The following is a 56,071-nucleotide window of genomic DNA, read 5'->3' as shown; positions in this document are numbered from 1 at the left end:
CTTCTTGATCTCTGCGATGGCTGCCCGTCCGTCGTACGGGCCCACCGCCTCCAGCCGTGCTCGCAAGGTCGCTTCCAACTCCACAGCCGTCTGGCAGCGCTCCGAGGGCTCCCTGCACAGCAGCCGCGCCAGGATGGACTTTCAGTGCAGGGGACAGCGGTGCGGTTGCCTCCTCTACGTCCGCGCTCGTGAAGGTGGCCGCGCTCCAAAGCACCTGCTCCGCCACATCCGCGTGCCCCGCCTTCGCTGCCGCGCGCACGGCTTGCTCCACGCGCCGGTGCTGGCGCACGGGGAGCAGCGCCCTCATGTCGTCGAGCGTCTTGTCCGGTGCGTCGAACAGGTGCCTGCCGGTGGCGAACTCCAGAAGCACCAGGCCCACCGTGAACAAGTCCGAGCGTGCATCCATCTCCCAGTTGAGCAGCGCCTCCGGGGCGGTGAAGAACAGCGGCCCGCGAGGCCGGCGCAGGGTGGTGGCGTAACGGCCGGGGAGTTGCGAGAGCGCCCGGCCGAAGTCCGCCAGCTTCACCGCGCCGCGCCAGGTGAGCCGGACCGTGTCGGTGTCCAGGTTGCGGTGCACGATGCCCAAGGGGCGACCGTGCTCGTCCGTGCGGGTGTGCACGTGCGCCAACGCCGACGCCACCTCTGCCCCCACGTAGAGAATGAGCGCTTCGGAGAAGGGCTTGCCCCGCTCGAGCGCCAGCCCCACCAACTCATTGAGCGTGGGGCCGCGCACGTGCTCCAGCGCCGTGTAGAACGTGGCACCGACCTGCTGGTGGCCGAGGACGCGGATCAGGCAGCGGTGTTTCAAATAGGCCGCCAGCCGCGCTTCTTCCGCCAGGCGTGAATGGGCTCTGCGTGTGTCCGCACTGAGCTCTCCCGGAGGCAGCGCCACGCACTTGACGATGACATCCTCGAGGATGTTGTCAGCGGTGCGTTTGCGCCCGAGCAACAGCGACTCGCCCTGCGACCCGACGCCCAGGCTCTGGAGGTACTCGTAAGAGAAACCGCCCTGGGAGAAGAGGATGACGGGACCCGGGGGATTGCCTGCCGTGGCCATGGAGGAACTCCTTGCTCGCGGGCCTCCGTGGCCGCGCGGGATGGGAGCCATCCTACTGGCTACGACGGGTGGGATGTGAAGAACCTCCCGGGTTGGAGGTGGCGTGCTCGTGGCGGCTCGCGCCGTGTGCCAGAACCGTCAAGGGACTTTACACACGGCCATCACCAGGTTTTCCTCCAACGCTCCCAGATTGCACCAGTTGACCCATTACGCCCTTCAATCGCCCCCTCCTTGACGTGCCCATAGTTTTGAATAACCGCCGCAATGCAGACGGGGTACTTCTTGCCGTTGGGGAGTTGCGCCAGCGTGAATCGGGCGCGGGCTGTGCCCTCCTCTGGGTCCGTCAGCTTCAGTTCACCGAAGAGGAGCGAGCCTGCCGTCAACTTGCCGCTGCCTGGTCCTGTTACCACGCTGGTGAGCGGGCCGAACTTGACCCAGACATGCTCCCCCCCTTGGCCGCGATTCCACTGGACATCGACGGCCTCTCCCGGCCTGGTTTCCAGCTCCGCATACGCGTCGAGGACCTCCTGCGGGCAGGGTTCCGACGCAGGCCGCACCTGGGGCCCGGTGCACCCGGCCTGGAGCGCTGCGAGCGTGCCCACGATGCCCGCGCACTGGCACCAGGCACGCCACGCAGGCGAGCCACGGGGCGGCGCCTGCTGCAAGCACGACGAGAGAGTAGGGGCTGAGCGGGCTTTCACGGTGGGGCCTTTCTCCTGGGGGGAAGTGGGGGGGAGGGCGAGTGCGGGAGCAGGCTCAAGCGTGGGCGCGTCCGCGGGTGCCAGGCCCGAGGGCGTGGGCGTACCGGAGGAGGGCGCGGCGGGAGCACGTGGCAAGGTCTTCTCGGCCACGGACGGAGAGGCGGGCAGGGGCACGGGCTCAGGCGTGGCTCCGTGGAGGGCCAGGTACACTCCCGCCAGCACCACGCCCAGCCCCACTCCGGCTCCCAGCGCAAGCCTCCACCGTTCGCGAAGTCGCTCAAGGAGGGACCTGGCGGGGGCCTGGCGGGAAGAGGCGGGAGTCAGCGGCGGGGGTGGGTGCACGGGCCGCTTCACCCAGTCCTCGCCGGCCAGCGACGCGAACTCGGCCACCTGCCGGCGCGCCTTCTCCATGCTCTCGGGACGCTTGTTCGGGTCTCGCTCCAGCAGTTTGGCCGTGAAGAGGCTGAGGGCTACTGGCACTCGCTCATTCACTTCGTGCGCGTAGTCCGGGGGGTTGGACCCGCCCACCGGCAGGGGCTCGGGGCGGGTGCAGGGCCAGGGGTCCGTCAGCAAGTCATACAGGGTGACGCCCAGCGCATACAACTCGTCCGGCACCGTGTACTGGTAGCGCGCCGTCTTGTCATGGCGGTGCGCCAAATCGAAGCGTGTTGCCTCGGGCGAGGTGTAGCGCGGGGTGCCCGGTGGCAACCCTCGTTTCGTCAGCGGGGGCCCCACTGGGAAGTGCGCCGCCCCATAGTCCACCACCACCGGCTCGCCGTCCTTGCCCACCAGCAGGTTGTCCGGCTTCAAGTCGCGGTGGAGGATGCCCAGCGCGTGCATGTACGCCACCGCTCCCATCACCTTCTCTACAAGCACCACCACCTCATGAGGCGTGGGGCACACCGCCTCCTTCCACTGCGACAGGGTGTAGCCCTCCACGTAGTCCATCACCAGGTAGAGGAAGCCCTCCGTGGGGTGCGGCCAGCGACCGTGCGCCCAGACCCGAGCGATGTGGCGGTGGCGCAGGGCCAGCAGGCATGACAGCTCGCGCAGGGTGCGCTCGTCGGTGAGCCGCTCATCCCCGCTCTGCTCGCGGTGGCGCGCCACCTTCATGGCGAAGAAGTCGCCCCCCTTCTCCACCAGGTACGTGGTGCCGTAGGCGCCTCCGCCCAGCCGGCGCACCACCCGCCAGCTGTCCACCATTTCTCCCGCCGGCAGGTTGTCCGGGTCCAGGTGCGCTCTCATTGCCCACCGCCCGTCTTAGCAGGCGCCACCGGGAGCTGTACGCCCTCCAAGGTGAAGCCCCTGCCGCTCGCATCCCTCACCTCCAGCGTGAAGACTCTGCCTGCCTCTGGCGAGGGGAGCTCTGCATCCACGGCCACCTGCCCCTCTTCTCCTGGAGCAATTCGCCCCGGCTTCACAGCCACCGTGCGCACTGGCACCAGCGCCCCATTCGTCTCGCTGCGCAGCACCGCCTCGATGGGCGTCCAGGCCGGCAGGTCCGGGGGATTCCGCACCTGGAAATCCAGCAGGAGCCCGGTGGCGAGCAGGTAGACCGTACCTTTCGCGTGCAGGGTGTTCCTCGTCCGCCCCTCGATTGTCCTGGCCTGAACCGCGCCGCCCCCCAGCCGCTCCGCGAGCCCCCATACCTCCGCGCGTGGGAGCTCTGCCTGAGCGCGTGCTTCCGCTAGCGCGGCCTGACAGGCCTCCAGGGATTGGGGGCGCCGCACCACGTCGATGCGCCCATCCACCTCGGGCGGGCGCGAGACGAGTACGAGGACGGCCCACTCTGGGCGGGCCCCGTCCGCATACCGTACCCGGAGCACCCAGCGTTCCTTCTCGTTGGGGCTCACCACGGGAGCGATGACGAGGGAGCTTTCTCCCGTCGCCACGAGCTGGAGGCGCGTGGCGTCCAGTTGCAAGGAGTCACTATCGATGGGCGCGTCAAACAGAAGGAGCAGCGGGATGCGGGCGGCCACGTGCACTTCCGGTGGCGGCTCAGCAGGGTTGCCGGAGAGCGTAACGCTCCGTTCGCGCAAGGGCTGGGGTTGGGCCTCGGCAGCTGTCACCACCAGCAGAACAACGACCCAGGCCCTCGTGGCAGGTTGGAGCAAGGACGCGTGACCTCCTGGGTTCGACTCTACCACCCGCTGCGCGGCGATGTGCTGGGAGGTTGAGGAGGAAGGCGCGAACCGTGCGAGTGGAGGAGGAGAGGAGAACCTGATGCGTCATCGCTGAGAGGAGGAGGCTTGCGTAGCGTGAGAGGCAGCGCGAACAGGAGGTGAGCGATGGGGTTGAGGCAAGCCGGAGCGTTGCTGATGACGTACCTGACGGCGTGCGCGGGCACACCCCGGGCGCAGTACCGGGAGAGTGACGCGGCGGAGAGGGAGGTGGCGGCAGCGCGCTATGAGCTGCACGTGCTCACGGCGGGAAGTGGGCCCACCAAGCCGGTGGAGGTGGCCGGCGAGGACTTCCAGCGAGCGATGAGGGTGTTGGCGAGGGGGTACCGCTCTGGAGCGCAGCCGGCGCAGTCGGCGCACTGGCTGATGGAGGGAGCGCTGCAAGGCACCCTGCTGGCGGAGGTGGAGCGCGAGCGCGTGGTGCGGCTGATGCCGCTGGAGGACGACAGCCCGCTGGAGGCGGCCTCGGCACCCGAGGTGAGGCGCAAGTACCTGGGCCTGTGCCAGCGGGATTACGGCGGAGGTGACTGCATTGGGTTGCTGGCGGACGGGCCCACGCTCACGCGAGAGGATATGCGGACGCTGGGTCTGGCGCTGGCATTGAAAGGGGTGCTCAAGGAGACGGGGGTGGCGCTCAAGGGGATGGTGTCCCCGCAGGCGCTGGTCGCCATGTTGGTGTGGACGTGCTGCGTGTACCTGACGCTCTGGCTGCTACCCGAGCCGGTGAGCAAGGTGCTGGCCGCGAGCTTGACGGTGGCGCTGCTGGCGTGGCTGCCGGTGAGCACGCTGTGGAACCTGATGGAAGGGTGGGGCCGGCTGGTGCACGAGGTGGATCGGGCCACTTCCTTTGAGCAGGTGGAGGAGGCCAGCGCGAAGTTCCGCAAGCTGATGGGCGAGAACACGGCGCACGTGTTGGTGCTGGTGGTGACGGCAGCAATCACGGGAGGCGCGGCGAGGTTCAGTGCGCAGTTGCCGAAGCTGCCGGGCTTCGCTCTGGCGGAGGCCCGGGCAGGGTCTCAGGGCATGAGCCTGGCGACGGCAGGGGAGGTGGAGGCGGCCGCCATTGCCGAGGAGCAGACGGTCACGTTCATGGTGCGCCGCCCCGGGAGCCGCGCGTCTGCGGTGGCGCAAGAGGCTGCGGAGGGCCAGGCGGGAGCCACCCTCATCATCCGCCACCAAGGTGGCAACCGACAGGTCCTCATCAACAACCAGCGCTGGCACGTATCAGCGAACAGGTCCATCCGGGACATCCCAGCCAAAGACCCGGTGGGGGATTCGCTCCAGGCAGCGGCTCTGCGCGTCAGGGACGCCTGGAGCCGCAACAAACTGCCTGACCGCGAGTTGCGCGCGATCCAAGAGGCCATCAAACAGGGCGACTACATCAGAGCCCGCCTGATGGAGCGCATGTTTCGAGGGAAATGGGTGGAGAGACAACTCCGGCGTGACTTCAAGGAGTTGGAATGGAACCCAACAGGTGTGGATGCCGTTGACCCAACCACAGGGCTCAAATACGAGATTCTCACCGGAACGGACTGGAATATGGAACTGCATGGGCGAAGGATGGCAGAGGAGTTCTTCCGGATGATCACTTTCTAGAGCGCTGATCACAGGACCATGATCAAGTTCCACGACCGCGAAATAGCGAACGAGCAACTCGTCCTGGATAGCCGAACCGAGCTCTATTACCTGGGGCCTACGCTGACGCTGAGGAACTGCACCCTCATCGTGAAGGTTCCTGCGAAAGCATTGGTTTTGACCCGGGCGCGCTTGATCGACTGCACCATAGAGGTAGCGCGGGTACTTAAGAATTTCAGTTGGGATGACGCCCATTTGACAGGGTGTCGTTTCAAGGGGCGCTATCTCGGCAACGACTTCGGGAATTTGGAAGGTACAGCAGACGGAAGCATTGTGGATTGTGACTTCACCGCAGCGCAGTTGGATGAGACCCGTTTCCTGAGTTGCGATGCCCGGACGATGCGTTTCCCTGCGTGGCCGGGGATGACCATTCTGGACCCCGTGCGCAGAGCCGCCGAGCTGGTCGCTCTGCCTTGGCCGGGTGAGCTCCGCGAATTCTTCCAGTGGTATGGGGAGGAACGGCCTGCTTCAACCGCAGCCGTGACGTACTTCGTGCCGGACCTTGCCAAGCGCAACGGCACCACCCCGGAAGCCATCAAGGCCGTGCTCGAGAAAGCCGACGGCGTGTACTACTGACCAGGGCGGCTGTTACATCTCCCGGCGGGCGCTGAGCGCCTTGGCGAGCGTCGCCTGATCGGCGTACTCGAGATCGCCACCCATGGGCAGGCCCTGGGCAATGCGGCTCACGCGCAAGCCCAGCGGCTTGAGCAGGCGCGTGAGGTAGAGCGCCGTGGCCTCACCCTCCACATCCGGGTTCGTGGCGAGGATGATCTCCTCGATCTTCCCGTCATTGAGGCGCTCCAGCAGCTCCTTGATGCGCAGCTGATCGGGGCCCACGCCCTCCAGCGGAGACAGCACGCCGTGCAGGACGTGGTAGCGCCCGCGGAACTCGCGGGTGCGCTCCAGGGCCATCAGGTCCGCGAACGTCTCCACCACGCAGAGCACCTTCTCCTCGCGGCGGGTGTCGCGGCAGAAGCCGCACAGCTCCGAGTCCGTGAGCGAGTAGCAGCGGGTGCACAGGTGCACCTTCTCCTTCACCTCGCGGATGGCCTGGGACAGCTCGGCGGCATAGTCGCCGGGAGCCCGCAGGATGTGGAACGCGAGGCGCTGCGCGGTCTTCTCGCCGATGCCCGGGAGCTTCGCGAGCTGGGCCACCAGGCGGTTGAGAGGATCGGGAGTCATCCGGCTTTAAGTAATGCCAGGGATCTTGATGCCGCCGGAGATTTTCGCGAGCTCCTTCTGCATGTGCTGGCGGCTGCTCGCCAGGGCGGCGTTCACGGCGGCGGTGATGAGATCCTCGAGCATGCCGGTGTCGTTCGGATCGATGGCGGCCTTGTCGATCTTGATGCTGCGGATCTCCTGGATGCCGTTGGCGACCACGGTGACACGGCCCTCGCCGGACTTGGCCTCGACGGTCTCGTTGGCCAACTCCTGCTTGCGCTGCTCGATCTTCTCCGTGAGCTTGTTGGCCTGTCGGATGAAGTAGTTCAGGTCAATGCCGGGCATGAGGCTTCCTCTGCGATCTGGGAAGCGGGCGCTTGCCGGGCGCCCGCGATGGACGATGGAGGCGCAACCTATCGTCGCTCGCGGCCTTTGTCAGGCGCTCTCCTCAGGAGTTTCGACTGTTGGGCCGGCCGGTGGGCGCTCGGGCTCCAGGACCTGGATGTGCTCGATTTCACCCCCAAGGATCTTCAGGACGGCGCGGATGGAGGGGTGGGAGCGGACCTTGCCCTCGGTGCTCTGATGGTGGGCGGTGCGGGCTTGGGCCTCCACCTCCGCGATGCTGAGCGTGTTGGCGGCCTCGCCGGTGGCCTCTTCCACCACCAGGCGGGTGGGGCGGCCAAAGTGCTCCGTGAGCGCTTTCTCCACCAGGGCCTTGCCGGTGGCACCCATCACCTGCCCCTTGTGGAAGGCCGCCGCTGCAACGTAGGCGACGCCAACCTCTCCCGCCCGCAGCCAGAGCAGCCGGCCATGCGCGAGCGCGGCGCCGTGCCGGGCGCTGGCCGCCTTGACGCTGTCCACGGCGGCGCGCCACCGCTCGGCGGCGGCCTGGCCCGGGTTGTCCCGGCCATGGATGACGGGAGGAGATGCAGGGTCGGGCTCGGGCTCTGGTTCAGCGGCAGGGGCCGCGTCCGGTAGGCACTCACCGGAGGCACAGCCCTCGGCCGAACCCTCCTCGGGGAAGAGGCGCTCGTCCTCGGCGGCAGCGGCCATGGCCTCGGCGGGCTTGCGCACGTTGGTGACGCGCACCTGCGGGGCGGGCTCGGTGATGCGGGAGAGAGGCGTGGCACCAACGGGCGTGGATGGCTCCGGCCTGGGGGGTGCGCTCGGCGTTCGAGCTGCCTCTGCCGGGCGTGGTGAGGGAGGAGTCGCGGAAGGGCCGTGGCCGTTTCCGCTCTCGGGCGCGGGAGATGGGCTTCGAGCCGCCTCCCATGGGCGCGGTGTGGGGGCAACTACGGATGGACCTGGATCGTTGCCACCGCCGCTCGGAGGAGCAGCCGTGGGAGCGGGCGCGGCCGGACGGGCCTGGGGCGGAGCCGGTCGAGAGGCTTCGGAGGGAGCGGGGCGCTCAGACGCGAAAGTTCGCGGAACCGGAGCGACCTCCCGGCGCTCCGGACTGGGACTTCGCGGTTGCGTCTCCACCATTCAAGCCCTGTGCGAGCCGATCCACCTTGGCGAGCAGATCCGGGATGGTGCTGGCCGGAGAGAGCTGGATGGCCTTGAGCAGCGCCATCTCCAACGCGAGCCGGGGCTGCGCGGCGCGCGACACATCCCACACGCACCCGTGGACGATGTCGAACAGGCGCGCGAGCTGGGCGGAGTCCGCCTCGCCCGCGAGCGCGACGAGCGCCTTCTGCTCGGACTCGGCAAGCTCGGAGGGCGCCTCGCCCACGGCCTTGGTGACGAAGAGGTGGCGCAGTTGCAGCGCCAGTTCCTCCGCGAGCCGCTTGAGATCCAGGCCGCGGTTGAAGACCTCCTCCACGCGGGAGAGCACCTTCTTGGCGTCCTTGCGGACCAGGGCCTCGGCGAACTCCTGCACCATCGTGCGGTCGATGGCGCCCATGGCGTCGGCCACGGCCTCATCGGTGGGGTTGGGGCCGCACGAGGCGAGGATCTGATCCATGAGGCTGAGCGCGTCGCGCATGCCGCCCTCGGACTGGCGCACCACGAGCGACAGCGAGCGTTCGGAGATGCCGGCGCCCTCTGCGTCGGAGATCTGCTTGAGGCGCTGGAGCATGCGCGCGGCGGGGATGCGGCGGAAGTTGTGCCGCTGGCAGCGCGAGAGGATGGTGTCCGGGAGCTTGTGGGCCTCGGTGGTGGCGAAGATGAACTTCACGTGCCCGGGTGGTTCCTCGAGCGTCTTCAGGAGCGCGTTGAACGCGGCCCCCGAGAGCATGTGCACCTCGTCGATGATGTAGATCTTGTGCCGGTCTCGCTGCGGCAGGTACTTGGCGTTCTCGCGAATCTCGCGGACGTTCTCGACGCCGTTGTTGGAGGCACCGTCGATCTCGGACACGTCCACGGAGGTGCCGGCGGCGATCTCGGTGCAGGCCCGGCAGGTGCCGCACGGAGTGGCCGTGGGGCCCTGCTCACAGTTGAGCGCCTTGGCGAGCAGGCGTGCGGCCGTCGTCTTGCCTACGCCGCGAGGACCGCAGAACAGGTAGGCGTGCGCCACGCGGTTCATCTTGATGGCGTTCGCGATGGTCCGGACGATGTGCTCCTGTCCGGTCATGTCGTCGAAAGTCTGAGGGCGCCATTTGCGTGCGAGGACGAGGTAGCTCATGGGGGCGCCTATCTAAACACGCTGGCCTCGGGGATCCATGCGCATCTCCTCGACTGGGCGTGAAGTGCGGAAATGGGCGCAGTGAGTCAGGAGAAAACGGTCCTCTTCTCCACGTTTCACGGGGCTTGGGGCGCAGGGTCGCCCACCTGGACGGAGTACACGCGGTGCAGCCGCTTCCTCCACGCCCAGGGGGGATTCGTGAGTTGGAGCTCGAACTCCAGCTCGGCGGGGCCGCTGAACTCCGGAGTGACGCGGATGCGCTCCGCGAACGAGCCGAGGAGCCGGCTCAAGGGCTGGCCGTCCAGGTTCTTCGAGAAGAGGACCTGCTCCTTGCGCGGTCGGGGCTCTCCCTGCTGCGACGGGGCCTCCCTCAACCAGATCCACAGCTCACCGAGCCCCAGGTTGCCCGCGGGCACACGGCTCACGAGCGAGAGCAGGAGCTCATTGGGGACGCCCCTGCGGAGCTCCGTGGAGAACTGGCCCTTGAGGAACAGGCCCCACTTCAAGTCTCCGACGAGGACCTGGGGCGGAGCGGCGGGAGCCTTCTCGGGCCGGTAGGCGTCCTTCAAGAAGAGCAGCTCTCCGAGGAACCATGCGGGGTACTCCTCGCTGACGAAGCGCGAGGCGGGCCGCGGCCCCAGCGCGCAAGGGTTGTTGCCCCACTCGACGAAGAACTTCTGGGACTCCACATGGAGCAGCCCCTCGTGCAAGCAGCTCCCCTGGCGGTACGAGGCCTTGAAGCGGCCTTCGGGCAGGAAGGTGATGGAGTCCGGCTGCGTGTCGAGATCGAAGGGATTCACCTTGACCCACCGTGTGCTCACCAATTGCTCGTAGCCTCGGAGGATGCCCAGCGGGGACACGTGTGTGTCGCGCGGGCGAGCGGGCTCGGCGCCGTCCAGTGGTTGGCCGGATCTCCGATAGAGCCGGCCGGCCAGCGAGAGCTGCTCCTCGCCCTGCAACTCGAAGGGCATGAGGTTGCCCTCCTCGGTGGCGATGATGCCGGAGGAGTCGTTGGTGGCGCGGACGTCCCAGGACTTCGAGTGGGCGTCCGTGCGGCCAGTCTTCAAGGCATTTGGTTGCGCCGAGCGACCATAGGTTCCTTCCGGGAAGAAGACCCAGGGCCAGCAGTCGACGTCCGTCTTTCCCTCACGTTCGCATTCGACATCGAGCCAGGGCGCGCGGGTCAGCTTGCGGAAGAGCTCGCCCGAGAAGGGAACTGGAAGTGGTGCGGGAGTGGGCGGAGCATTCGCGGGAACTTCGCCGGGACCTGCGGGGCGGTCGGCATCCGCCCAGGACTGCATTCGTGAGTCCCCCGAGCACCCGCGGGAGCTCAGGGATGAGCCCAGGGCCACGGCGAGCACTCCGGCGAGGAGCAGCCCATAGAGGGCGTAGCGCCAGCGAGGGATGGGAGGAGGGCTCATGGGCTCCGCTTGAGCAGGGTCACCAGTTGCTTGCGACGCTGTGGGCCTCGGGTGGCCCAGTCTTCCGCGAGCGCCACGGCTCGCGGGCCCCCACGTGCCAGCGTCTGGACCACGTCCGGATTGAGGACTCCGTCCATGTCCCGGTGGGCCCGATCGAGGATGATCGGGACGATCTCCTCCGGAGCGTCGTGGATGGGAGTCTGGAGGCCGATCAGCGCCGCGTGGGTGACGGGCAGGTGCTCATCGTGTTCGGGCTCCAGCGCTCGGAGCAGCTCCACCGTTCCCGCGTGTCCCATCCGTCCCAGCAACCGGGCGAGCTTCAGGCGAGACTCCTCCGCAAGGGATGGGTCACTTCCCGTCCCGCGCTGCTCGTCGCTGGCCTCGTTGTAGGCGCGCAGGAGATTCCCCAGGAGGGAAGCGATCTCCGCGCTTGGCCGCTCCATCTGCTCGAGGTTTTTGATGAGGAGGTCGCGCATCCACGCGGTGCGCGGCGAGCTCATGGCCTCGAGCAGGCGCTTGCCGTCCTCCGGATCTCCCCATCGGGCCAGGAACTTGAGTGCATCGATCTGGGCCTTCACGGAGCTGGAGCTGGAGAGGATGGTCCGCACGAGGGGAAGCTTGTCATGCGCCAGGGAGGGATCGAGCTCTCCGAGCTGGGAGAATGCCTTCAGCCGGAGGGCGACGTCGGGAGTCTGGGCGAGCTTCTGGAGCGCCGCCAGCACTTCGTCGGGGCGTTGCTTCCTTCGGGTGAGGATCTCCGCGGCCGTCAGCCGGAGAGAGACATCCGGGTGTTTGAGCGCTTGCAGGAGCAGGGCAGTGGTTTCGGGGAAGTCAGGAGGGAGCGCGTCGATCGCGCGCACGGCTTCTCGTCGCAGGCTGACGTCCTCGCCCTCGAGCATCGTGCGGAGCTTCATCGCCAGGGCTTGTTGGATGGCTGGCTTCTGGCTGGGCGCCAGCCGGACCAACTGCGCCAAAGCGATGGAGCGGGATTCTCCCTCCAGGAGGCGGAAGAGGCGGGGAATGGCATCGGCGGGGAGCGGCTCCAGGGACGCGAGGCTCTCGATGGCGCTCTCGCGAACCAGGAGGTCGGTGGACGCGAGCATGGAGAGGATCAGCTGCCGGGAGTCCGCATCGCCGATCCGAGCGAAGACCCGGAGCAGGTTCGAGCGGAGCCTCGAGTTGTCTTGTGTCCAGTATGACTTCAGGGCCGGAACGACGGCGGGCCCGAGGTGAGCGAGATCCTCGATGGCCTGCGCACGGTGCTCGCGGTCCTTGCCCAGCAACTGCACCAGCTTTTCAACCTCTTCGAGCGCTACCGGGGAGGGTTGGGTGCTGGCTTCGGCGGGCTCCGAGCCGGCGGAGGCCGTCTCTGGGAGTGGGATGATGGCCAGCGCGGTGAGTCCCAACAGGGCCGCGAGTGGGCGCGGCGTGTGTCGCCTCGTCATGGGCCTCCATACTATCGAGAGATGCGGCTTGGCGTATGGAGGGACTCTTCGTTGCCGTCAGGAAGCGGCCCTGCGCGGGAGGCGGTGTTCCCCGTCGTCCTGAGCGGGACAGAGAGTGAAGTCGCAGAAGCTGTAGGGCGCCCAGGGACCGCTGCCGAGCAGGGGAAGATTCGGGAAGGTTTGCCGGATCTGCTCGACGGCTTGCCAGAACGCGTCGATGTCCTGGCGAGCGATCAGGTAGCAGCCATCGAACATCTGCCCGGTCACTGTCCGCTGCACGGACTCCTGGCGAGCCCGGCTGTCTGGGGCCAGCGAGTGCAGCTTTTCGAGGCTGAAGGGGACTTGCGACAGATTGCCAGCAAAGAGAGAAGGAAGTTTCGCCTTGAGGGCCACCTCCACCTGGCCGTGGAACCGCGCGAGGTATTGGGTGAGCACCTGCTGGTTGGCGTCGAGGACGCGCAGCAGCTCGTCCTGGGATCGGAGCACGACACCCAGCCGGAACGGCACCACGGAGGCGCAAGCGGAGAGGGCTCGGCCTACGATGCGATCGTGTCGCATCGCGGCACGCTGTGTCGCGGTCTCGGGTTTGCCCACCACGGCCGTAATGGGCCCACGGGTGAGCAAACGAAGGCCTTGCAGCTGGTCATGTCCGGCCAGTGCCTGCTCGGCGGCGACCACCGCATAGAGCCCCACTTGTCCGGACGTCTTCACCTCATGGGATTCACCATCGATTGAGCCCGGCTCTGGTTGTCGCTTGGGTTTCATGTCGCCTCCACGCTGGAGGGTTAGCAAGCCGTGAGCCAGCGCCTCTCGACGGTGAGGAATGCGTGCTCGAGTCTCGGTGTGTTGCGGATTTCCCCCACGATGTGGGGATTTGCAACGCGTGCCTTCATGAGGGCTTGCGTGTATGGATTGGGCGAGTGCCTTCAGATTCAACCCGTGGCATCTGCCTTGCTAGCCACATCAGCAAGCCGCACGGAGTGGCCCATCTGGAGGGAGCGACGATGGCAGGGTTTGGAGAGATCGGGTTGAGGGGGCAGACCCGCCATGCCGCTTAGTCCACGGTCGAGAGCCCGCCCCACTCGTCCCGCCAACGCCCGGCGGTGCCCGGCCTCGCATCACCAGCGCGTCAGCCTGTGCGAGACGCTAGACCGAGTCCTCAACAAGGGCGTCGTGATCGTGGGGGACGCCTTCATGTCCATGGAGGATGTCGACCTGAGCGACCTGGGGCTGAACGTCGTCGCCACCTCGGTGGAGACGATGCACAAGGGGGAGGGCGAGGCACCTACCCCACAGCTCCCCGCCCCGCAGCTCGAGGGAGAATGAGCAAGAGCTGCGGAGAGTACGCTGCGGTCTCGAGAGATGGGCAACGGAGGCCCTGCACGCTCGGGGAGCTCAGCGCCCGAGAGCCTTGAGCACCACCCCGGCGGCGTTGTGCCCGGCGGCACCGATGACGCTGCCGGCCGGGTGGCAGCCCGCGCTGCAGAAGTAGAGCCCCTGGACGGGCGTCTCGTAGGGGAGCCGCTCGTTGAAGCCCCGCTTGTTGTCCACATGGTGGATGTGGCCGTGGGTGATACCGAAGTGGGACTCGATCTTCGGCGGAGTGAGGGCGAACGTCTCCACCACGAGATCGCTGGTGCCCGGGGCGAACCGATCGCAGATGGAGAGCAGGTGCTGGACGTAGCGCGCCTCCTCCTTTTCCCAGGTGGAGCCCTTGGGCTGGAAGGGCACCCACTGCACGAAGAGGGCGGAGTTGTGGTGCCCCTGTTCGTCTCGGAGGGAGGGATCGATGGGCGTGTGGAAGTACCACTCGATGGAAGGGAACTCGGCCAGCTTCCCGGCCTTGGTGTCCGCGTAGCTCTTCGCCAGCGACTCGAGCACGTCCTCCTGCGGCAGCAGGTGGATGGTGGGGCCGAACTGGCCTCGGTCCTCGGGCAGACAGGTGAAGGTGGGCAGGCCCTTGAGGCACAGGTTCACCTTGAGGGTGGTGCCCGGCGTGGCCATGGCGTCCACTTGCTGGCGGTACTCCTTCGGCACCGCCGACGCCTCCACCAGCTTCAAGGTCCGGAACGGATCCGCGTTGGACACCACCACGTTGGCCGAGAGCTCCTCGCCACCCTCGAGCACGACGCCCTTCACCACGCCCCCGTCCGTGCGGATGGAGGCCACCTTGGCTCGGGTGCGGATCTCTCCGCCGTGCTTGCGCACCACGTTCGCGAGCGACTGGGTGACGGTGCCCATGCCGCCGCTGACGATCATCCACGTGCCGCCGCTGCCCGGCAGTCGGCACATGTTGTGGACCAGCAGGTTCATGCCCGCGCCGGGCGTGTCATAGCCCGCGTCCAGCCCGGAGAAGGCGTCCGTCACCGCGTACATGGCCTTGAGCAGATCCGACTCGAAGCCGAAGCGATCCAGGTACTCGTGCGCCGTGCCTCGACAGAGCTTGATGAAGGCCTGGCGCAGGGCCGGGCGGATGAAGCGCTCGGCGGTCTCCTCCAGTGACAGCGGCGGTTGCAGCCACGCTGGCGCCAGATCGTCCCGCATGTCGGCCAGCTCGGCGTTCATCGCCTGGTTGGCCTTCCAGTCCGCCTCGGAGAAGAAGGCGAGGAACTGCCGCCGCATCTCCTTCTCGTTCGAGCCGAACAGCAGGTAGCGCTTCTCCAGCGTGGGCAGGAAGTAGTGCGGATCCCGCCGCTTGAGGGGCAGCTCCAGCTCCAGCTCGCTCAGCAACTCGGGCGGCATGAGCCCCAGCAGATAGGCGCCGGTGGAGACGCCCAGCTTCGGCGCGGCTCGGAACGGGTACTCCGTCTTGCTCGCACCGCCCACCATGTCCTTCTCTTCGAGGACGGTGACCTTCAGGCCTCGCCGCGCAAGCAGCGCCGCGGCCACGAGTCCGTTGTGGCCTGCTCCCACCACGATGACGTCTGGCATGGAATCCCTCCGCTGAGCTTGCTCTTAGCCGAGCCCAGGGGTCGGGGACAAACCCGCAAAAGCAAAGAGCCGATGCCTGGGGGGCATCGGCTCTTCACAAGAGAAACGGCCGGGACACACGCGAAGGTGCGCTACCGTTGCTTCCTTCCGGACCTGGCGGGGTTCACGTCCCCACGTTGTCCCGACCACAAAAATAACAACTACGGAGAGGGTGGGATTCGAACCCACGATACCCTTTCAGATATACACGCGTTCCAGGCGTGCGCCTTCAACCGCTCGGCCACCTCTCCATGGGCACAGCTACTTCAAGCGGAGAGCGTAGGATTCGAACCTACGGTACCGTTACCGGTACGCCTGATTTCGAGTCAGGTGCCTTCGACCACTCGGCCAGCTCTCCAGTATTCACTTGTCACGCTTCTTCTCGCGCAGCCGCTCGAAGAAGCCCTTGAGAAGCAGGCGGCTCTCGTCCGCCAGAATGCCACTTGTCACCTGGAGCCGGTGATTGTGTCTCGGCTCCTCGGCCAGATTGTAGAGCGAACCGACCGCTCCGGCCTTGGGATCCATTGCCCCGAACACGAGCCGCGTCACCCTGCCTTGCACCAGCGCTCCCGCGCACATGGCGCAGGGCTCCAGCGTCACATAGAGCGTGACACCCGTGAGCCGCCAGGCACCCAGCGCCTTGGCAGCCGCATCCAGCGCGAGCATTTCGGCATGGGCCAGGGGGTTGCGGTCCACCTCGCGGCGGTTGAAGCCGGTGCCGATGACCTTGCCATCGTGCACGGCTAAAGCGCCTACGGGGACCTCTCCGAGTGCTGCGGCTTCCTGCGCGAGCACCAAGGCCTGCTGCATGAAAGCGTCGTCTGCACTCATGGAGAGAAGCAGCGCGAGGAGGAAGAGTGGCGCTCCCTGGAGGATTCGAACCTCCGGCCTTCGGATTCGTAGTCCGACGCTCTATCCAGCTGAGCTAAGGGAGCGTGTCTTCCTGCGCTGCTACAACGATAAGTGGCGGAGAGAGAGGGATTCGAACCCTCGATACCGTTTCCAGTATGCAGGTTTAGCAAACCTGTGCCTTCAGCCTCTCGGCCATCTCTCCAAACCTTCTCTGTCAAAGAGCTACGAAAAACAAGGACAAAGTTCGGAGGAAGTAGGATTCGAACCTACGGAGAGCTTTCACCCTCTGCGGTTTTCAAGACCGCTGCCTTCAGCCGCTCGGCCATTCCTCCAGTACACCGTGCCGCGCGGCCCGCCAAGCTGCGCGGGGCCGCCCTTCTACCTCATCCATCGCCCATTGCAATGGGGATGTGGCTCACAGTGGCCGGATCTCCCGCATGCCCCCCATGTAGGGGACCAACGCGTCCGGGATCGCCACGCTTCCGTCCTCGCGCTGGTAGTTCTCGAGGATGGCGATGCTCGTCCGCCCCACGGCCAGGCCGCTGCCGTTGAGGGTGTGGAGCAGCTGCGGCTTGTCGCCCTTCTGGGCGCGGAAGCGGATCTTCGCCCGCCGGGCCTGGAAGTCGCCGCAGTCCGAGCAGGAGGAGATCTCCCGGTAGGCATTCTGTCCGGGCAGCCACACTTCGATGTCGTACGTCTTCCGGGAGGCAAAGCCCATGTCCCCGGTGCACAGCAGCATCACCCGGTGGTGCAGCCCGAGCCGCTGGAGGATGTCGCACGCGTCGTTCGTCATGCCCTCCAGTTCCTGGAGGCTGGTGTCCGGGGTGGCGAACTTCACCAGCTCCACCTTGTGGAACTGGTGCTGGCGGATGAGGCCTCGGGTGTCGCGGCCGGCGGCGCCCGCCTCGGCGCGGAAGCATGGGCTGAAGGCGCAGTACTTCAGCGGCAACTGGCCGCCCTCGAGGATCTCGTCCGCGTGGTAGTTGGTGACGGGCACCTCGGCGGTGGGGATCAGGAAGCGCTCGGGATCGCCGCTCGTCTTGAAGGCGTCCTCCTCGAACTTGGGCAGCTGGCCGGTGCCCATCATCGTCTCGCGCAGCACCAGGTAGGGCGGCAGCAGCTCCGTGTAGCCCTTCTGCGTGTGCACATCGATCATGAAGGTGACGAGCGCCCGCTCCAGCCGCGCCAGAGCGGCCTTGTAGAAGGTGAAGCGGCTGCCGGACACCTTGGCGGCCCGCTCGAAGTCCAGCATGCCGAGCTTCTCGCCCAGCTCGAAGTGCTGCTTGGGCTGGAAGAGCAGGTTGGGCTTCTCGCCCCACGTGCGGACGACCTGGTTGCCGTGCTCATCGGCGCCGACGGGCACCGATTCGTGGGGGATGTTGGGGATGAGCAGGAGGATGCGGTTGATCTCCTCCTCGACTTCCTTGAGGCGGGCCTCCTTCTCCTTGATTTCCTGGGAGACGGCGCGCAGGTCCCCGCGCAGCGCTTCGAGGGCGGAGGGATCCTCCTTCGCCTTCTTCTTCATCTCGTCATTGGCGGTGTTGCGCCGCGCCGACAATGCCTCCATGGCGACGTAGAGCTCCCGGCGCTCGGTGAACAGGCGCTGGAAGGGGCCAAGGTCCAGGTTGCCGCTCCGGGTCTTCAGCCGGGCGACAACCGCATCGAAGTTCTGGGCGACGTAACGGAGATCCAGCATGGCGGCCGACTTGTAGTCAGCTCGGACGAGTCCGGCAAGATGCTCCTGACCCGCGCCGCCCGGAAGCGGACGTCGCGGGGGGGAGCCCAAAGGCTACTCGAGGGCGGCGATCTCGTCTTCGATCTCGCGCTTGTCCTCGGCGTTGGGCTTGAGCTCCAGGTACTTCTTGAAGGCCACCACGGCGTCCTTCTTCTTGAGCCGGTCCTTATAGGAGAAGCCCAGGTAGTAGTACGCCATGGCGTTCTCCGGCTCGGCGGCGATGGCCTTCTTGTACCAGTCGATGGCCTTGGTGTGCTGCTCCCGCTCGGAGAAGGCGCGGCCAATCTTGTAATAGACGTAGGTGAGCTCGGGGGCCTCCTTGAGCGCCTTCTCGTAGCGCCTGACGGCCTCGTCCCAGCGGCCGGCGCTGAAGAACGCGTCGCCGATGGCGCCCAGCACCCGCTTGCGCTTGGGGTCCACCGAGAGGGCGGACTCGAGCGAGGTGATGGCGTCCTCGATCTTACCGGTGTCCAGATAGACGCGGCCGAGCGCCTCGTAGGCTTCCGCCTTCTTCGGATCCAGCTCGATCGTCTTCTTCCACTCCTCGATGGCCTCGTTGAAGCGCTCGTCCTTCCGGTAGATGTCGCCGAGGGCGTAGTGGTAGTCGGCCCGGTTGGGGGCCTTGTCCACGGCGAGCTTCATCTGCTCGATGGCGCCGGTGTACTCGGCGCGCCGGGTCTTGACCATGGCCAGGTAGTAGAGCGCCTCGTGGTTGGAGGGCTCGCGGGTGAGCGCCAGGCTGAGGTTCTTCTCCGCGTTGGCCATGTCGCCCTTCTCGTAGAGCACCGCGCCCAGGGTGATGGGGATGGTGACCGAGCGGGGCTCCTCGTCCTTGGCCTTCTCGAGCTCCGTGACGGCCTCGTCGAGCTGGCCCAGGCGCCACAGCACGGTGCCGCGCTGCAGGCGCCCGTCCTTGAGCAGGTGGGGATCCAGCTCCAGGGCCTTGTTGGCGTTGCCCTTGGCCTTCTCCAGGTCCCCGTTGAGCAGCGCCACGCGAGACAGGCCCAGGTAGGCCTCGGCGAGGCTGGGGTTGAGCTGAGCGGACTTCTCGAACTCCTGCGAGGCCAGCTCGATGTTGTTCTCCGTCAGGGCCAGCTCGCCCAGGCCCGCGCGCACGCCCGCGTCGTCGGGGGCCTTCTTGGCGGCCTCCTCCAACTGGGTCCTCGCGTCGGTGCTGCGACGCAGGCGCAGGTAGAAGCGGCCCAGGTAGAGGTTGGCCTCGAAGAGCTTCTCATCCGCCTTGATGGCGCGCTGGTAGTGGCCTTCCGCGGAGGCGATCTGATCACGCGCGTCGTCGATGCGGCCGTAGAGCAGGGCGATGCGCGCGTCGTTGGTGAAGCGGGAGTTGGCCGCTTCCACCGCCTTGAGCGCGTCGGGGATCTTCCCCAGCATCAGCAGCGAGGTGATGTAGCCCTCCGTGTACTCCAGGGTGCCGGCCTCCTCCTTGGATGCGGCCTCGTAGAGCGGCAGGGCGGCGGCGAAGTCGCGGTTGGCGCGCAGCACGCGGGCCAACTGGGCCTTGATGAAGAGGGAGTTCGGATCCTTTTCCAGGGCGTCCTTCAGCTCGACCTCGGCCTCCTTGAACTTGAACTGGGCGGCGAGCGCCACGCCCTTGAGGCTCCGGGCGCGGGCGATCTCCGCCGGGCCCAGCTCCGACATGGCCTTCTCGTCCAGCGCCTTGCCCACCGCCTCGAGGCCCTTGGCAGGATCTCCCTTGAGCAGCAGCAGCTCCACCGCGGCCAGCTCCACCGCGGAGATGACGTGCGAGGGGTCCGCCTGGAGGGCAGCCTCGTACGCCTTGGCAGCCTCCTCGGCGCGGCCGGCGTCCCGGTGCAGGTTGCCGAGCATGTGCTGGCCCTTGGCTGAGTCCTTGCGGATCTTCAGGGCCTTCTCGAGTGTGGCCTGGGCATCCTTGTCCTGGCGCTTGAGGGCCTGGGCCTCGGCGAGCAGGAAGGCCAGCTCCAGGTCCCCGGAGTTGGCGTCGCGGCTGTAGGCGTCCTTCAAGTCCTGGAGGACTTCGTCCGCCAGGCGCCGGGACAGGGCCGAGCCCGCGAAGGCCTTGAGTGCCTCCACGTTCTTGCCCCCGAGCAGCTCGAAGGCCTCGCGGTTGGCCTGGCAGCGGGTCGTGTCCTTCGCGTCCGCGGCGGCGTAGCGGCGCTGCAGGTAGTAGACGGCCTGGCACCAGGTGGCGCGGACCTCGGGGTACTCCTTGGTGGCGAGCACCTTGCCGGTCAGCTCCCGGGCCTGCTGGTAGCTGCTGAAGGTGTCCTGCAGGAGGTCCTGGCGCGCCTTCTCCACATCCGCGGCGGCAGGCGTGCCGGCCGACACCCGGGCGGGGAAGAGCTTGCGATAGCCGAAGGCGCCATACTTCGTGAACTGGAAGCTGCCGCCGATGGCCGCCACGAGCGTCACCGCACCCGCGGCGATGAGGTACGGCATGCGCTTGCGCCACTTCTCGTAGGCGCCGCTGCGGTCCACGACCGCGACTCCCGCCATGCGGCCCTCGTACAGCTGCTTCATCCGGTCCATGGTGACGGCCGGGTTGGGCGCGGGGCTCGGCTCCGCCTGAGCGGAGGGCTCGCCGGGGGCGACAGCGGGCAGGTTCGTCTTGGAGGCGGGGCCCTCCATCAGCTTCTGGATGGCGGCGGCGAACGAGGCCACCGTGCCAATGGGTGTCCAGTTGTCCGAGTCGGTGGACACGTCCTCGTTGCCCAGGAGCTGTCCTTCCTCGAGCATCTTGACGATGACGCCCTCCTCGAACGGGCCGAAGACCTTGCCCGAGCGGCGGCGGACGTGGAAGCGCTTCACCTTGGCCGCGGTGCCCTTGCCAGCGCTGTCCTTGGCGGCGTCGTCGATGAAGCTGAGCATCTCCAGGCCATCCGCGTTGCCTGCGGCGGGCGGAGGCGGAAGGGGAGCGGACAGATCCACCTCGAGGTCGTCCCCGGCCGAGCTGCTCGCCGGGGCCGTCGGGTCGAACTCGAGCGAGTCAGCCGGAGCGGGGGCGCTCGGCGGAGGATCGCTGAAGCTCACATCCCCGAAGTCCGTGCCGATGTTGACCGGTGCGGCCGCGGCGGGCTGCGAGGGAGGCTCGCTGAAGTCGAGGTTGAGGTCCGGTGCGGGGGCCGCCGGGGCCGGCTCCGAGAGGTCCACGGCGAACGGATCCGGCTCGCTGGCCGCGGGGGGCGGAGGGAAGGAGAACGCCTGCGAGGGCGAAGCATCCGTAGGAGCTCCCATCGGTGGCAGCTCGAAGGCCTGATCCTCGGGGGGAGGCATGGCGAAGGCCTGCTCCGCGGGCGTGGGCGGAGGCGGCAGGGCGAACGGATCCTCCGCGGGAGGCGGCAGGGCGAACGGATCCTGCTCCGGGGCTGCAGGCGGAGGCGGCAGGGCGAACGGGTCCTCCGCGGGGGCCGGGAGCGCCTCGGCGTAGTCTTGCGAATCGGGCGGGGGCGGCAGAGCGAACGGATCGTGTGGGTCCGCCGAGCCTGGCAGCGGAAGGGCCTCCGCCTGCGCCGGGTCGGCAGGGTAGTCGGCCGCGCCCGGCAGCGGGATGGCCGCCTGATCGAAGGAGTCGAACGGGCTGGCCTCGGCCGCCTGGGGCGCCTGGCCGTAGGGATCCGCGGCGGGCTCGTTGGAGAAGTCGAAGTCCCGGGCCGTGCCAGGCATATCCTGAGGGTCGTACCCGTACGCAGGGGCAGGGGCTGCCTCGGGCGCGGGATCCCGGTATGCGGCGCTCGGCAGCGAGGCGAGGGAGACGACGCGCGTGGACTCCGACTCATTCCACGCGGACTCTTCTCCACCACCGACCTCACCGAACGGATCGCTGGAAGGAGCCGGGGGCAGCGGGATGGCGGCCGACTGGTGCGCGCCGGGCAGCGGGATGGCGGCCGACTGGGGAGCGGCGTAACCCGGCAGCGGGATGGCGGCCGACTGGGGAGCGGCGTAACCCGGCAGCGGGATGGCGGCCGACTGGGGAGCGGCGGGCAGCGGGATGGCGGCCGACTGGGGAGCGGCGTAACCCGGCAGCGGAATGGCGGCCGACTGGGGCGCAGCGCTACCCGGCAGCGGGATGGCGGCCGACTGAGGTGCGGCACTGCCCGGCAGCGGGATGGCAGCCGACTGGGGCGCGGCACTGCCCGGCAGCGGGATGGCCACCGGGGTCGCGATGCTGTCCGAGGGGGCCCGGATGGGGAAGGTGTTCTGGCACCGGGCGCACTTCAGCTTCGCGCCGCCTGGCGGGATCCGCTTGTCATCGATGTTGTAGTTCGTCTGGCAAGTCGGGCACGAGACTTTCATGGGTTTCCTTCAGGGACCTGCTGGGCGCGAGCACCCGCGAGCGGGCTGATCCTGCCGTTCGCGCGCGCGCAGGCTATCAGAGGCGTTTCCCGAGCGGAAAGAACGCGCACAGCCCCGGTTCCTGCCGCCCTTGGAGACCGGCCGAGGGGGCGGGGGGCTGTACGCCCGGGGACGTAACCTACACAAGGCCGCCCTACCCATGGGCCGGAGGTGGTAGACCCCGGAAAGACATGGATCCCACCCTCATCCTTGGCGCGGGCCTCGCGGGGCTGTCGGCTGCGCACTTCCTCAAGCGCCCCTGGCGCCTCATCGAGAAGTCGGACCGGGTCGGGGGACTCATCAAGACCGAGGTCATCGAGGGCTGCTACTTCGATGCCACTGGCCATTGGCTCCACCTGAGGGATCCGGAGATCAAGGATCTGGTGAACACGCTCTGGCTGCCCGGGCAGCTGGTGAGCATCCAGCGCAAGGCGGGCATCTTCTCTCGAGGCGTGTTCACCCGTTTCCCGTACCAGGTGAACACCCACGGGCTGCCGGCGGAGGTCGTCTCGGAGAACCTCGTGGGCTTCGTGGAGGCCCTCTATGGAGAGAAGGGCCGCGAATTGCGCGAGCGCGAGCCCCGCAACTTCGAGGAGTTCATCCTCCGCTATATGGGCGAGGGCTTCGCGAAGAACTTCATGGTGCCCTACAACCAGAAGCTCTGGACGGTGCACCCGCGAGAGATGTCGGCGGCGTGGGTGGGGCGCTTCGTGCCCCGGCCCTCTCTCAAGGAGGTGGTGGACGGGGCGCTCGGGGCTGGCAGCGACCAGCTCGGCTACAACGCGTCCTTCCTCTACCCGCGCGAGGGTGGCATCGAGATCCTGGCCCGCGCCATGGTCCGCCACCTCCAGGGCGGGGAGCTGAGCATCCGCACCGAGCCCACGGCCATCGACTGGAAGGCCCGCCGCGTCACCCTGTCGGATGGGCGGACGCTCGGCTACTCGGAGCTCCTGTCGACGATCTCGCTGCCATATTTGGTGGGCCTGCTCGCTCGGGGAGAGGCCGGGGTTCCGGACGAGGTGAGGGCCGCTGCCAGCCGCCTGCGCGCCACCATCGTCACCTATGTCTGCGTGGCGGCCCGAGGGAAGAACCGCCAGCCCTGGCACTGGATCTACCTGCCCGAGTCCGAGTTCAAGACCTACCGCATCGGTTCGCCCTCGGCGGTGTATGCGCCGCTGGCCCCTCCGGACACCGCCACCTTCTCCGTGGAGTACAGCCACCACGGCGAGCTGTCGCCTGCACAGTGCGAGAAGTACGCCGTGGAGGACCTGGTTCGCTCGCAGATGATCCACTCCGCGGACGACCTGCTCTTCGCCCAGGCTCGGGAAATCCCCAATGCCTATGTCCTCTATGACGATGCGTATGGGGCGGCCAAGGCGGAGATCCTCCGCTTCCTGGAGCACGCTCGCATCCTCATCGCCGGACGGTACGGGACGTGGGAGTACTCCTCCATGGAGGACGCCATCCTGGGCGGTCGAGCCAGTGCCCGGGTCCTGAACGAGCGGTGAGCCCCGGGTGGGGTGCTCGACGACTCTTGTCGACGGTCGTCGGCAGGCGTGCTAGGTCCAACCTCTCGCCTCCGTGCGTCTTCCCTCGACCATGGCCGCTCCGTACCTCTCCATCGTCATCCCCGTTTACAACGAGGCGTCCATCATCGGCTCGGCGGCAGCGGAGCTCTGCCAGGGGCTCGACGCTCGCGGCTGGGACTACGAGGTCATCTTCGCGGAGAACGGCTCGCGAGATGCCACGCCCCAGCTCCTCGAGCAGATGTGCGCCGCCAACCCGCGCCTGCGGTGGTTCCACTCGGAGCAGCCCAACTATGGCGCCGCGCTCAAGGCCGGCATCCTCAAGGCCCGTGGCACCTACGTGTTCTGCGATGAGATCGACCTGTGCGATCTCTCCTTCTATGACGCGGCGCTGCCCAGGCTGGAGCGCGGTGAAGCGGACATGGTGGTGGGCTCCAAGGCCGCCAAGGGGGCCAGTGATCAGCGCCCCGTCGTGCGGCGCGTGGCCACGCGCGTCCACAACAAGCTGCTGAAGGTGACGCTGGGCTTCAAGGGCACCGACACCCACGGGCTGAAGGCGTTCCGGCGCGAGGCCCTCATGCCCGTCATCGCCAAGTGCGTGGTGGACATGGACGTGTTCGCCAGCGAGTTCGTCATCCGCGCGTGGCGCGAGGGCCTGAAGGTGTTGGAGATCCCCATTCAGCTCCACGAGAAGCGCCAGCCCTCCATCCACCTCTTCAAGCGCGTGCCCAACGTGCTGAAGAACGTCGGCAAGCTCGTCTACGTCATCCGCATCCGAGGCACTTGAGAGGCTCGCGTGGCGGCCCGGCTTGCGTCCATCTCCGTCGACCTCGATTCCCTGCACCACTATTGCCGCATTCATGGCCTCCCCGTGTCTGTGCTGGACGCTCGGGCACGGGGGCTCGTGTACTCCACCGCTGTGCCGCGCTTCCGGGAGCTGCTGCGCACAGTGGGAGCGCCCGGGACGTTTTTCGCCATCGGTGAGGACCTCGCGGACGCGGAGGCCTCGGCGGCGCTCCGGGCTTCTCACGCCGCGGGCATCGAGGTGGGCAACCACAGCTTCTCGCATGACTACGCGCTGACTCGCCGGTCTCCGGGCTCCATTCGCGAGGAGCTGGAGCGTGGCGAAGAGGCCATTCTTGCGGCCACGGGCGAGCGGCCCGTGGGGTTCCGCGCGCCGGGCTACACGCTGAACGCCGCCCTCTACGCGGCCACCGCCGAGCGTGGCTACCGCTATGGCTCGTCCACCTTTCCGGCGGCTCCCTACTACGCGGCCAAGGCGGCGGTGATGGGGGCCCTGGCCCTGGCCGGGCGCCCATCCCGTTCGATACTCGACAGTCCCCGGGTCCTGCTGGCGCCTCGTACGCCCTACCGGCCCGATCCCCAGCAGCCCTACCAGCGGGGAGCCGGTGCGGTGCTGGAACTGCCGATGACGGTGACGCCAGGCCTGCGCTTCCCCTTCATCGGCACGTTCGCCACCACCTTGCCGCTCCCCGCCATTCGAGCCGCCTGGCGCGCCTGTCGGGGCGATGCTCTCTTCAACTTCGAGCTGCACGCCGTGGATGTGCTGGACGCCGCTGACGGGATTCCCCCGGAGCTGGTCCGCCAGCAGCGCGATCTGTGGGTGTCCTCGGCCCGGAAGATGGAGCGCCTCGCGGAGATCTTCCGCTGGCTGCGGCAGGACGCCGACGTCGTCACCCTCCGCGTGGCCGCCGAGCAACTCGCCCCGACGCTCTGAGGCGGGGGTTCACCGGGACGGGTCCGGCGCTCCCAGCACCTCGACGATGGAGTCGAGCACCCGAGCGTCCTCGACCATCCAGTGGTGCAGCAGGACGGGAAAAGTGCGGTCGGTGGCATCCGGCAGCTGGGCGCTGTTCGCGGGCACGACGATGATGTCCAGCGGCGTCCAGAAGGTGAAGACCTCGACGGGCCCCCAGGGGTGGGGATCCCTGTTCAGCGCTCGCAGCAGCCGGCTGTGGGGCCGCATCTGCTTCACCCCCTCACCTGGGAGCAGGTACGCCATCACCGTGCCCGCCTGCGGCCCGGAGATGGACACGAAGCGCCGTACCACCTCCCGCCCTCCGAGCCACTGCACCCAGAAGCGGCTCACCAGTGCCCCCATGCTGAACCCGACGATGTCGATCCGGGCCGCTCCCGTCTCCTCCCGCAGCGCCTCGGCGGCCCGGCTCACCTGGAGGGCCAGCTCAGGTACTCCCACACGCCCATCGTTGGGCTCCAGGGCCATGGCGCGCACCACCGGCCAGCCCGCCTGTTCCAGGTGGTGCTTCAGGGGCTCCATCCTGCTCGGGGAGTCGTGGAAGCCGTGGACCAGCAGGACTGGAGGAGGAGGGGGGACGCGGGAAGCGCGGGGCGCCTGGAGCGCCGCCGTCCCTGTCACGCACCCCCCTGCCAGCCACATCGTCAGCAGCAGCGTCCGGAAACGCATGCGCGCATGATGCGCCCTTTGCTCCGGGTGGTGTAAAGAGCCGAGCCATGTTCGAGGGGCTCGGCGACAAGGTCCGGCAGCGGCTCAAGGGTTGGACGGAGCAGATGGCGGGCGAGGAGCGCAAGGAGCAACTCCAGGCGCTCGCTCGCACGGAGAACGAATACGGAGTCGATCCGTTCGGCTTCAACCTGGACTACAGCCTCGCCGCGGTGGCGCCGCTGCTCTGGCTCTACCGCAAGTACTTCCGCGTGGAGACCTTCGGCATCGAGAAGGTCCCCCGAGGCCGCGTTCTCCTCATCTCCAACCACTCCGGCCAGCTCCCCGTGGACGGCGCCATGATTGGCGTGTCCATGATGATCGAGGCCCACCCGCCGCGCGCCATCCGCAGCATGGTGGAGAAGTGGGTGCCCACGCTGCCGTACATCTCGACCTTCTTCGCGCGGGTGGGGCAGATCGTCGGCACGCCGGAGAACTGCCGGCGCCTGCTGGAGGCCGATGAGGCCATCCTCGTCTTCCCCGAGGGGGCTCGCGGCATTTCCAAGCTGTGGCCCCAGCGCTACCAGCTCCAGGAGTTCGGCCTGGGCTTCATGCGCCTGGCGCTCGAGACGAACACGCCCATCGTCCCCGTGGCCGTCATCGGCGGCGAGGAGCAGGCGCCCGCGCTGATGGATCTCAAGCCGGTGGCGAAGCTGCTGGGGTTCCCCGCCTTCCCCATCACACCCACCGGACTGCCCTTTCCGCTGCCCGCCAAGTACCGCATCTACTTTGGCGATCCGCTGACCTTCACCGGCCGCCCGGATGACGAGGACAGCGAGCTGGACAAGAAGGTGCGCGTGGTGAAGACCGCCATCCAGGGCATGCTCCACCAGGGCCTCAAGGAGCGAAGGGGCATCTTCTGGTGAGCGCGGGGGAACGTTCGAGGAGGGGGCGTCCATGAGACCGGCCGTCGTCGTCACGGGCATTAGCGGCAATCTGGGGCGTGCACTCGCCAAGCTGCTCCACAAGAGCGAGCGCATCATCGGCATCGATCGGCGCCCCTTCGTGGGCCGGCCGAAGGACGTCGAGATGTACCAACTCGACTTGCGCAAGAAGAAGGCAGAGGACGTCTTCCGCAAGAACGAGATCGGCGCCGTCATCCACATGGGCATCATGCATGACCCGCGCATGAGCGAGGAGGAGCACCACTCCTTCAACGTGGTGGGCACCACGCGCCTGCTCGAGTACTGCGCCAAGTACGGCGTGAAGAAGGTGGTCGTCCTCTCCTCGGCCAACGTCTATGGGCCCAGCCCGGACAACTCCAACTTCCTTACCGAGGACGCTCCGCTCATGGCGGCCAGCCGCTTCTCGGGAGTGCGCGACCTCATCGAAGTGGACATGCTCGCGCACGGCTTCTTCTGGCGGCACCCGGACATCAACACCGTCATCCTGCGCCCCGTTCACATCGTCGGGCCCACCATCAAGAACGCCCCCTCCAACTACCTGCGGCTGCGCCGCCCGTGGACGCTCGCGGGCTTCGATCCCATCGTCCAGCTCATCCATGTGGAGGACGTGGGCCGCGCCATGGTCGAGGCGCTCCGCCCCGAGCTCAAGGGCGTCTACAACGTCACCGGTCCCGGCGAGGTGCCCCTGTCCTCCGTGCTGCGCGAGCTGGGCCACACCGCCATCCCCGTGCCTCACCCCGTGGCCCGCCCCCTGCTGGGCATGCTCTTCAAGTACCGCCTGGCCAACTTCCCGCCCCCCGAGCTCGACCACATCCAGTTCCTCTGCAACGTGGATGGCTCGCGCTGGCAGAAGGAGACCGGCTGGAAGCCTCGCAACTCGATGCGCGAGACCATCCGCTCCGTGATCGGCGAGTAGCCCTCGCCTCCGGTGTCTCTGACAGCCATGTCAGGGGCCTGAGGCAGGGAGGGCCATGGGGGCCTGACAACAGTGTCAGGACTCTGACGCCGTTGGCATGGCCCGCGGGCAGAAGCTTCTGCGCAAGTGCCCGAATTGACAGGCAATCCAGGGCGCCAGGGCCGTGGCACCGGCCTTGCTCTATGGGAAGGGCAAGAAGGCGCGGTGATGACGGACCGGAACTGAGTCATCGCCCCGCCACCCTGGTTAGGGGGTTCCATAGGGGAACCTTCGACGCCCGTCGCCTCGGCCGGCCCCGAGTCGACGGGCGGTTTTTTTTCTAGGGTAGCTCGCCCGCGAAGGGCCCGCCCTCCATCCGCTCCAGCAGCCACTCTCCGTCCCGGAAGACGAACTCCGAGGAGATGGTCTCCGTCTGCTCCGAGGGCGAGGGCAGCCGCATCCACCCCAACCGCGTGGTGACGAGCGCGCGCATCCCATCCGGCGCCAGCGCGATCTCGAGGATCTCGAAGTCCGTGATGGACAGATCCCGATCATCCTGCTGCTCGGCGCGGGCGCGCAGGAACGGCTCGCGGCTCTCCGGGACGATGTGCCTGGCTGCTCCCCGGAAGTCCTTCCAGCGGATGCGCTTGTGGAAGTCCTCCACCATCGGTTTGAGACCTTCCATCCCCGTGCTTCGGGGAGTGTGGGCACAAGCCCCACCCAACAGGGCCAGGGTCAGTAGAAGAGCGAACGAGCGCATGGTGGTAGGTCACGGTAGCACCCGGAGGTGGACCGACAAGTAGATCGCGGTGCTATCGTCCGGGTCCCGCCCGCGCACCGGAGTTCCGAACGTCCATGGCCAAGTCGATTGTGGAGAGGTACGAGCAGCTCCTGCTGCAAGACCCCACATCCGCGGTTTTCGTTGAGCTCGCCAAGGTCCTCCTCGAAAAAGGAGAACACGCTCGTGCCATCGAGGTGTGCCAGCAGGGCTTGAGTCATCACCCCCAGTCGGTGATTGGCCGAGTGCTGTGGGGCAAGGCGCTGCTGCACCTGGGCAAGCCCGCTCAGGCGATGGAGCAGTTCGATCAGGCGATCGCCGTCGATAAAGAGAACCCCCACGCGTACAACCTCATTGGTGAGGTGCTCGTGCAGCGCGGGCTGTTCCGCTCGGCGCTGCCGATTCTGCGCAAGGCCTCGGCGCTGCAGCCCAACGATGGGCGCGTGAAGCTGTGGCTGGATCAGACCCAGCAGGCGCTCTCAGGCGGACCTGCTCCCGTGTTGGCGGATCTGCCGGGAATCACTGCCAACGAGCTTGCTCCCAAGCCTCTGGAAGAGGAGCAGCCCGTGGCGAAGGCGGCGCCCGCTGCGGCGAAGGCGGCGAAGGCAGAACCCGCGGCGAAGGCAGCGCCCGCTGCGGCGAAAGCGGCACCCCCGGCTCCTCCTCCTGAAGCGGAGAATGACGAGGAGCCAGAGCAGGCAGCTGCACCACCGCCTCCTCCCCCTGCGGAGTCCGAGGGACTCCCTCCTGAGGAGGATGACATGGGCGGGGACGACATCACCCGCCAGATCAACATCTTCCAACTGCAATCGGCTCCGGGACCGGCACCTGCCCGGAGCGAGGCGCAGGCTCGCCCCGAGGGTTTGACTCCCGAGGGCAAGGTGAAGGTCTACATGTTCCCGCCTCGGCGGGGAGCACCGCCGCCTCCTCCCGAGGAGGAGGAGCTCGCGGATACGCCTCCTCCTCACGGTGGAAGGCGTGCCGAGCGCGAGGAGGATGAGACTCCCGTCACGATGCAGGAGGCTCCGGAAGAGCGAGCGGAGTCCTCGGGCGGCCTGTTGCCCGACGTGGAGGCGCCAGCGGGCAGGGGACTGCTGCCCGATCTGGACGGGGCCGACTCGGATGACCAGGACGACGGCGAGCAGGAGCTGCCGCCCGAGCCGGAGACCCAGGTCGAGGCCCCCGCGGCCAAACGCAAGGGCTCTTCGGGTGGAGGGCTCCTGGGGGATCTGCCGCTTCCGGAGGAGGAAGACGAGCTGGCCGCTGTCCCCGCGGCCGCACGCGTCTCGGACACGGCGCGCAGTGGGAAGGCGGGCCGGTCGCGCGGTTCGAAGTCTGCCGCCAAGCGCGCACTGCTGGATGACATCCCCGAGGCTGTCGAGCCCCGAGCCGCTGCAGCCCCTCGCGCGGACACCTCCCAGGTGGACGCCGAGGCCGCCGCCGCCGCGTATGAGAAGGAGTTGCGCGAGAAGATCGCCAAGAGCGCGGCGAACCCTTCTTTCTTCGCTCGCTATGGTCTGCGGATCGCCGTGAGCGCGGTGGTGCTCGTGGTGCTGGGCGTGGGACTGGGCGTGTACCGCTTCCGGCGGGCCCAGCAGGGCGGCCAGACGCTCGCCGAGGTGCTGGAGCGTGTCGAGCGCGCCGTCTCCCAGGACACCCGTGACTCCCTGCACGATGCGGTGGGGCTGCTCGATCGCGCCCAGGAGATGGATGACGGCAGTAGCCGTGTCTGGGCGCTGGTGGCGTACACGCACGGCCTGCTCTATGCGGACCACGGTGGGCTCACCGAGGAGCGCCAGATGGCGCTCACCGCGCTGGAGCACCCTGGCGTCCGAGCCGAGTTCCAGGGGTTGAGCCTCTCCACCGATGTGCTCGTGGCCGACGAGAAGGCACGGCCCACCGCGCACCGCGCTCTGCTGGAGTCTCCAGTCTCTGACTCGTCCGAGCTGCACACGCTGGCTGGCAGTCTGTTGCTGGCGGACAAGAAGCCGGAGAAGGCGCTGGAGCACTTCAAGCGTGCCCTGGAGATCTCCTCGCGCAACGTGCGTGCGCTGGTGGCCATCGGCCAGTACTACCAGGACTTCGAGGACTACGCCGGTGCCCTCCGCGTGTACACGACAGCGACGGAGATCTCCCCCAAGCACCCGGTGGCGCGCATTGGCCGGGCGGAGAGCCAGCTCTCGCTGGGGCAGGATCTGGGAGAGGCGCTCAAGGATGTGCAGGAGCTCAACGGGGACACGACGCTCTCGGATGAGCTCAAGGCCCGTCAGCAGCTCGTGCAGGGACGGCTGCTGACGGAGCTGGGCCGCTACAACGAGGCCCTACAGTTGCTGGAGGCCGGGACGAAGGGCCTGCTCGCCTTCGAGGCCCAGCTGGCGCTCGGAGACGCGAGCCGTGCGTCGGGGAACCTGCCCAAGGCCCAGCAGGCCTACGAGGCCGCACTGACCCTGCAGCCCAAGAGCGAGGCCGCTCGCGAGGGCCTGGGGCGCACGCTGCTGGATCGCGATCGGATCAAGGACGCGCTGGACAAGCTGGCGGGGAGCGAGGGTCGCCGGGTGTCGCTGGTGCGTGCGGCGGCCTACATGCGGCAGGCGGACTGGAAGCGCGCCAAGCAGGAGCTGGAGAAGACCCGCGTCAACAACCGGCTCGTGCCCGAGGCTGCCGCCTATATGGCCGTGGCGGACATCCAGGACGGCACCGGTGGAGACCAGACACGCGCCTTCCTGGAGAAGGCGGTGAACGACTCCAAGCAGCCCCGCCCGGAACTGCGGCTGGCGCTGGGCCGCGTGTACTGGGCGCAGAGCACCCTGGACAAGGCGCAGGACCAGTTCGAGCAGGCCATGAAGGACTCGCGGGACTACGAGATTCCCTGCGCGCTCGGGCGGCTGTTGATTGCTCGCGGCCTGCCGGACGTGGGCATCAAGCTGCTCTCCCAGGCGGTGGAGCGCAACAGCTTCCACGGTGAGGCGCGCGATGCGCTCGGCCGGGCGCTCCTGACGATGGGGCGCACGGAAGAGGGCTTCAAGCAGTTCGAGGAGTGGAAGAAAGAGAGCCCGGACAACCCGGACATGCAGAAGGGCTATGCCTTCGCGCTGCTGCGCATGGGCCAGCGTCAGCAGGCCGCGGAGCTGATCCGTACGGCCAAGCTGTCTCCCAATGACTCCGTGGGGCAGCGCATGAAGGCGGTCATCCTCTACTCCGTGGGCGACTCCAAGGGAGGCATTGCCGCCCTGCAGGCTGCCGCCAAGACGCCGAACCCGGAGAACTTCTGCGAGATGGCGCAAGTCTTCCTCCGCCAGGAAAAGAAGGAGGAGGCCGCCGGAGCCTTCGAGAAGGTGCGGACCGACTGGCCGGATGCGCCGTGTGGACTGATCGGCGAGCACTACGTGTACCCGGAGGAGGGTGGCAAGGCCGCGGCCGAGTCGCTGAAGGGCGTCGCGAGCCGCGCGTCCGCCATCTGGGACAAGGCCTTCGCGCAGGCGACCATGGCCCGGGTGCTGCTGAGCGCCAACAACGTGAAGGCGGCCCGCGCGGCGGCGGAGGAGGCGGTGAAGCTGGACCCCTTCAACGGGCGGACGCAGCTGGTGCTGGGGTTGGTGGCGGTGCGCGAGCGGCAGGTGGAGCCCGCCATCGCGGCCCTCTCCAAGGCGGTGGAGTACGATCCCGCCAACGGCATGGCACACCTGGCCCTGGCGGATGTGCTCGTTCGCAAGCAGGAGGAACTGGCGCGCGCCGTCCAGGAGTATGAGACGTTCCTCAAGATCGCGGGTTCGGCGGAAGAGGCCAAGCGGGTGAAGAAGGCCCTGCCGAACCTCAAGAAGCGGGTGAAGTAGCGTGGAGACGCCTCCTCAACCCCCACCGTCCTATTCGCAGCCGCCGCCCTTTCCGCTCCTGCGAATCATGGGGAGCAATGCGTTCCTGCTCTCCATCATCTACCTGCTGGTGGGCATCGCGGTGGAGTCGGCGCGGCGTCTATACCCCTCGCGCTTCGTGCAGCGGCTCTCGCTGTCCCTGGACTCGCTGCCGGCGCGGGCGCTGGAGCTCGTCGGGGTGATGGATCGGCTGCGCCTCGACTACACCAACGGGCAGATCCTCGACTACCAGGCGCGCCTCATCTTCGCGGGCACCACCATCGTCATCATCTTCGTGCTGGCGTTCGTGGTGGGCATGCTCGTGGGCAGCCTGCGCAGCTACGTGGAGCGCCGGGCCCTGAAGAAGGCCAGCCACCGTCCGCCCGGGTAGGGCCGCGGCTCAGGTCTTGCGGCTGCGGCGGGGACGCGGTGACTCCGCGATCGCCACGGGCTCGTGGCCGGCGGCGCGCGCCATCAGGCAGATCTCCACCACCTTGGGGCCGAAGCGCTCCCAGCGGCTCTCCCCCGTGCCCTTCACCGCGAGGAACGAGTCCCGATCCGTGGGCAGCGCCGCCGCCAGCCCCAGCAGCGTGGCGTCGTTGAAGATGATGAACGGAGGGACCTCCAGATCCTTGGCCAGCGCCTTGCGCCAGCGTCGCAGCTCCGTGGCGGCCAGCTCGCTGTAGTGCTCCGGCTTCCCGGGAGTCGCCGAGGAGGAGGGCCGAGTCACCGGCGCCAGGCGTGGCATCCGGCTGCCCGAGCACACGTCGCAGTGGCCACAGTTGGGCTCGAGATCCTGCTGGCCGAAGTAGCCCAGGATGAACGCCCGTCGGCACCGCCGCGTGTACGCGTAGTCCGTCATCTGCTTGAGCTGAAGCAGGGCGCGGCGCTCCTGCTCGCGCACCCGGTTCAGGTCCACGCCCAGCTCGCGAAACGGCACCTGCTCCAACGCGCGGATGGTGCGCCCGGCAAACGGCTTGCGCACCCTCACTGCTCCAGCCTTCTCCAGCAGCCCGAGCGCATGCCGCACCTCCTCCTCGCCCAGCCCCGTGCGCCGTGCCAGGGGCTGCAATTCCGTGTTGTTCGAGCGCCCAATTGGGAACACCGCCATCAGCGACTGGAGCAGCTTCCGGGCGTCCTCCGCGTGCGGATGCGTGGCCAGGGCCTTCTCCGTGAGGGTGAGGCCGTACTCGCCCTCGCCCCGGCCGCCTCGCTCGATCTTCCTCTCCCGTTCGAAGATGCGCAGCGCCGCGGACACCTCGAACTCGCTGGCGCCCACCATCCCCGCCAGCACGCCGACGCCCTTGTTGAACTCGGGCACCGTGCGCAGCGCGTTCCAGATGTCTCCGAGCACGACTTCAGAAGGGTGGTTGCCCTCGATGAGCCGCTCCTGCGTGTAGACGTCCGCGTGGTTGAACAGCAGCACGGCCGTGGCGGGCTTGCCGTCTCGGCCCGCGCGGCCCACCTCCTGGTAGTACGCCTCCACCGCCTTGGGGATGTTGGCGTGCGCCACGAAGCGGATGTCCGGCTTGTCGATGCCCATGCCGAAGGCGTTGGTGGCCACCGCCACCGCCTCCTTCGCTGCCATGAACTCCTCCTGTGCGCGGCGCCGGGCCTCGTCCTCCATGCCCGCGTGGTACAGCACCGCGTTCACCCCGCGCTCCTGCAGCGCCGCGTGCATCCCCTCCGAGGCCTTGCGCGTGGCGCAGTAGATGATGCCGCTGCCCCCCTGCGCCGCCAGCTGCGTGCACGCCTGCCGCTTCTCCTCATCCCCGCTGACGCTCATCACCTCCAGGAAGAGGTTGGGCCGGTCGAAGCCCTGGGCGAACACCTGAGGCTCCTTCATCAACAGCACGCGGACGATGTCCTCGCGCACCTCGGGCGTGGCCGTGGCTGTCAGCGCCACCGTGCGCGGCGGGCGCAGCCGCTTGCGCACCTGTCCCAATTGCGCGTAGTCCGGCCGGAAGTCGTGGCCCCACTGCGAGATGCAGTGCGCCTCGTCCACCGCCAGCAGATCCACGCCCACCTCGCCCAGCGCATCCAGGAAGCTGGGGCTTCGGAAGCGCTCTGGCGCCACGTAGACCAGCTTGTACTCCCGGGTCCGTAGCCGCTTCATCCGCTCGGCTCGCTCCAGATCCGTGAGCGAGGAGTTGATGAAGGTGGCCGGAATCCCCCTCGCCGAGAGCTGCTCCACCTGGTCCTTCATCAGCGCGATCAGCGGTGACACGACCAGCGTCACCCCGGGCAGCAGCATGGCGGGCAGCTGGTAGCACAGGCTCTTGCCTGCCCCCGTGGGCATCACCACCACGGTGTTGCGCCCGCTCAGCACGGAGCTGATGACCTCGGCCTGCCCGGGCCGGAACTCGGACAGGCCGAAGTGACGGACCAGGCCTTCCTGAGCTTCCGTGAAGTGGGGAAGGTCCTGTGGCTGCATCCTCCGCATATTCACTTTTCCCGGGGGATCGTCAACGGGGGATCCTCACTACCCCCCAGGTCCAATCCCGGGGGAAGAGGAACCGCCAGGCGGCCCCGGATTTCCGCAACCTCTCGGGTCAGCCGGGCCCTCAGCTCGGGGTCCAGGCGGCCGTCCACCACGACGTCTCCCTCCCGAGCTCCCGCCGGCAGCGTGCTCAGGTCCACCGTCCGGGCCTTGCCGCTGCCCAGCTCCACCACCCGCGCCCGCCCTTCCTCCACCGCATCCACCTGCAACCCCTGGCTGGAGCCCCTCTCCGAGCCGCCACACCCCATCACCGCCGTCATCACCAGTCCCCTCCAGCCGCGTTCCATTGGCTTTTGCCCTTCTCGTCCGCGAGGAACCCTCGCTCCATCAGCGACACGTACGTCCCATCTCCCACCACCAGGTGGTCCAGCACCTTGATGCCCAGCACCCTGCCGGCGTCGACCAGTTGCAGCGTCAGTTGAAGGTCCTGCGCCGAGGGTTCCGGATCTCCCGACGGGTGGTTGTGAGCCAGCGCGATGGCCGTGGCGCGCGTGGTCAGCGCCGCCGCGTACACCTCGCGGGGATCCACCGGGCACGTGTTCATGGTGCCCTCGGCCACCCGCACGTCCGCCAGCAGCACGTTGCGAGGGTTGAAGCACAGGACGTGGAAGACTTCGCGCCGCAGCGCGCTCAGCACCGGGAGCAGGTACGCGGAGATCTCCTTCGGAGTCCGCAACCGGGGCCGCCGCTCCGTGGTGCGCTGGGCCCTGCGCCCCAGCTCCAGCGCCGCCACCACCTGCGCCGTTCGCGTGGGCCCCAGCCCCGGGTACATGCTCAGCTCCAGTGGATCCTTCAGCAGCAGCGCCTTGAGGCCTCCGCTTCCGGAGATCAGCTTCTCGGCCAGCCCGGACGCACGCGAGCCCGGCCCCAGCAGCACGGACAGAAGCTCCGGATCGGTGAGGGCCGAGGCACCCAGCTTGAAGAGACGCTCTCGCATCTCCTCCAAGCCGGGTCGCTGTACCCTCACCGATCCTTCACCCGCAGAGTCCTCCTCCTCCTGCTCCAACCCCGTCCCCATCGACCGCCCCATCCCGTCCTCCGCCTCCCGTGCCATCCCGCCCTCCGTCTGCGTCCGGAGGCGTTAGCAACAGGCGTGCCGTGACACGTCTCCTCTGAGGAGCCCTACCTGTCCGGTCTGGCCCCCGCGGATCCGTCCACGCCGCGAGACTCGGGGTCCACGTCCGCACACCCTGGCGGGCTCGCAGCGGGCGTGGGCCTCATCTGGGGACGTCAGGGCTTCAGCTCTGGTTGGGAGCTGGCTCCGCAGTCGCGGCGGCCCGGGCCCGTTCCCGCTCGTCCCAGGTGAGCCCGTCCTCGAAGCCCCACTGCTCGACGTCGATCCGGTAGCCGGGCTGGGACAGGAGCCTCCCGCGGCAGAGCCTTCCGCTCCAGTTGCCTCCCCGGACGCTGTCGAAGGCTCGGGAGAGCAGCCCCCACATGACCCAGGCCGGGACGTGCTCGCGATCGGAGGGGTAGGCGAAGCGGAAGAACATCAGGTGGCCCAGCAGCACCTCCCAATAGCGGCCGAAGCGCTCCAGGAGCCGCTTCCAGTCCAGCCGGGGACCCACCGCGAGGATCAGGTGGTTCAGCTCCGTGCCGTCGAAGCGCTCGCGCTCAAGCACGAAGGCCTTGCTCCAGATGATCTCCTCCGCGGGAGAGATGAGGCAGCGCTGCCCGAGCACCTCGCCCTCCACTGCGTGCTCCACCCACGCGTCGTCTACCTGGGGGATGCCACTGCCCGCGCTGTAGATGAGATCGATCAGCGCGCCGTCCCAGAAGGCCTTGTGCAACCAGCCGTGGGTGTTGCGCTCGGTGCGCCAGCCGTTCGCCTCGAACAGAGCGATGGCGCGGTCCGCATCGGCCTTGCGCAGGAAGAGATCCAGGTCCTTCGTGTCCCGGTGGATGCCCGTGTAGTGGGCGTAGGCGTACGCACCGCCCACGACGAAGGGGACACCGGCCTCCCGAAGAAGTTGGAGGGCGCGGATTCTCGCGGCGATCTCCGCGGGCTCCAGTTTCGTCTCCGTGGGCTGCGAGCCCGTGCCTCCCATAGCGGCGACACTGCTGTCGTGTCCTTGCATGCTCGAAAGGTAGGGACGATTCCCCAGCTCGGTCGGGCCCCCTGGGAGGGCTGGCAAGCGGGGGAGCGGTGGGCTGCCTGCACGGTGTGAGTTGTGCCCAGGGGCGAGTGCAGCGCGGCTTCAAGTCCGAGCGAGCCGAGGGCGCACCCCATACCCTTCGCGTCATTCTTCCCAGGTATGCGGCAGCGTGCCCTCCCTTCTCCTCAGTGCTGTGAGGTGGGCATGACGAGACGCGAATGGGGTGCGCTGTTCTTGGTAGTACTGACGGCCTGTGCTGGCTCGCCCCGGGGAGCGATGACGAGCACGGATCCACATCGCAGTCGATCTCAACACCGGCATTCAGTACGAAGTGCTCACCCGGACCGAATCGAACATGGCCAGACACGGTCGGCGTATGGCCGAGGAGCTATTCCGGATGATTGGCTTCTGAGGGGCAGAGGGCATGCACTCCGACTATCCTGATAACCTCATCATCGAGGAAAGGACCCTGGAGGGCGAGCGGCTGGAGCTTGGCGCCAAGAACATCCGCTACTATCTGGGACCCAACCTGGTACTGAAGCGCTGTACCCTCGTTATACGGGTGTCTTCCGAGCGCTTTCATCTTGCCGGCCCGCGGTTTATTGACTGCCACATCGAGCTCAAGAGACAACTCAAGGATGCAGTCTGGTACACCGCTCATCTGAAAGGCTGCCGTTTTACAGGGCGCCTCTTCTCTTGCGATTTCGGGCATCAGCCGGATTACGGGGTGGTCTATCAGGATGTAGGCGGAATCGAGGATTGCGATTTCACCGCTGCGCACCTCCACGCATGCCGGTTCGTTGGGTGTGATGCCAGCACCTTGAAATTTCCTCGCTGGCCTTACTTCACCATCCTGGATCCTTACCGGAGGCGAGAGGAGTTCGCCTCTATCACGTGGCGGCGAGAGATCCGTTCCTGGTTCACCAGCTTCGATATGTATCCCGAGGAGACTGCAGCCATCACCTTCTCGGCGACAGCCCTGGCGAAGGATGCGGGCGTCAGCGAAGACAGAATCAGGGCCTTGCTCGAAAGCCACGCCGACGTCATCTATTAGAGTCGTGTGGCGACCTGTCCGTCAGGCGCGTAAGTCCGAGGCGAGCCGAGGGAGCACATCACCCGCTCGCGCCTCCACGAGCACATCCGCCAACTCGGCGCCGCGGCACTCGCCGATGTTGATCAGGGCGATGGGCATGTGCCGCTCCGAGGCCCGGAGCACGAAGCGGTAGCCGGAGAACACCGCCAGCGACGAGCCCACCACCAGCATTGCATCCGCCTCCTCGACCATCGCGAAGGCCGCGTCCACGGTGGGGCGGGGGACGTTGTCTCCAAAGAACACCACGTCGGGCTTCAGATCCCCGCCGCAGTGCTCGCAGTCCGCGAGGCGGAAGGTACTCACAGCTTCGAGCGGGAGTTCGGCATCACCGTCTGGTCGGAGCTCTGCCTGCCTCTCCAGGAAGCCAGGGTTGAGCGCGAGCAGCCGCTCCTGCAAGTCCCTGCGCGCCACGTGCTCACCGCACGACAGGCACCGCACGTCCGCCAGCGCGCCATGGAGCTCGATGACGCGCGAGCTGCCCGCGGCGTGGTGCAGCCGGTCGACATTCTGGGTGATGAGGCCCACCACGGCTCCGTCCCGCTCCATCTCCGCGAGCGCTTGATGCGCCGCGTTGGGACGCGCCGCGGAGAAGCGCGGCCAGCCGATCAGGCTCCGAGCCCAGTAGCGCGCACGCACCTCGGGCCGGTTGAGGAACTCCATGTGCTGGATGGGGTTGCGCGCGCGGGCCCGGGTCCCAGGGCCTCTGTAGTCCGGGATGCCGGACTCGGTGCTGCAGCCGGCGCCCGTGAGCACCACGGTGCGGCGCCCCCGCAGCAACTCGGCCAGGGCTCCTACATCGGGAGACTCGGAGGTGGCAGGCTCTGGGGACAGGGGAGCACGCATGCCGGGTATGTATAGCGCCGGGCTCCTGTCGTTTGCATGACCCGCCACTGCCCTGCCTGCCTGCCCCTCGTTCAGTGGAGAGCAGAGCTCCTCCCTCTGGAGGTCAGAGTGACCCGCCAGAATGGAACCAGTTTTCAGGCCTCCACGCGTTCCGCGCTAGCCTCAAAACACATGGAGGAGTGCCCTATGCGAATCCGTGCGTCGTTGGCCCTTCTGCTCGCTGTGTCGGGCTGTTCCACCACCTACAAGGTGCCGAAGGCGGAGCTGGTTCGGCTCGACGGCTGGTACGTCCCGGACCTGGTCACACACCATACGGGCGATGGACGACTCGCGACTCCTGAGCGCGTGACGCTACGGGACGTCGAAGGCCGTGAACACGCGTTCACCGAAGATACTCCGCTCGTGCTCGTCCAGAACGACGGGGGGGTCATCGCCGAGAAGTACATCGATCTGAAGATCGATGAGCAGACCCTGCGCGGCGTGCCCCTGAACGCGTTCCGCAGGAGCGTCGAGCTCCCCTTGGGCGAGGTGAAGACCGCAGGCATCCGTGAGGTGAGCGTCGGCCGGACGCTGCTGCTGGTGGGGGCTGTGGGGCTCGGGCTGGTGGGCACGATCGTCGGCCTCGATCTGGCCCTCGGCGGCCCGCCGACCCAGCCGTCGCCGAACCCCTGCGGGGGAACCGACTGCCCGTTCTGAAGACCCGGGCAGGCAGAGACCGCAGGGGCCCACGGACCCTCCGGGATTACCAGCTCACGGAGTCCACGTAGAACGTGCCCGTCCAGGCGGCATCCGTGAAGAACTCGAGGCCGAGCTCATAGAGCGGAGACACCGCGTTGGTGGGCACCTGGACGGTGAGGGTGTTCCAGGCGCCGGCCTGCAGGGAGGTGGTCGCCACCCAGGCGCCGCTGTACTGCCACCCGCCGCTCGCGTCCTGCTGCACGAAGGGCTGGAAAGCGGTGATGCGGCTGCCCGAGGGAATCCACACGTGGAACGAGACGGTCCGGCCCGCGGGCACGGAGGGCCCCGGTATCATGACCTTGGCCGTCCCGTTGGGCGCGCCCACCACCGATACCGCGAGCGACTGGCTCCCGGCCCAGGCCTTCGTGGTGGAGGTGGAGACACCCCGCACGGGGGAGCCCCAGCTCGTCCACCCCTGGAGGCCGCTCTCGAAGCTGTACACCTCCGCTGACGACGGCGGAGTCGTGGGCGGAGTCGTCGGTGGAGTCGTCGGTGGAGTCGTCGGTGGAGTCGTTGTGTCGCCCGAGTCCCCCGTCGAGGAGCCAGCCGGGAGCGCGAGCCCCCCCGCCTTCAGGAAGGCGCCCGCCCGGCTCTTCATGAAGAGCTGGCCGTCCGTGTAGTAGTCATTCGTGTACGAGCTCTGCCGGCCCTCTCCCTTGCCGAAGAGCAGGGCGATGACTCCGCTGCTGGCGAACTTCTCCCGGTGCTTGGCGCCGGAGGAGCCGAAGAAGTACTCGGCGCGGTTGTCCCGGTAGCCCTCGCGAGGGGCGTTGCGCGTGTTGTCCACGTCCAGGTGGTTTGAGTTGCCCAGTGGTACCTGCCACAGCACCCACCGCTTGCCCGCGGTCACGTTCCACTGGCGCAGCCACTCCGCGTACCGGTTGAAGCTCTTGGAGTTGATGGAGGCCGTGTCGCTCGCATCCCACCAGCGATCCTGCCCCATCACGCGCCGGTAGAACTCCGAGTCGCGATCCAGCGGATCCGCCACCAGCACATCCCACGTGGCCCCGGTGACGTTGGAGCCCAGGCCGAAGGGCTTGAGGAACGTGTAGACCTTCGACACCTCATTCTGCAGCGGAGTGGTGACGGAGAAGTACGCGAGATCCCCATCTCCCGCCCACGCGGACACGTGGATGCCGAGGATGACGTTGCTGGCGCCCACCGCCTTGCGCAGTTGCAGGAAGGCGAGTCCCCAGCCGGCCACGGTGTTCGGCATGCCGCTCAGCTCCGGTACTCCCGAAGCCGCCACCGCCGCGTAGGTGTTGGGATTGCTGTTCGACTGCTTCTGCAGCAGCCCGAAGCCATCCGCCTCCACGAGCACCAGCACCGGCTTGCCGAACTCGCGGGCCCGCTGCATGAGCACCTTGAAGTCGGAGAAGTAGCTGCGCATGGTGCTGGCGTTCTGCGCCTTGGCGAGGAACTGCTCCTCTCCGCCGCCGGCCTCGCCGTTCATCTGGTAGTACTGGACGGCGGGCAGGAAGCCCTGCGCATCACTCTCGCGCAGGAACTGCAGGCCCCACGAGCCATCCGCCGGGCTCCAGCCCCAGTTGTTGAGCCAGCCCTTCACGAAGTAGCGGTAGCGCACGTTCCACGGCACGGCGCTGTCCTTCATCCACGTCTGGCCGGTGTCCTCGAAGAGTCCCACGAGCAGGCGCGCGGGCAGGCCCTTCGGGATGGTGCCAGAGACCGAGCCGACGAGGGCGGACTCGCCCGTCGAGAGAGGTTCCGCGGTGGAGGTATCGGCGAACTCGGGCCCACAGGCTCCGAGCGTCAGGAGAGCAAGCGATACGAAGATGTGTTTCATGGGGCCCCGAAACCCTGAGGGCCCCCAACCAGTTCCCCACCGCTCCAGGCCCGCCCGTCCCACCTGCGGAAGGACGAGCGGACGCGGATGGCAAGCGGCTACTGCTCCACGCCGAGCTGCGTGAGGAGGAAGGCGTAATCGAACGCCCGCTCGTGGAGGTAGTCGTAGCGCCCGGATGAGCCGCCGTGGCCGGCGTTCATGTTGATCTGGAAGAGCAGCGGGTTCTTGTCCGTCTTCACCGCGCGCAGCTTCGCCACCCACTTGGCCGGTTCCCAGTAGCCCACCTGGCTGTCGTTGAGGCTCGTCTTCACCAGGAGCGTCGGGTAGGCCTTCGCGGTGACGTTGTCGTACGGGCTGTACTGGCGGATGTACTCGTACTCGTCCTTCACCTGCGGGTTGCCCCACTCCTCGAACTCACCCACGGTGAGCGGCAGGCTCGTGTCGTTCATGGTGTTGATCACGTCCACGAAGGGCACCTGCGCCAGCACCACCTTGAAGAGATCCGGGCGCATGTTCGTGACGGCTCCCATCAGCAGGCCGCCGGCGCTGCCGCCGTTGATGGCCAGACGCTCCTTGGAGGTATAGCCCTGGGAGATGAGCCCCTCGGCCACCGCGATGAAGTCGGTGAAGGTGTTCATCTTGTGCTTCATCCGGCCGTCGTCATGCCACGGCTTGCCCAGGTCTCCGCCGCCACGGATGTGCGCGATGGCCACCGTCACGCCGCGATCCAGTAGCGACAGCTGGCCGGAGTCGAAGTACACGAAGGAGGGGAAGCCGTAGGCGCCATAGCCCTTGAGGAACAGGGGCGCGCTGCCGTCCTTCTTCAGTCCCTTGCGGTAGACGAGGCTCACCGGCACCTGCACGCCATCCTTGGCGGGCACCAGCAGCCGCTCCGTCTCGTAGCGGGAGGCGTCATAGCCGCCCAGCACCGGGTCCTGCTTGAGCAGCTTCCGCTCCCGGCTGGCCATGTCGTAGTCGAACACGGACCGAGGGGTGATGAGCGACGCGTACTGGAAGCGCAGCAGCGGCGTGTCGAACTCCATGTTCGCGTCGGGGAAGACCGTATAGGACTTCTCCGGGAAGGTGACGAGGTGGCTGGCGCGAGTCTTCAGATCCGTGACGGAGATGCGCTGCAGTCCGGTGTCCCGCTCGAAGACGACCAGGTAGTTCTTGAAGAGCGTGACGCCCTCGAGCATCACCTGCGGGCGGTGCGCGATGAGCTCCTTCCAATTCTTCCGGCTCGGCGCCTTCACCGGCGCGGTGACGAGGCGGAAGTTGCGGCCCCCCGAGTTGGTGAGGATGTAGAGCTGGTCGCCGTGGTGATCCACGCTGTACTCGTGGTCCTGCTGCCGGGGCTCCACCACCTGGAGCGCCGCCGTGGGCTGGCGGGCGGGCAGCAGCCGCACCTCGGTCGTCGTGGAGCTGTGGGACTCCACGGTGAGGTAGTCGCGCGAGAGCGTGCGGTCGACGCGGATCGTGAAGTGCTCGTCCTTCTCCTCGTAGACGAGCGTGTCGTTCTTCCCGTCCGTCCCCACGGTGTGGCGCCACAGCCGGTAGGGGCGCTTGGCGGAGTCCTCGGTGACGTAGAAGAAGGTGCGGTTGTCGGCGGCCCAGGCGGCGTTGGAGCCGACCGTCTTTTCGACCTTCTCCGGGCCGAGCTTCCCGGTGCGCAGGTCCTTCACGTAGAGGGTGAACTGGCGGTAGCCCGTGGTGTCCACGGCGTAGGCCAGCAGGTTGCTGTCATCGCTGACCTTGAAGGTGCCCACGCGGAAGAACTTGTAGCCCTCGGAGAGCGCGTTGGCGTCCAGCAGCACCTCCTCCGGCGCGTCCAGGCTGCCCTTCTTCCGGCAGAAGATGGGGTACTGCTTCCCCTCCTCGGTGCGGGTGTAATAGTAGAAGCCGTCCTTGCGGTAGGGCACGTCCAGGTCCGTCTGCTGGATGCGCCCGAGCATCTCGTCGTAGAGCTTCTGCTGCAGGGCCTCGGTGGGCTTCATCGCCTGGGCGGTGTAGGCGGCCTCCGCCTCCAGGTAGGCCCGGACCTCGGGGCGCTCCTTCTCGCGCAGCCAGAAGTAGTCGTCCTCGCGGGTGTCGCCGTGGAGGGTGACGGGGTGGGGGACGCGCTTCGCCACGGGCGGCGCGGGCGTGGGGGCCGGGGCCGCGGCGGCGGGAGCCGCAGCCTGGGCGGCCGGCGTGGGAGTTGGAGGAGGCGGTGTGGCGCAGGCCGCCAGGAGTGCGAACAGCAGGAGGCGTGAGAGGCGCATGGTGGGAGGCGGGTTAGCCCAAGCCCGGATCTTTGAGAAGCCCCCCATGCGCCGTGGGTGCGCGCCGCGCGCTTACTGGATCTGCAGGAAGTAGAAGCCCGTGGGGAACTGAGTGGCCGTCACGTTCGAGGTCACCTGGACGAAGTACGTCCCCGTCGCGGGCGCGGTGAAATTCCCGGTGATGTTCCGGGGCACGGTCGTCCCATCCGGAGCGAACAGGGTGGCGATGAAGCGGTTTCCGTTGTTCAAGGACAGGGTGTACGCCTGGCCTCCCGTGAGCGGGATCGAGAACACATCCTTGTCGAAGATGATCTCCATGTTCCCCGTCTTGGAGACGCCGAGCGTGAGCGGCTCCGCGGTGGCGGTCGTGTCGCCGAAGTCATCGTGCCCCGTCTCCTGCAGTTCGACCGTGTAGGTGCCTCCAGACGACGAGGTGCGGATGTAGAGGGGGCCGGTGGCCGGCGCCTCGAAGTTGTACCAGGTCGGGTTGCTCCCGGTCGCGAAGCGACTCACGGTGCCGGTGGCGGTCCGGATCTCCACGGTGCACGTGATGCAGGCGACCCGGTAGAGCGTGTCCGCCGTGGCCGAGAACGTGAAGAAATCCAGGTCCGAGGAGTTCTGGTGGAAGCCCGAGGTGATGCTCCCGGGAGTGATGGGAGTCGCCAGGGCAATCGTATTGCCGTGGTCGTCCACTCCAAAGTCCACGAAGTCGAGGGAATAGGTCCCGAGCGTCGTCGAGGTGATGTCCGTCTGCACTTCGAGGAACCACGTCTCGTTCACGGTGGCCGTCCTCTGCAGGAAGACGGTCTGCTGAGAGTCCAGCACCGTGCCGGAGGCGTTCTTCAACTGCAGCCGGGTTGGACCCGCGAACGTTCCAGGTTTGAGCGTCGCCCGGTACGTGTGGCCGGCCTGGGCGCTGAAGGAGAACACGTCCACGTCCTGGCGCGTATCCATGCGTCCCGCCACGTTGAGCGCGGGCGAGGCCGGAGTGACAGGCGTCGCCGCCGCGATCGTGTCGCCGTGATCGTCCGAGCCGATATCCTCCAGTCGGCACGAGTATGTGCCCGAGCGCAGGGCATCGACTTCGGGGGACACCGTGATGGTGTACGTGCCTGGACTGCTGATCTCCGCGGCGGTGACGCTGGTGACATCCATGCCGAGCCACGCCTTGTCGAGCAACGTGCCTGCGGGGTCTCGGAACTCCAGGTACCAGGCGGCCTGACTGGGAACGGCGTCACAGAGGAACTGGTACACATGTCCTGCCTGGGCGGTGAATGAGAAGACATCCCGATCGATGGGAGATTCGATGGCACCCTGGATCGGCGTCGAGGACGGAGTGCTGGGGGTGGCGCTGGCCGCGGAGTCTCCGTGATCGTCGAGCCCCAGGTCCTGGACCTCGAGGGTATAGGTACCGGCCGAGCCGGCCGCGTACATCACGATGGGGATTGGCCCAGTCCCTGTCGCCTTGAAGAAGAAGATGGGAGCGCCATTGGAGCGCCAGAACCACTGTCCCGAGACGCCCTGGACGAAGCCCGGGCAGTCCGTCCAGCCCACGCGCAAGCAGGAGAAGCTGTAGTAGTGATCGGGCAGCGTGGAGAGGGCGAAGACGTCCACGTCCTCTTCCACCTCGAAGGTGCCAGTGATCACTCCCTCGCTGCCGGAGATGGGCGTGGCCGTGGCCTCGGTGTCTCCATGGTCGTCCAGACCTGCTCGGTGGGTGAGGAGGTCCTCGGAAGGGGGTTGCTGCACGGGTTCGGAGGGGGCTCCACAGCTGAAGAGGAGCGCAAGCAACCCAAGGCCAAACACATATCCGGATGAGCGTCGGAGCATAGGTGGTTCTACCCTCGCTCCACGGAGCCGGACTTGTCCAGGTGTGATGCGTGGTACCTTGCTGCCGCGCCATGTCACGAAAGGATTTCTTTGATGCGTCACGCGTTCGTGCTCTGTGCCGTTCTCCTGACGGCCAGCGCCTGCGGATCGGAATCGTCGAACCCGCCAGAGGAAAAGCCCCGAGCGCTCAAGGCAGTCCTCTTTCCATACATCCCGGACTCGGCGGGCGATAACTTCGCCAGTCTCAAGCAGAGACTCGAGCACGACTTCGAGCAGCTCCACTCGGACATCGATCTCGACATCGTGTTCGATCTGAACCTCGATGTGTATGACCTGAGCGAGGGCGGTACGCTCAACCGACTCCTCGGGGAAGGCTCCGAGGCCGCCCAGGTCGTCGAGATCGACTCCTTGCTCCTCGGCGAGCTCGTGTCCAAGGGATGGATCCAACCCGTGCCAGCAGAGGTGGGCGATGCGTTCCCCACCGCGCGGCAGGCCGTCTCCATCCAAGGTAAGAGCTACGGCACCCCCACCTATCTGTGCACGAACGTCGTCTACTCGGTGGGCCCCAGCATCCACTCCGCCACGGATGGTGACTCGCTCGTCCACATCCTTTCGAGCCTGGACACCGGGAAGACGCCTCTGGTGGCCAACTACGACGGGAGCTGGACACTCCCCGCTTGGTACATGGATGCCTGGGCGGATACCCATCCGGCCGAGGAGGTTTCCAAGTCCCTCGCGCTGCCGCTTGACGCGCCGGCCATGGGGGAGTTCAAGAAGGTTGTGGACGGCTGTGCCAACGCGCAGAACGCCAACCCGTGCCTCGACGGCACCTACGCGGACAACTCGCTGCCCGAGGAGGCCTTCGCGAAGGGACAGGCCAACGGATTCATGGGCTACACGGAGCGGTTGTGGGTCATCCGCCACGCCAACCCGAACCTGCCTCTTCCCCAGGTCATGTCGGCTCCTCTCGGAACGGGCTCCCACCCGGTGATCTTCGTGGACACCCTGGTGCTCAACGCCCACTGCACGGGTGACTGCCTGGAGGATGCCCACGACTTCTCGGAGTTCATGAGCACTCCCGAGGTGCGCAGCATCATTGCCTTCAGCCAGGATGCGCCGCAGGGGACGCTGCCCCGCTACCTGCTCCAGGCCAGCCAGTCCTTCTATCAACAGCAGCCGGCGAGCGTCGACCCCATGTACCAGCAGTACGCACCCATCGTGAGCGGCGCCCGGACGTATCCCACTCAGGGCTTCCCGGAGAACCGCAAGACGCTCCAGAGCGCCATCCAGCAGGGGTTGCAGGACGGCCCTTGAGAGCCGTGGGCCTGTACGCCTGAGGCGAGGATGTCTGTTCGTCCCAGGCGCCAGAAACTGGAGCCCGGCCGTGCTGTCGCTACAGTTCTGTGGAATGGGACTCGACAAGAAAGAGCTGATGGCTCAGCTCGCCGACCGTCTCCAGCACAGCGACCGGCTCGCCGTCCGTGCTCAGCTCGAGGCGCGCGAGGCGGCTCGCTCCCTGGCGACCGAATCCGAGAAGAAGGAAGACGGCCGCGCCGCCATCGAGTACGGCAGCCTCGCCACCGGGCAGGCCGCGCGGGCTCGCCGGGTGCAGGAGGAGATCGGTGCACTCACCGCCTTCCGAGACGCGGACCTGCCGCGCTTCAACCGGCGCACCCCCGTCGCCCTGGGTGCCATCGTGGATGTCCGCACGGAGGACGAGACGGGCTACGACGAGCGCACCTTCTTCCTGCTCCCCGTGGGCGCGGGGACCGAGCTGACCGGCCCCGGCGGAGATGGCTTCCTCTCCGTCATCACCCCCGCCTCGCCGGTGGGCCGGGCCCTCATGGGCCGCCGTACCGGCGACTGCATCGAGGTGACGCTCGCCGGTGAGGTGCACGAGTGGGAAGTGCTCGACGTGGCGTGAGGCCCGCGTCCCGGCAGCTTGCCTTCAAGCCGCCACGGAGATCGACACGCTCCCCAATCCGTCCACGGTGAGCCGGACCTGATCTCCCGGCTTCATCATGTGGGCCACGGTGGCGGCTCCCGCCAGCACGATGCTCCCCGCGGGCAATGACTCACCGCGTCGGTCGAGCAGCTCACACAACTGCACCACCGACAGCACTGGGTCTCCCGAGATGGCGTTGGAGAGCGCCGACTGCACCACCTCTCCGTTCACCTCCATCGACATCGGGAGCCGCAGCAGGTCCAGCTCCCGAGGTGGGCGCTCGGTGGTGCTCAGCACGAACATGGACGAGGACGAGTTGTCCGCCACCACGTCCGGCAGGGAGAAGTATTTGAAGTCCACGTAGCGCGAGTCGAGGATCTCCATCGCCGCCATCGCGCTGGAGCACGCGTCCAGCGCCTCCTCTCGCGAAATCTTCCCGCGCAGCTCGCGCGAGGTGCGGAAGGCGATCTCCGGCTCGATCTTCGGGTGGATGAAGCCCTGCAGCCGGAACACGCCTCCCGCCTGGACCTGCATCCGGTCCGTGAGCACTCCGTACACCGGCGAGTCCAGGTTCATCTGCTTGCGCTTGGCCTCGGATGTCAGCCCCATCTTCAGGCCCACCACCCGCTCGCCCCGCGCGGTGCGCAGGCGGATCCCCTCGGCCTGGATCGCGTAGGCGTCCGTCAGCGGGAGCTCCGCGTGCGTCCGTGTGAGCGGAGGGACCTCCCGTGCCTCCAGCCGCGCTTGATCCAGCAGCCGGGCCAACTCCTCATGATTCCGTGGCGTCATTGTCATGTGCTTGCTCCCCGCGATGCAGGGCGGCCGAGCTTCGAAGGACCTCGACGCACAGCGCAAGCGGCTTCTGCTTCCTATGTGAAATCCAGAGCGGCAGAGCCGTGACCCGGTCCTTGCCCCCGTGCTATTCCGGCGCCCGTCTGCCAGAGGAGGAATCCGCCATGCACAAGGTCCTCAATTACATCGGGGGGGAGCTGGTAGAGCCCAACGCCCACAAGTGGCTGGACAAGCCCGAGCCCGCCACCGCCGAGGTCTACGCCCACGTCCCCGATTCGGACGAGACCGATGTCTGGCGCGCTGTCGAGGCGGCCCACCGCGCGTTCCCCTCCTGGTCCGCTACCCCCGCGGCCGACCGCTCCCGCATGGTGCGCCGCATCGCGGACGCCATCCGCGCTCGCCTGGAAGAGTTCGCTCGCGCCGAGTCTATCGACACCGGCAAGCCGCTCTCGGTGGCCTCCACCGTCGACATCCCGCGCAGCATCCTCAACTTTGATTTTTTCGCGGACGCCGTCACCCAGTTCTCCAGCGAGGCCCATGCCACCGACTCCGTGGCGCTCAACTACACCCTGCGCTCGCCGCTGGGCGTCGTCGGCTGCATCTCGCCCTGGAACCTGCCGCTCTATCTGCTCACCTGGAAGTTGGCTCCCGCGCTCGTCATGGGGAACTGCGTGGTGGCCAAGCCTTCGGAAGTCACTCCCATGACGGCCTTCCTGCTCGCGCAGGTGTGCCGCGAGGTGGGGCTTCCCCCGGGCGTGCTCAACATCGTCCATGGCCTGGGCCCCAAGGTCGGCGCCGCCATGAGCCGCCACCCAGAGGTTCGTGCCATCTCCTTCACCGGGAGCACCCGCGTCGGCGCGGAGATTGCCCGCACCGCCGCGCCCCTCTTCAAGAAGATCTCCCTGGAGATGGGTGGCAAGAACCCCAACGTCATCTTCGCTGACTGCGACTTCGACGAGGCGCTCGCCACCACGGTGCGTTCGTCCTTCGCCAACCAGGGGCAGATCTGCCTGTGCGGCCCGCGCATCTTCGTCCAGAACTCCATCTATGAGCGCTTCAAGGAGGCGCTCGTGGCTCGCACGCGCGCGCTCAAGGTTGGCGATCCGCTCGACCCCAAGACGGAGCAAGGCGCGCTCGTGTCCCATCAGCACTTCGACAAGGTGATGAGCTACATCGAGATCGCCCGCAAGGAGGGAGGCCGCATCCTCACCGGCGGTGCCCCCGCGAAGCTCGAGGGCCGGTGCCGCAATGGCTGGTTCGTGGAGCCCACCCTCGTGGAGGGGCTCGGGCCCGAGTGCCGCACCAACCAGGAGGAGATCTTCGGCCCCGTGGCCACCCTCACAGCCTTCGAGCACGAGGACGAGGTGCTTGCTTGGGCCAACTCCACCAACTACGGCCTGGCCGCCAGCGTCTGGACGAAGGACCTCAGCCGCGCCCACCGCTTCGCCGCGCAGCTTCACAGCGGGATCGTCTGGGTCAACTGCTGGATGCTCCGGGATCTGCGCACGCCCTTCGGAGGCGTGAAGGACTCGGGAGTGGGACGCGAGGGCGGCCTCGATGCCCTGCGCTTCTTCACCGAGCCCAAGAACGTGTGCATCAAGCTATGAGTCAGGAAGAGCGAATCGAGTCGAAGCGGGCCCCCGAACCGGTGGGCCTCTATCCCCACGCTCGCCGCGTGGGCAACCTGTTGTTCCTCTCGGGCGTGGGGCCTCGCGAGCGCGGGTCCAAGAAGATCCCCGGCGTGGAGCTGGACGCCCAGGGCAACATCGTCTCCTACGACATCGAGGCGCAGTGCCACTCGGTGTTCCGCAACGTGCGCTACATCCTCGAGGAGGCGGGCTCGTCGTGGGACAGGCTGGTGGACGTCACCGTCTACCTCACCAACATGAAGGCGGACTTCCCCCGCTACAACCAGCTCTGGGCCGAGTACTTCAAGGACAACCCTCCCTGCCGCACCACGCTGGAGATCAACGCCTTGCCCACGCCCATCGCCATCGAGCTGAAGTGCATCGCCACCATCGGAGACTGAGTCATGGCCGTCATGCCCCCCTTCAACTTCAAGAAGTGGATCGATGAGCATCGGCACCTGCTCAAGCCGCCCGTGGGCAACCAGCTGGTGTGGCAGGACCGGGAGTTCATCGTGATGGTGGTGGGCGGGCCCAACTCGCGCACCGACTTCCACATCGACGAGAGCGAGGAGTTCTTCTACCAGCTCGAGGGCGACATCAACCTGCGCATCATCGAGGACGGCAAGCCGCGCGATCTTCCCATCCGCGAGGGAGACATCTTCCTGCTGCCGCCCAAGGTGCCGCACTCGCCGCAGCGGCCCGCGGGCACCGTGGGGCTCGTCATCGAGCGCAAGCGCCAGGGCCACGAGTTGGACGGCTTCGCGTGGTACTGCCCGAAGTGCAATGACAAGCTGTACGAGGAGTTCCTCCACGTCTCCAACATCGTCACCCAGTTGCCGCCGGTGTTCGACCGCTTCTACGGGAACCCCGCGCACTGCACCTGCAAGCAGTGCGGCTTCCAGATGACGCGGGGCGGGGGCAAGTGAAGATCGACATCCACACGCACCTGCTCCCGGCCGAGCTGCCCCGCTTCGCCGAGCGCTATGGCTACGGTGGCTTCATCACCCTGGAGCACCATGCCCCGTGCCGTGCCCGGATGATGCGGGACGATGGGAAGTTCTTCCGGGAGATCGAGAGCAACTGCTGGGACCCGGAGCTGCGCCTGAATGAGTGCGATGCGGCGGGAGTCTCCGTCCAGGTACTCTCCACCGTGCCAGTGATGTTCAGCTACTGGACGAAGCCCGAGCACGGGTTGGACCTGTCCCGCTTCCTCAATGATCACCTGGCCTCGGTGGTGCGCCAGAGCCCCCGCCGCTTCGCCGGATTGGGGACCGTGCCCCTCCAGAGCGTCGATCTGGCCGTGCGCGAGCTGGAGCGCTGCGTGCGCGAGCTGGGGATGGCGGGTGTGCAGATCGGCTCGCACGTCAACGGCATCAATCTGGGCGATCCGGCGCTCTTTCCGTTCTTCGAGGCCTCCGCGCAGTTGGGCGCGGCCGTGTTCGTCCATCCGTGGGACATGCTCGGTGGGGCGCGGCTGGAGAAGTACTGGATGCCCTGGCTCGTAGGCATGCCCGCCGAGGTGGCCATTGCCATCTCCACGCTCCTCTTCTCCGGCACGCTGGAGCGGTTGCCCAAGCTGCGGCTCGCCTTCGCCCATGGCGGCGGTGCCTTTCCTGGCACGTTCGGTCGCATCCAGCACGGCTTCGATGCCCGGCCGGATCTTGTCGCCGTGGACAACAAGGTGCCTCCGCGCGACTACCTGGGGCGGTTCTGGGTGGACTCGCTCGTCCATGACGCCGACACGCTGCGCTTCATCGTCAAGCTGTTCGGCTCGGAGAAGGTGGCGCTCGGCAGCGACTATCCGTTCCCCCTCGGAGAGGACCGCCCGGGCACGCTGATCGAATCCCTGTCCGATGTGGACCCTTCCATCCGCGAGCGCCTCTTGTGGCGCAACGCGCTCGAGTGGCTCGGTCGCTCGCGAGAGGACTTCACTTCATGATGCAACCTGGCTCGGTGCACTTCGAGGAGGGCGAGGCCTTCGCCCGACGCATGGATGCGGAGGACTCCCTGCGCCACTTCCGCGACGAGTTCCTCTTCCCCCGCCGCCCGGATGGTGAGCCCGTCATCTATCTCGTGGGCAACTCGCTCGGGCTGCAGCCTCGCAGGGCGAAGCAGTATGTCTTGGAGGAACTGGAGGACTGGGAGCGCCTGGGCGTCGAGGGCCACTTCCACGCTCGCCATCCGTGGCTTCCGTACCACGAGGCCTTGACCGAACAGACGGCCCGTCTGGTGGGAGCGCTGCCGCTCGAGGTGGTGGTGATGAACACCCTCTCGGTGAACCTCCACCTGATGATGGTGTCCTTCTACCGGCCCACCCGCGAGCGCTTCCGCATCCTCATCGAGGGCGGTGCCTTTCCCTCGGATCAGTACGCGGTGGCCTCGCAGGCGCGCTTCCATGGCTACGATCCCAACGAGGCCATCATTCGCCTGGAGCCCCGCTTCGGCGAGGACACGCTGCGACTGGAGGACATCCTCGACACCATCGATCGGCGTGGCTCCGAGATCTCCCTCGTGCTGCTGGGCAACGTGAACTATCTCACTGGCCAGGCCTTCGACATGAAGGCCATCACCCGCGCCGCGCACGAGCGAGGCTGCCGGGTGGGGTTCGATCTGGCGCACGGGGCCGGCAATCTGCGGTTGTCCCTGCATGACGACGGGCCGGACTTCGCCGTGTGGTGCTCGTACAAGTACCTCAACGGAGGTCCTGGCACGCTGGGTGGCGTCTTCGTTCACGAGCGCCATGCCCACATGCCGGGCATTCCTCGCTTCGAGGGCTGGTGGGGTCACGACAAGGCCACGCGCTTCGAGATGGGGTCTCACTTCGTGCCGTTGCCGGGCGCCGAAGGGTGGCAACTCTCCAACCCGCCCATCCTCCAACTCGCGGCGTTGCGCGCCTCCATGGAGCTGTTCGATCAGGCGACGATGCCCGCGCTTCGCCTCAAGGGAGACCTGCTCACCAGCTACCTGGAGTTCCTGCTCGACAGGTTGCCCCAAGGCGTCGTCCAGATCGTCACGCCTCGGGACATGAAGGAGCGCGGCACCCAGCTCTCGCTGCGTTTCACCAAGGAGCCCCGGCGCCTGCTCTCGCGGCTCGCGGAGGCGGGCGTCTACTGTGACTTCCGGGAGCCGGACGTCATCCGCGCCGCTCCCGCGCCGCTGTACTGCAGCTTCCTCGATGTCTACCGCTTCGTGAGGATCCTCGAGAGCCATGCGCGAGATTGATCGGACCGAGCCCATCACCGTGGCCGGCGCGGGCCTGGTGGGCTCGCTGATGTCCATCTTCCTGGCCCGCCGCGGCTTCCAGGTGGAGGTGCTCGAGCGTCGCCCGGACATGCGGAGCGAGTCGGTGGACGCCGGGCGCTCCATCAACCTGGCCATTTCCACACGAGGGCTGCACGCGCTCCGGCAGGTGGGCTTGGAGGAGGAGGCTCGGCGGCACGCCATCCCCATGCGCGGACGGATGATCCACCCGCTGTCCGGCACGCTCACGCTGCAGCCCTATGGCAAGGATGACTCGCAGCACATCAACAGCATCTCGCGCGCGTGGCTGAACAAGTTCCTCATGACGCACGCCGAGGCTACTGGCCGGGTGCGCATCCGCTTCAAGCAGCGCATCCAGCACGTGGACTTCGAGTCGGCTCTGCTCACCGTTCACGACGAGGCAAGCGGGGTCACCCGCGAGGAGCGCGCCTCCGTGCTGCTCGGAGCGGACGGCGCGGGTTCGGCGGTGCGGCAGGAGATGATGCGGCAGCCGGAGCATGGCTCTACCCAGGACCTGCTCAGTCACGGCTACAAGGAGCTCACCATCCCCGCGGGCCCGGGCGGCTCCTTCCAGATGGAGAAGCACGCGCTCCACATCTGGCCACGCGGCTCGTTCATGCTCATCGCGCTGCCGAACGAGGACGGCAGCTTCACCTGCACGCTCTTCCTGCCCTTCGAGGGCCCGGTGAGCTTCGCCTCGCTGGATTCGCCCCCGAAGCTCTCCGCCTTCTTCGCGGAGCAGTTCCCGGATGCCCTCGCGCTGATCCCCCAACTCACCCACGATTTCTTCAAGAACCCAACGGGTTCCATGATCACGGTGAAGAGCAGGCCCTGGCACGTTGGGAGCCGGGCCCTGGTGCTGGGCGACGCGGCGCATGCCATCGTCCCGTTCTTCGGCCAGGGGATGAACTGCGGCTTCGAGGACTGTGGGGTGCTGGACGGCCTGCTCGAGCGTAAGTCCCTCTGGGAAGAGGCCTTCTCCGAGTTCTTCCGCCTGCGCAAGCCGAACGCCGACGCCATCGCCGACATGGCCGTGGAGAACTTCATCGAGATGCGCGACAGCACCGCCAGCGCGCGCTTCTTGTTGGAGAAGCAGGTGGAGAAGGTGCTCCTCAACGCGTTTCCGGGGCAGTTCCTCAGCCGCTATACTCTGGTGAGCTTCAGCCGGGTGCCGTATCGCCTGGCCTACGAAGTGGGAAGCATCGCCGGAGGGATTGTGTCCGAGCTGACCGAGGGACTCTCCCGCGCGGAGGATGTGGATCTCGAGCGCGCCGCGCGTTTGATTCGCGAGCGGCTCGTTCCTTTTCTAGAGGAGCACTCTGATGGATTTAGGCCTGAAGGGTAAGCGGGCTCTCGTGCTGGGAGCCTCCTGGGGGCTGGGGTTTGCTGTCGCTTCGGAGTTGGTCAAGGAAGGCGCTCGGGTGGCGATCTGCTCGAGCAACGAGGAGCGCATCCGCGCCGCCGCGGCGAACATGGGCGCCGCGCTCGGTGTGGCCGCGGACCTGTCCAAGCCCGGTGGGACCCAGGGCGTGATCAACAAGGTGAAGGAGGTGTTTGGCGGTTTGGACATCCTCGTTCACAACACTGGTGGCCCGCCCCCGGGAAACTTCTCGGATCTCTCCGATGCGCAGTGGCAGGAGGGCTTCCAGGGCCTGTGGATGGGGGCCGTGGAGGGCCTCCGCACGGCGATCCCGATCATGAAGGAGCAGCGGTGGGGCCGTATCATCCTCATCACCTCCGTCTCGTCTCGCGAGGCGATCAACGGGATGCTGGTCTCCAGCAGCATCCGGTCCGGATTGCTGGGGCTCACCAAGGCTGTCAGCAACGAGGTGGGCGAGTACGGCATCACCGTCAATGCCGTGCTGCCCGGCTTCCACGCCACGGAGAAGCTGCGTGAGTTCAAGCTCGATGAGGAGAAGCTCGCGCAGAGCATCCCCGTGCGGAGGCTCGGCCGCCCCGAGGAACTGGGAGCGTTGGTGACGTTCCTGGCCTCGGAGCAGGCGGCCTATATCACCGGCCAGTCCGTCGCGATCGATGGTGGCTGGATGCGCGGCTTCTGATCAGAGGTTGATGCGCAGGCCCGCGCCCACCTGGAACAGGGGCGCGGGCCATAGTGCCTCGCCGCCTGGACCTTGGAAGGGAGGAGTGTCGATGGCGAAGCGGAACTCGCCGCCCTTCTTGCCGTAGTTGGCGGCCACGTAGCCCTCGATGCTCAGGTACGAGAGCGCGCGGTGGCTGATGTCCAGGCGGGTGGTGAAGGTCTTGTCGGAGAGGTTGCCCAGGGTGGACAGCACGAAGGACGTCTTGTCCCAGGAGCCGGGGCCGGCCAGCACGCCATAGAGGGCTGCGTAGTGCTCGCCCAGGTAGAAGGGCTGAAAGGCGCCCTGGGCAATCAGGTACGGGTAGGCGATGGCGGTGTTGTAGCCGGTGGAGTTGTAGAAGTACTCCACGCCGATGGTGGCGCTGTCGCTCTCGCTGTAGGCGAACGTGTAGTTGGCTCCGCCGGAGACCTGAGGGGTGAAGCCGGTGGGGTAGTAGCTCTCCACTCCCAGCCGCTTGAGGTCGTCCAGCGAGTCGAGTGGCGGATCGAGCTCCGCGATGAGTTCTGGAATGGATTTGCCCTCGGGCAGCCGGTACAGGGGCGTATCGGAGCCCTTCTTGAAGGCGGCCTCGGCGTAGACGTCGAAGGGCCCCAGGGCGGTGGACAAGTCGAGCCCGAAGCGAGGCTTGC

The 56,071-nt window shown here is 67.3% G+C and carries 46 protein-coding genes, 5 tRNA genes, 1 other RNA gene and 1 pseudogene (1 of these 53 cut by a window edge); 21 read left to right on the top strand and 32 right to left on the bottom strand.

Going from position 1 to position 56,071, the window contains the following annotated elements; all coding sequences use genetic code 11:
* From KY501_RS37750 to KY501_RS37740, 3 genes are all read right to left on the bottom strand, one after another.
* Positions 1–1,057: the 5' portion of a protein kinase domain-containing protein gene (locus tag KY501_RS37750; RefSeq protein WP_224368727.1), read on the bottom strand. 20 nt of this gene lie to the left of the window's left edge; the window shows 1,057 of its 1,077 coding nt (coding positions 1–1,057); its start codon is at positions 1,055–1,057; its stop codon lies beyond the left edge, outside the window.
* Between the two features lie 161 nt (positions 1,058–1,218).
* Positions 1,219–3,003 carry a serine/threonine protein kinase gene (locus tag KY501_RS37745; RefSeq protein ID WP_224368726.1) on the bottom strand — a complete coding sequence of 595 codons (1,785 nt, stop codon included), beginning with the start codon at positions 3,001–3,003 and terminating at the stop codon, positions 1,219–1,221.
* Positions 3,000–3,905, bottom strand: coding sequence for a DUF2381 family protein (locus KY501_RS37740; RefSeq protein ID WP_309243032.1), 906 nt, complete (start codon positions 3,903–3,905; stop codon positions 3,000–3,002). The genes KY501_RS37745 and KY501_RS37740 overlap by 4 nt, the downstream gene beginning before the upstream one ends.
* 141 nt (positions 3,906–4,046) lie before the next feature.
* On the opposite strand from KY501_RS37740, the gene sitA5 reads away from it, so the two are divergent.
* Entirely contained in the window at positions 4,047–5,534 is a 1,488-nt protein-coding gene (gene sitA5 / locus KY501_RS37735) for a SitA5 family polymorphic toxin (protein WP_224368725.1), read from the top strand.
* Between the two features lie 18 nt (positions 5,535–5,552).
* Positions 5,553–6,149, top strand: a complete 597-nt coding sequence (locus tag KY501_RS37730; protein ID WP_224368724.1) for a pentapeptide repeat-containing protein — start codon at positions 5,553–5,555, stop codon at positions 6,147–6,149.
* Between the two features lie 12 nt (positions 6,150–6,161).
* Here the strand turns inward: KY501_RS37730 and recR are convergent, their stop codons facing one another.
* From recR to KY501_RS37695, 7 genes are all read right to left on the bottom strand, one after another.
* The gene (recR, locus tag KY501_RS37725) at positions 6,162–6,755 is read right to left on the bottom strand and encodes a recombination mediator RecR (RefSeq protein ID WP_224368723.1); all 594 of its coding nucleotides are present in this window, start codon (positions 6,753–6,755) and stop codon (positions 6,162–6,164) included.
* A 6-nt stretch (positions 6,756–6,761) separates the two neighbouring features.
* Positions 6,762–7,079, bottom strand: coding sequence for a YbaB/EbfC family nucleoid-associated protein (locus tag KY501_RS37720; protein ID WP_224249748.1), 318 nt, complete (start codon positions 7,077–7,079; stop codon positions 6,762–6,764).
* Between the two features lie 90 nt (positions 7,080–7,169).
* Positions 7,170–7,823, bottom strand: a complete 654-nt coding sequence (locus KY501_RS37715; protein WP_224368722.1) for a DNA polymerase III subunit gamma/tau — start codon at positions 7,821–7,823, stop codon at positions 7,170–7,172.
* A gap of 319 nt (positions 7,824–8,142) precedes the next feature.
* Positions 8,143–9,357, bottom strand: a complete 1,215-nt coding sequence (gene dnaX, locus KY501_RS37710) for a DNA polymerase III subunit gamma/tau (RefSeq protein WP_224368721.1) — start codon at positions 9,355–9,357, stop codon at positions 8,143–8,145.
* A gap of 116 nt (positions 9,358–9,473) precedes the next feature.
* Entirely contained in the window at positions 9,474–10,778 is a 1,305-nt protein-coding gene (locus tag KY501_RS37705) for a hypothetical protein (protein WP_224368720.1), read from the bottom strand.
* Positions 10,775–12,223, bottom strand: coding sequence for a HEAT repeat domain-containing protein (locus tag KY501_RS37700; RefSeq protein WP_224368719.1), 1,449 nt, complete (start codon positions 12,221–12,223; stop codon positions 10,775–10,777). The genes KY501_RS37705 and KY501_RS37700 overlap by 4 nt, the downstream gene beginning before the upstream one ends.
* A 57-nt stretch (positions 12,224–12,280) precedes the next feature.
* Positions 12,281–12,988, bottom strand: a complete 708-nt coding sequence (locus KY501_RS37695) for a GvpL/GvpF family gas vesicle protein (protein WP_224368718.1) — start codon at positions 12,986–12,988, stop codon at positions 12,281–12,283.
* 282 nt (positions 12,989–13,270) lie between these two features.
* On the opposite strand from KY501_RS37695, the gene KY501_RS37690 reads away from it, so the two are divergent.
* Entirely contained in the window at positions 13,271–13,549 is a 279-nt protein-coding gene (locus KY501_RS37690; protein WP_224368717.1) for a gas vesicle protein, read from the top strand.
* A 69-nt stretch (positions 13,550–13,618) separates the two neighbouring features.
* Here KY501_RS37690 and KY501_RS37685 read toward each other — a convergent pair whose 3' ends face one another.
* The 10 genes from KY501_RS37685 to KY501_RS37640 form a co-directional block, all read right to left on the bottom strand.
* Entirely contained in the window at positions 13,619–15,154 is a 1,536-nt protein-coding gene (locus tag KY501_RS37685) for a phytoene desaturase family protein (RefSeq protein WP_224368716.1), read from the bottom strand.
* 99 nt (positions 15,155–15,253) lie between these two features.
* An RNA gene (gene ffs / locus KY501_RS37680) (signal recognition particle sRNA small type) lies at positions 15,254–15,346 on the bottom strand.
* Between the two features lie 11 nt (positions 15,347–15,357).
* A tRNA-Ser gene (locus KY501_RS37675) sits at positions 15,358–15,444 on the bottom strand.
* Positions 15,445–15,464: 20 nt separating this feature from the next.
* Positions 15,465–15,551 (bottom strand) — tRNA-Ser (locus KY501_RS37670).
* Between the two features lie 5 nt (positions 15,552–15,556).
* Positions 15,557–16,024 (bottom strand): tRNA adenosine(34) deaminase TadA, encoded by a 468-nt coding sequence (tadA, locus tag KY501_RS37665; RefSeq protein WP_224368715.1) that lies wholly within the window; start codon positions 16,022–16,024, stop codon positions 15,557–15,559.
* 27 nt (positions 16,025–16,051) lie between these two features.
* A tRNA-Arg gene (locus tag KY501_RS37660) sits at positions 16,052–16,128 on the bottom strand.
* A 29-nt stretch (positions 16,129–16,157) separates the two neighbouring features.
* A tRNA-Ser gene (locus KY501_RS37655) sits at positions 16,158–16,247 on the bottom strand.
* A 43-nt stretch (positions 16,248–16,290) separates the two neighbouring features.
* Positions 16,291–16,377, bottom strand: a tRNA-Ser gene (locus KY501_RS37650).
* Between the two features lie 83 nt (positions 16,378–16,460).
* Complete coding sequence (gene serS / locus KY501_RS37645) at positions 16,461–17,741, bottom strand: serine--tRNA ligase (RefSeq protein WP_224368714.1); 1,281 nt, start codon at positions 17,739–17,741, stop codon at positions 16,461–16,463.
* 93 nt (positions 17,742–17,834) lie between these two features.
* Positions 17,835–22,073 (bottom strand): tetratricopeptide repeat protein, encoded by a 4,239-nt coding sequence (locus KY501_RS37640; protein WP_224368713.1) that lies wholly within the window; start codon positions 22,071–22,073, stop codon positions 17,835–17,837.
* Positions 22,074–22,303: 230 nt separating this feature from the next.
* On the opposite strand from KY501_RS37640, the gene KY501_RS37635 reads away from it, so the two are divergent.
* The 3 genes from KY501_RS37635 to KY501_RS37625 all read left to right on the top strand — a co-directional run bounded on the left by KY501_RS37635 (position 22,304) and on the right by KY501_RS37625 (position 25,376).
* Complete coding sequence (locus KY501_RS37635; protein WP_224368712.1) at positions 22,304–23,620, top strand: protoporphyrinogen/coproporphyrinogen oxidase; 1,317 nt, start codon at positions 22,304–22,306, stop codon at positions 23,618–23,620.
* Positions 23,621–23,711: 91 nt separating this feature from the next.
* Positions 23,712–24,425: a glycosyltransferase family 2 protein gene (locus KY501_RS37630; protein ID WP_224368871.1), complete on the top strand. Its 714-nt coding sequence runs from the start codon at positions 23,712–23,714 to the stop codon at positions 24,423–24,425.
* A gap of 9 nt (positions 24,426–24,434) precedes the next feature.
* Complete coding sequence (locus KY501_RS37625; protein ID WP_224368711.1) at positions 24,435–25,376, top strand: polysaccharide deacetylase family protein; 942 nt, start codon at positions 24,435–24,437, stop codon at positions 25,374–25,376.
* A gap of 9 nt (positions 25,377–25,385) precedes the next feature.
* Here KY501_RS37625 and KY501_RS37620 read toward each other — a convergent pair whose 3' ends face one another.
* The gene (locus KY501_RS37620) at positions 25,386–26,084 is read right to left on the bottom strand and encodes a lipase family alpha/beta hydrolase (protein WP_224368710.1); all 699 of its coding nucleotides are present in this window, start codon (positions 26,082–26,084) and stop codon (positions 25,386–25,388) included.
* A gap of 47 nt (positions 26,085–26,131) precedes the next feature.
* Between KY501_RS37620 and KY501_RS37615 the strand changes: the two genes are divergently transcribed.
* Positions 26,132–26,986, top strand: a complete 855-nt coding sequence (locus KY501_RS37615; RefSeq protein ID WP_224368709.1) for a lysophospholipid acyltransferase family protein — start codon at positions 26,132–26,134, stop codon at positions 26,984–26,986.
* Between the two features lie 31 nt (positions 26,987–27,017).
* Positions 27,018–27,941: an SDR family oxidoreductase gene (locus tag KY501_RS37610; RefSeq protein ID WP_224368708.1), complete on the top strand. Its 924-nt coding sequence runs from the start codon at positions 27,018–27,020 to the stop codon at positions 27,939–27,941.
* Between the two features lie 319 nt (positions 27,942–28,260).
* On the opposite strand, the gene KY501_RS37605 is transcribed toward KY501_RS37610, so the two are convergent.
* Entirely contained in the window at positions 28,261–28,605 is a 345-nt protein-coding gene (locus KY501_RS37605) for a hypothetical protein (RefSeq protein ID WP_224368707.1), read from the bottom strand.
* Positions 28,606–28,775: 170 nt separating this feature from the next.
* On the opposite strand from KY501_RS37605, the gene KY501_RS37600 reads away from it, so the two are divergent.
* Positions 28,776–32,531: a tetratricopeptide repeat protein gene (locus KY501_RS37600; RefSeq protein ID WP_224368706.1), complete on the top strand. Its 3,756-nt coding sequence runs from the start codon at positions 28,776–28,778 to the stop codon at positions 32,529–32,531.
* A gap of 1 nt (position 32,532) precedes the next feature.
* Positions 32,533–32,940: a hypothetical protein gene (locus KY501_RS37595; RefSeq protein WP_309243031.1), complete on the top strand. Its 408-nt coding sequence runs from the start codon at positions 32,533–32,535 to the stop codon at positions 32,938–32,940.
* Positions 32,941–32,949: 9 nt separating this feature from the next.
* Here the strand turns inward: KY501_RS37595 and KY501_RS37590 are convergent, their stop codons facing one another.
* From KY501_RS37590 to KY501_RS37575, 4 genes are all read right to left on the bottom strand, one after another.
* Positions 32,950–34,992 (bottom strand): RecQ family ATP-dependent DNA helicase, encoded by a 2,043-nt coding sequence (locus KY501_RS37590; RefSeq protein ID WP_224368705.1) that lies wholly within the window; start codon positions 34,990–34,992, stop codon positions 32,950–32,952.
* Positions 34,993–34,994: 2 nt separating this feature from the next.
* Positions 34,995–35,309, bottom strand: a complete 315-nt coding sequence (locus KY501_RS37585; RefSeq protein WP_224368869.1) for a DUF3006 domain-containing protein — start codon at positions 35,307–35,309, stop codon at positions 34,995–34,997.
* Positions 35,309–35,986, bottom strand: a complete 678-nt coding sequence (gene radC, locus KY501_RS37580; RefSeq protein WP_224368704.1) for a RadC family protein — start codon at positions 35,984–35,986, stop codon at positions 35,309–35,311. The genes KY501_RS37585 and radC overlap by 1 nt, the downstream gene beginning before the upstream one ends.
* Before the next feature lie 301 nt (positions 35,987–36,287).
* Positions 36,288–37,127 (bottom strand): nucleotidyltransferase, encoded by an 840-nt coding sequence (locus KY501_RS37575; RefSeq protein WP_224368703.1) that lies wholly within the window; start codon positions 37,125–37,127, stop codon positions 36,288–36,290.
* Positions 37,128–37,569: 442 nt separating this feature from the next.
* Between KY501_RS37575 and KY501_RS37570 the strand changes: the two genes are divergently transcribed.
* Positions 37,570–38,199 (top strand): pentapeptide repeat-containing protein, encoded by a 630-nt coding sequence (locus tag KY501_RS37570; RefSeq protein ID WP_224368702.1) that lies wholly within the window; start codon positions 37,570–37,572, stop codon positions 38,197–38,199.
* A gap of 21 nt (positions 38,200–38,220) precedes the next feature.
* On the opposite strand, the gene KY501_RS37565 is transcribed toward KY501_RS37570, so the two are convergent.
* Positions 38,221–39,081: an NAD-dependent protein deacetylase gene (locus tag KY501_RS37565; protein ID WP_224368701.1), complete on the bottom strand. Its 861-nt coding sequence runs from the start codon at positions 39,079–39,081 to the stop codon at positions 38,221–38,223.
* A gap of 186 nt (positions 39,082–39,267) precedes the next feature.
* Here KY501_RS37565 and KY501_RS37560 point away from each other — a divergent pair, with 186 nt between their 5' ends.
* Complete coding sequence (locus KY501_RS37560) at positions 39,268–39,777, top strand: hypothetical protein (protein ID WP_224368700.1); 510 nt, start codon at positions 39,268–39,270, stop codon at positions 39,775–39,777.
* Between the two features lie 46 nt (positions 39,778–39,823).
* On the opposite strand, the gene KY501_RS37555 is transcribed toward KY501_RS37560, so the two are convergent.
* The 3 genes from KY501_RS37555 to KY501_RS37545 all read right to left on the bottom strand — a co-directional run bounded on the left by KY501_RS37555 (position 39,824) and on the right by KY501_RS37545 (position 45,633).
* Entirely contained in the window at positions 39,824–41,623 is a 1,800-nt protein-coding gene (locus KY501_RS37555; RefSeq protein WP_224368699.1) for a hypothetical protein, read from the bottom strand.
* Positions 41,624–41,721: 98 nt separating this feature from the next.
* Positions 41,722–43,884: a S9 family peptidase gene (locus KY501_RS37550; protein ID WP_224368698.1), complete on the bottom strand. Its 2,163-nt coding sequence runs from the start codon at positions 43,882–43,884 to the stop codon at positions 41,722–41,724.
* Between the two features lie 72 nt (positions 43,885–43,956).
* Positions 43,957–45,633, bottom strand: coding sequence for a PPC domain-containing protein (locus KY501_RS37545; RefSeq protein ID WP_224368697.1), 1,677 nt, complete (start codon positions 45,631–45,633; stop codon positions 43,957–43,959).
* Between the two features lie 174 nt (positions 45,634–45,807).
* Here KY501_RS37545 and KY501_RS37540 point away from each other — a divergent pair, with 174 nt between their 5' ends.
* A complete protein-coding gene (locus tag KY501_RS37540) occupies positions 45,808–47,028 on the top strand; it encodes a type 2 periplasmic-binding domain-containing protein (protein ID WP_224368696.1) in 1,221 nt (406 codons plus the stop codon).
* 94 nt (positions 47,029–47,122) lie between these two features.
* Positions 47,123–47,638: a GreA/GreB family elongation factor gene (locus KY501_RS37535; RefSeq protein ID WP_255637166.1), complete on the top strand. Its 516-nt coding sequence runs from the start codon at positions 47,123–47,125 to the stop codon at positions 47,636–47,638.
* Between the two features lie 24 nt (positions 47,639–47,662).
* Here the strand turns inward: KY501_RS37535 and KY501_RS37530 are convergent, their stop codons facing one another.
* On the bottom strand, positions 47,663–48,448 hold the full coding sequence (locus KY501_RS37530) for a 2-keto-4-pentenoate hydratase (protein WP_373691693.1): 786 nt from the start codon (positions 48,446–48,448) through the stop codon (positions 47,663–47,665).
* 167 nt (positions 48,449–48,615) lie between these two features.
* Here KY501_RS37530 and KY501_RS37525 point away from each other — a divergent pair, with 167 nt between their 5' ends.
* From KY501_RS37525 to KY501_RS37495, 7 genes are read left to right on the top strand one after another with little or no spacing between them, the layout of a single operon-like run.
* Positions 48,616–50,058: an aldehyde dehydrogenase gene (locus tag KY501_RS37525; protein ID WP_224368693.1), complete on the top strand. Its 1,443-nt coding sequence runs from the start codon at positions 48,616–48,618 to the stop codon at positions 50,056–50,058.
* Positions 50,055–50,480, top strand: coding sequence for a RidA family protein (locus tag KY501_RS37520; protein WP_224368692.1), 426 nt, complete (start codon positions 50,055–50,057; stop codon positions 50,478–50,480). Before KY501_RS37525 ends, KY501_RS37520 begins: the two co-directional genes overlap by 4 nt.
* Before the next feature lie 3 nt (positions 50,481–50,483).
* A complete protein-coding gene (gene nbaC, locus KY501_RS37515) occupies positions 50,484–51,005 on the top strand; it encodes a 3-hydroxyanthranilate 3,4-dioxygenase (protein ID WP_224368691.1) in 522 nt (173 codons plus the stop codon).
* Complete coding sequence (locus KY501_RS37510; protein ID WP_224368690.1) at positions 51,002–52,018, top strand: amidohydrolase family protein; 1,017 nt, start codon at positions 51,002–51,004, stop codon at positions 52,016–52,018. The genes nbaC and KY501_RS37510 overlap by 4 nt, the downstream gene beginning before the upstream one ends.
* Positions 52,018–53,301 (top strand): kynureninase, encoded by a 1,284-nt coding sequence (gene kynU / locus KY501_RS37505; RefSeq protein ID WP_224368868.1) that lies wholly within the window; start codon positions 52,018–52,020, stop codon positions 53,299–53,301. The genes KY501_RS37510 and kynU overlap by 1 nt, the downstream gene beginning before the upstream one ends.
* Positions 53,288–54,685, top strand: coding sequence for an FAD-dependent oxidoreductase (locus KY501_RS37500; RefSeq protein ID WP_224368689.1), 1,398 nt, complete (start codon positions 53,288–53,290; stop codon positions 54,683–54,685). The genes kynU and KY501_RS37500 overlap by 14 nt, the downstream gene beginning before the upstream one ends.
* Positions 54,663–55,400, top strand: a complete 738-nt coding sequence (locus KY501_RS37495) for an SDR family oxidoreductase (RefSeq protein ID WP_224368688.1) — start codon at positions 54,663–54,665, stop codon at positions 55,398–55,400. The genes KY501_RS37500 and KY501_RS37495 overlap by 23 nt, the downstream gene beginning before the upstream one ends.
* Here the strand turns inward: KY501_RS37495 and KY501_RS37490 are convergent.
* A pseudogene (locus tag KY501_RS37490) lies at positions 55,401–56,071 on the bottom strand (hypothetical protein); the annotation flags it as partial.

The sequence above is a fragment of the Hyalangium versicolor genome (assembly GCF_020103695.1).
In the GTDB taxonomy this organism is placed as follows: Bacteria; Myxococcota; Myxococcia; order Myxococcales; family Myxococcaceae; genus Hyalangium; species Hyalangium versicolor.
This window is presented reverse-complemented; position numbering and strand designations above follow the sequence as displayed.

What these genes read in the sequence shown, in the direction of transcription:
- KY501_RS37745 (WP_224368726.1), bottom strand. Translation starts at nt 3,003, where the DNA reads ATGAGAGCGCACCTGGACCCGGACAACCTGCCGGCGGGAGAAATGGTG.
- sitA5 (WP_224368725.1), top strand. Translation starts at nt 4,047, where the DNA reads ATGGGGTTGAGGCAAGCCGGAGCGTTGCTGATGACGTACCTGACGGCG.
- KY501_RS37730 (WP_224368724.1), top strand. Translation starts at nt 5,553, where the DNA reads ATGATCAAGTTCCACGACCGCGAAATAGCGAACGAGCAACTCGTCCTG.
- recR (WP_224368723.1), bottom strand. Translation starts at nt 6,755, where the DNA reads ATGACTCCCGATCCTCTCAACCGCCTGGTGGCCCAGCTCGCGAAGCTC.
- KY501_RS37720 (WP_224249748.1), bottom strand. Translation starts at nt 7,079, where the DNA reads ATGCCCGGCATTGACCTGAACTACTTCATCCGACAGGCCAACAAGCTC.
- dnaX (WP_224368721.1), bottom strand. Translation starts at nt 9,357, where the DNA reads ATGAGCTACCTCGTCCTCGCACGCAAATGGCGCCCTCAGACTTTCGAC.
- KY501_RS37705 (WP_224368720.1), bottom strand. Translation starts at nt 10,778, where the DNA reads ATGAGCCCTCCTCCCATCCCTCGCTGGCGCTACGCCCTCTATGGGCTG.
- KY501_RS37700 (WP_224368719.1), bottom strand. Translation starts at nt 12,223, where the DNA reads ATGACGAGGCGACACACGCCGCGCCCACTCGCGGCCCTGTTGGGACTC.
- KY501_RS37695 (WP_224368718.1), bottom strand. Translation starts at nt 12,988, where the DNA reads ATGAAACCCAAGCGACAACCAGAGCCGGGCTCAATCGATGGTGAATCC.
- KY501_RS37690 (WP_224368717.1), top strand. Translation starts at nt 13,271, where the DNA reads ATGCCGCTTAGTCCACGGTCGAGAGCCCGCCCCACTCGTCCCGCCAAC.
- KY501_RS37685 (WP_224368716.1), bottom strand. Translation starts at nt 15,154, where the DNA reads ATGCCAGACGTCATCGTGGTGGGAGCAGGCCACAACGGACTCGTGGCC.
- tadA (WP_224368715.1), bottom strand. Translation starts at nt 16,024, where the DNA reads ATGAGTGCAGACGACGCTTTCATGCAGCAGGCCTTGGTGCTCGCGCAG.
- serS (WP_224368714.1), bottom strand. Translation starts at nt 17,741, where the DNA reads ATGCTGGATCTCCGTTACGTCGCCCAGAACTTCGATGCGGTTGTCGCC.
- KY501_RS37640 (WP_224368713.1), bottom strand. Translation starts at nt 22,073, where the DNA reads ATGAAAGTCTCGTGCCCGACTTGCCAGACGAACTACAACATCGATGAC.
- KY501_RS37635 (WP_224368712.1), top strand. Translation starts at nt 22,304, where the DNA reads ATGGATCCCACCCTCATCCTTGGCGCGGGCCTCGCGGGGCTGTCGGCT.
- KY501_RS37630 (WP_224368871.1), top strand. Translation starts at nt 23,712, where the DNA reads ATGGCCGCTCCGTACCTCTCCATCGTCATCCCCGTTTACAACGAGGCG.
- KY501_RS37620 (WP_224368710.1), bottom strand. Translation starts at nt 26,084, where the DNA reads ATGCGTTTCCGGACGCTGCTGCTGACGATGTGGCTGGCAGGGGGGTGC.
- KY501_RS37615 (WP_224368709.1), top strand. Translation starts at nt 26,132, where the DNA reads ATGTTCGAGGGGCTCGGCGACAAGGTCCGGCAGCGGCTCAAGGGTTGG.
- KY501_RS37610 (WP_224368708.1), top strand. Translation starts at nt 27,018, where the DNA reads ATGAGACCGGCCGTCGTCGTCACGGGCATTAGCGGCAATCTGGGGCGT.
- KY501_RS37605 (WP_224368707.1), bottom strand. Translation starts at nt 28,605, where the DNA reads ATGGAAGGTCTCAAACCGATGGTGGAGGACTTCCACAAGCGCATCCGC.
- KY501_RS37600 (WP_224368706.1), top strand. Translation starts at nt 28,776, where the DNA reads ATGGCCAAGTCGATTGTGGAGAGGTACGAGCAGCTCCTGCTGCAAGAC.
- KY501_RS37590 (WP_224368705.1), bottom strand. Translation starts at nt 34,992, where the DNA reads ATGCGGAGGATGCAGCCACAGGACCTTCCCCACTTCACGGAAGCTCAG.
- KY501_RS37585 (WP_224368869.1), bottom strand. Translation starts at nt 35,309, where the DNA reads ATGACGGCGGTGATGGGGTGTGGCGGCTCGGAGAGGGGCTCCAGCCAG.
- radC (WP_224368704.1), bottom strand. Translation starts at nt 35,986, where the DNA reads ATGCGAGAGCGTCTCTTCAAGCTGGGTGCCTCGGCCCTCACCGATCCG.
- KY501_RS37575 (WP_224368703.1), bottom strand. Translation starts at nt 37,127, where the DNA reads ATGCAAGGACACGACAGCAGTGTCGCCGCTATGGGAGGCACGGGCTCG.
- KY501_RS37570 (WP_224368702.1), top strand. Translation starts at nt 37,570, where the DNA reads ATGCACTCCGACTATCCTGATAACCTCATCATCGAGGAAAGGACCCTG.
- KY501_RS37565 (WP_224368701.1), bottom strand. Translation starts at nt 39,081, where the DNA reads ATGCGTGCTCCCCTGTCCCCAGAGCCTGCCACCTCCGAGTCTCCCGAT.
- KY501_RS37560 (WP_224368700.1), top strand. Translation starts at nt 39,268, where the DNA reads ATGCGAATCCGTGCGTCGTTGGCCCTTCTGCTCGCTGTGTCGGGCTGT.
- KY501_RS37555 (WP_224368699.1), bottom strand. Translation starts at nt 41,623, where the DNA reads ATGAAACACATCTTCGTATCGCTTGCTCTCCTGACGCTCGGAGCCTGT.
- KY501_RS37550 (WP_224368698.1), bottom strand. Translation starts at nt 43,884, where the DNA reads ATGCGCCTCTCACGCCTCCTGCTGTTCGCACTCCTGGCGGCCTGCGCC.
- KY501_RS37540 (WP_224368696.1), top strand. Translation starts at nt 45,808, where the DNA reads ATGCGTCACGCGTTCGTGCTCTGTGCCGTTCTCCTGACGGCCAGCGCC.
- KY501_RS37535 (WP_255637166.1), top strand. Translation starts at nt 47,123, where the DNA reads ATGGGACTCGACAAGAAAGAGCTGATGGCTCAGCTCGCCGACCGTCTC.
- KY501_RS37530 (WP_373691693.1), bottom strand. Translation starts at nt 48,448, where the DNA reads ATGACGCCACGGAATCATGAGGAGTTGGCCCGGCTGCTGGATCAAGCG.
- KY501_RS37525 (WP_224368693.1), top strand. Translation starts at nt 48,616, where the DNA reads ATGCACAAGGTCCTCAATTACATCGGGGGGGAGCTGGTAGAGCCCAAC.
- KY501_RS37520 (WP_224368692.1), top strand. Translation starts at nt 50,055, where the DNA reads ATGAGTCAGGAAGAGCGAATCGAGTCGAAGCGGGCCCCCGAACCGGTG.
- nbaC (WP_224368691.1), top strand. Translation starts at nt 50,484, where the DNA reads ATGGCCGTCATGCCCCCCTTCAACTTCAAGAAGTGGATCGATGAGCAT.
- kynU (WP_224368868.1), top strand. Translation starts at nt 52,018, where the DNA reads ATGCAACCTGGCTCGGTGCACTTCGAGGAGGGCGAGGCCTTCGCCCGA.
- KY501_RS37500 (WP_224368689.1), top strand. Translation starts at nt 53,288, where the DNA reads ATGCGCGAGATTGATCGGACCGAGCCCATCACCGTGGCCGGCGCGGGC.
- KY501_RS37495 (WP_224368688.1), top strand. Translation starts at nt 54,663, where the DNA reads ATGGATTTAGGCCTGAAGGGTAAGCGGGCTCTCGTGCTGGGAGCCTCC.